Origin of the sequence: Cupriavidus gilardii (genome assembly GCF_017598945.1) — a bacterium.
In the GTDB taxonomy this organism is placed as follows: Bacteria; Pseudomonadota; Gammaproteobacteria; order Burkholderiales; family Burkholderiaceae; genus Cupriavidus; species Cupriavidus gilardii_E.
The window spans coordinates 57,672-115,342 of sequence record NZ_JAGFTW010000061.1 but is presented as its reverse complement, the minus strand read 5'-3'; the positions used below and the strand labels follow the sequence as shown (position 1 = coordinate 115,342).

Below are 57,671 nucleotides of genomic sequence, written 5' to 3'. Positions count from 1 at the left end.
GCGCGCCCGGATGCTCCAGCACCTTGGTCTCGTTCGGCTGGTCCAGCCAGTTGCCGACCACGGTGACGGTGCTCAGCGTCTTGTCGGCCTCCGTGGCCAGTGCTGCGGTCTGCGCCGGCGCTGGTGCGGCAGCCTGGGCGGTCACCACGGGCTCGGCCGAACGGGCCGGGGACGACAGGCACAGCAGTGCGACGCCGGCGGCAGCGGCGGTCAGGCGGAAGGCGGCTTGCAAGATCGGATCCTGAAGAAGGCGGAAGGCGGAGCTGGAATGCGGCGTCGAGGTGGCGCTGCGGCGCGATGACGGCAACCGGGTGGAACCGGCATCACGGCGTCGGCGTCACCCGAGAAGCGGCGAATTATAAATGCGAAGCATTCTCAGAGCCGGAAAGCTGCCACGCCGTTATGGTCGACGTTGCATAAGCCCAACACCGCGCTGGCGGCAGGGAATCATGTAACGTCCAGCGCGCCTGACGCCGCTCCGCTAGAATTGCGGCTTGCCGGCGCCGCGCAAGCCACTTGCACGTGCCGCCCGGCTTCACGCCGTTCCGGCAGCCGCCAACGCACAAGGGCGGCGCCGCTTCTCTCTCCCGCCATGCCTTCCACCCCTGCCCGCACCGCCCCGGCCGCTTCCGATCCGGATTCGGTCTTTCGCGACCCCGGTTTCCGCATGTTCTGGTGTGCTCGTCTCTGTACGACGATCGGATACCAGATTCTGACCGTGGCGGTGGGTTGGCAGATGTACGACCTGACCGGCGATGCGCTGATGCTGGGGCTGGTCGGCCTCGTGCAGTTCCTGCCGTCGGTGGTGCTGCTGCTGATGTCGGGCCATGTCGCCGACCGCTTCGACCGCCGCCAGATCGTGCGGATCTGCCAGTTGACCGAGGCGGCCATTGCGCTGGGCATGGCGGCGGCCAGTCTGGCCGGCTGGGTCCGCCACGAGCACATCTTCATCTTCGTCGCGCTGCTCGGCGCGACGCGCGCCTTCGAGACTCCCACGCTGCAGGCGCTGCTGCCCAGCGTGGTGACGCCGCGCCAGCTGCCGCGCGCGGTGGCGCTGTCGAGCTCGGCGACGCAGACGGCGATCATCGTCGGCCCCGCGCTTGGCGGCTTTGCCTACGTGGCCGGCCCGGGCGTCGTCTACGCGATCGGCGCGCTGCTGTTCCTGGCCGCCGCCACGCTGATCACGCTGCTGCGGTTGCGCCAGCGGCCGCAGCGGCTGACGGCGCCGATCAGCGTCAGCACGCTGTTTGCCGGGTTTGCCTATATCCGCAGCCGGCCGGTGCTGCTCGGCGCCATCTCGCTCGATCTGTTCGCCGTGCTGCTGGGCGGCGCCACCGCGCTGCTGCCGATCTATGCGCGCGACATCCTGCATACCGGTCCGTGGGGCCTGGGCCTGCTGCGCTCCTCGCCGGCCATCGGCGCGCTGGCCACGGCGATCTGGCTGGCCCGCCATCCGCTCGAGCGCAAGGTGGGCCGGGTGATGTTCGGCGCGGTCGCGCTGTTCGGCCTGGCGACGATCTGCTTCGGGCTGTCGACCTTCCTGCCGTTGTCGATGCTGGCACTGGTGGTGCTGGGCGCCTCGGACATGATCAGCGTGGTGGTGCGCTCGACGCTGGTCCAGCTCGATACGCCGGACGACATGCGCGGCCGCGTCGGTGCGGTCAACTCGGTCTTTATCGGCGCGTCGAACCAGCTCGGCGAATTCGAATCCGGCGTGACGGCGGCCTGGCTGGGTCCGGTCGGCGCGGTGCTGCTGGGCGGCATCGGCACGCTGGTGGTGGTGGCGGTGTGGATGCGCCTCTTCCCGGACCTGGCGAACCGCAATCGGCTTCACGACAGCGCCGGCGGCACCTGAAGCCGTACCCGTTTCTGCGTGCCGTCACGTCAATAAAAGCGACGCTCGCGGCACTCCTTCCGAAATTTTTTCAATCCGCTGCAGCCCTTGTCCCGCAAGGGCTCGCGCCCGTTCGCCCCGCCGCCGGGCAAATATTCACTGAAACCATTTCTCCATCGATCTGTCCCGAAAATATTGTCAATTTCGATTATCTGTAGGCGAAGTCCGACATTGCGTCGGATGGGCGCGGGCAGACCCCGGCATCGCCGCGTGCGATAAGCATGGGAGTCCCGCACGCCTGCGGGCAAGGGAGCAGACCATCGATGTGCGGTATCGCAGGAGAGTTACGTTTCGATCAACACATGGCCGACCTTCACGCCGTGGCGGACATGGCGCGCGTGCAGGCCGCGCGTGGCCCTGACGGCGAAGGGCTGTTCGGTCTGGGCCGGCGCGCCTTCGGGCATCGCCGGCTGCGGATCATGGATCTGTCCGAACGCGCGCACCAGCCTTTCATCGACAACGCGCTGGGGATGGGCATCGTCTTCAACGGCGCCGTCTACAACCACCATGCGCTGCGCGAGGAACTGAGCGCGCGCGGCTACACGTTCTCGTCGACCGGCGACACCGAGGTCATCATCAAGGCGTGGCATGCCTGGGGCCCGGCGGCGCTGGATCGCCTGGCCGGCATGTTCGCGTTCGCGCTGTGGGAACGCGATACCGGCATCACGCATCTGGTGCGCGACCGCCTCGGCATCAAGCCGCTGTACTACAGCCAGGACGCGCAGCGCCTGCGCTTCGCCTCGACGCTGCCGGCGCTGCTCGCCGGCGGCGACATCGATACCTCGCTCGACCCGATCGCGCTGCATCACTATCTGACGCTGCACGCGGTGGTGCCGGCCCCGCATACGATCGTGCAGGGCGTGCGCAAGCTGCCGCCGGCCACGCACATGACGGTGCACGCCGATGGCCGCACCGAAACGCGCACCTGGTGGCGGCTCGACTTCTTGCACGACGCCGCCGACGAGGCGCGCTCCTTCGAGGAATGGCGCGACATGACGCTGGCCGCGCTGCGCGATGCGGTGCGCCTGCGCACCGTCGCCGATGTGCCCGTCGGCGTGCTGCTGTCCGGTGGGGTCGACTCCAGCCTGATCACCGGCCTGCTCGCAGAAACGGGTACGCCCGACCTGCGCACCTATGCGATCGGCTTCGAGGCGGCCGGCGGCGAGGCCGGCGACGAGTTCCACTATTCCGATCTGGTGGCGCGGCATTTCGGCACGCGCCACGAGAAGATGATGATCCCGGCGGCCGATCTGCTGGCCGCGCTGCCCGACGCGATCCGTGCGATGAGCGAGCCGATGGTCAGCCACGACTGCGTGGCCTTCTATCTGCTGTCGGCCGCGGTCGCGCGCCATAGCCGCGTGGTGCAGAGCGGGCAGGGGGCCGACGAGGTGTTCGGCGGCTACCACTGGTATCCGCCGCTGGCCGCCAATACCGATGCGGACGGCGGCGTCGCGGCCTATCGCAAGGTGTTCTTCGACCGTACGCAGTCGGAGATGGCGGAGCTGCTGTCGCCGCAATGGCTGGCCGACGATCCGAGCGGCCGCTTCCTGGCGGCGCATTTCGCCATGCCGGGCGCCGACAACGCGATCGACCGCGCGCTGCGGCTCGACACCACGGTGATGCTGGTCGAGGACCCGGTCAAGCGCGTCGACAACATGACGATGGCGCATGCGCTGGAGGCGCGAGTGCCCTTCCTCGATCACCGGCTGGTGGAGCTGGCCGCGCGCATGCCGGCGCGCCACAAGATCGCCGCCGGCGGCAAGCACGTGCTGAAGGAGGCCGCGCGCCAGGTGATCCCCGCCGAAGTGATCGACCGTCCGAAGGGCTATTTCCCGGTGCCGGCGCTGAAGTATCTGCGCGGCCCGTTCCTCGACTACGTGCGCGGCCTGGTCGACAGCGATGCGGCGCGCCAGCGCGGCCTGTACCGGCCGGGCGTGGTCGAGTCGATGCTGGCCGAACCGGATGCCCACATCACCCCGCTCAAGGGTTCGAAGCTGTGGCAGGTCGCGCTGCTCGAGGCGTGGCTGCAGACGCATGGCCTGTGAGGCCGGCCATGACTGGCGATCGACCCGCAGGCCCCGAGCCCGACGATGAAGCCAACGGCCGCCGCGCGCGGCCGCAGTCCCTTGTTGGCAACGACAGGAGCCAGAACGCGGACAACAACGAGGAGAAAGATCGAATGTCGACCGTCAATGCGGAAATCCGTCCGGCCAAGCCGTCGCTGCTGGCCGATTCCCTCCATCTCGGTGCGCCCGTCGAGGGCGAAGGCCAGACGCCCCGCGCCGTGATGCACGATGCCGGCGGCGCGCCCGCGCAGCCGGATCCCGCGATGCAGCCGAGCCCCGCGCCGGCGCCGGTGTCCGCGCGCCCGAACGCGGTGCTCGACTGCGGCTGGGGCCGCCTGATGTTTGCGCCGTCGTTCGAATCGCCGGCGCGGCTGGCCGCCGAACTGCAGCAGGAAGCGCCGGGCCGGCGCGATATCGCGCTCTATGTGGAAGCGCCGCAGCTGCTGCTGGCCGAGGCGCCGCAGACGCTGTTTCTGGACCCGTCGCTGCTGTTCCGCCGCACGCTCGAAGACGGCGATGCTGCGGCGGCCGCCACCGGCGCGGCGGGCGTGACGATCCGCCGCCTGTCGACCCGCGCCGATATTGCCGCGATCAACCGGCTCTATTCGTCGCGCCACATGGTGCCGCTCGATCCCGCCACTGTCTGGCGCCAGCGCGATCATGACGCGGTGATCTATCTGATCGCCGAGGACGAGTCCACTGGCGACATCATCGGCTCGGCGATGGGCGTCGACCATCTGCTGGCCTTCGGCGATGAGCGCGGCGGCAGCAGCCTGTGGTGCCTGGTGGTCGACCCGCAGACGCATCTGGCCGGCGTCGGCCAGGCGTTGGTGCGCGAACTGATCGCGCTGTTCGCCTCGCGCGGGCGCAAGCACCTCGATCTGTCGGTGCTGCACGACAACCAGCATGCGATCGGCCTGTACCACAAGCTCGGCTTCGTGCAGATCGACGGCTTCGTCGTCAAGCACAAGAACGCCATCAACGAGCCCTTGTTCGCCGGCTCCAGCGAGTGCGACAACCTCAATCCGTATGCCGCGCTGATCGTCAAGGAAGCACGCCGGCGCGGCATCGGCGTCGAGATCATCGATGCGGACGCCGGTATCTTCAGCCTGCGCTACGGCGGCCGCGAGATTCTGTGCCGCGAGTCGCTGTCCGAGCTGACCGGCGCGGTGGCGATGACCTGGTGCCAGGACAAGGCGCTGACGCGCAAGCGGCTGGAGCAGGTTGGGCTGAAGGTGCCGGCGCAGCGCCAGGCCGCGACCGACGCCGAGAATCTTGCCTTCCTCGCCGAGCACGGATCGGTGGTGGTCAAGCCAGCCTTCGGGGAGCAGGGCCGCGGCATCAGCGTGGACGTCCGCACCGAGGAACACCTGCGCAGCGCCATCGAGACCGCGCACCAGGAGGGCGGCACCGTGCTGCTCGAATCGTTCTGCCCGGGCCAGGACCTGCGCATCGTGGTGATCGGCTACGAGGTCGTCGCCGCGGCGATCCGCAAGCCGGCCGAGGTGGTTGGCGACGGGCAGGCCGACCTGAAGACGCTGATCGAGCGCCACAGCGCGCGCCGCAGCGCGGCTACCGGCGGCGAGAGCCGCATTCCGCTCGACGCGGAGACCGAACGCTGTCTGGCGGCGCAGGGCCTGACGCTGCAATCGGTGCCGGCTGCCGGCCAGCGCGTGCCGGTGCGCAAGACCGCCAACCTGCATACCGGCGGCACGCTGCACGACGTCACCGGCCAGCTGCATCCGGTGCTGCGCGAGGCCGCGCAGACCGCGGCGCGCGCGCTGCGCATCCCGGTGGTCGGCCTGGACTTCCTGGTGCCGGCCGCGGACCAGCCGGAGTACGTGATCATCGAAGCGAACGAGCGGCCCGGCCTGGCCAATCACGAGCCCCAGCCGACTGCCGAGCGCTTCGTCGATCTGTTGTTTCCCTTTACTTCGTGAGCCGCGCCTTGAGCGTGCGGCGCCACGCATCGACATCCATGCAGAAACTGAAGATCGACCGGCTGTACCTGAAGACCGCGCTGCTCGAGCTGCTGTCCATTCCCAGCCCGGCGGGTTTGACCGACGAGATCGTGCACTACACCGCCCGCGTGCTCGACGGTCTCGACATTCCCTATCAGCTGACCCGGCGCGGCACCATTCGCGCGACGCTGCGCGGCAACAGCGCCAACAGCGGCATGGGGCCCGATTGCGCGATCGTCGCGCACCTGGACACGCTGGGCGCCATGGTGCGCGAGATCAAGCCCAACGGGCGGCTCGCGCTGGCGCCGATCGGCACCTGGTCCAGCCGCTTGGCCGAAGGCGGCCGCGTGACGCTGTTTACCGAACACGGCCGGCATCGCGGCTCGGTGCTGCCGCTGCTGGCCTCGGGTCACGTCTACAACGAGGCGGTCGACACCCAGCCGGTCAATTGGGATCAGCTCGAACTGCGGCTCGACGAACCGGCCTCGACGCCGGAGCAGCTGCGTGCGCTCGGCATCCAGGTCGGCGACTTCGTGGCCTTCGACGCCAATCCGGAAATTCTCGACAACGGCTATGTCGTCTCGCGACATCTGGACAACAAGGCCGGCGTCGCCGCCGTGCTCGCCGCGCTGAAGGCGGTGCGCGAGAGCGGCGCCTCGGTGCCGATGGACTGCCATGCGGTGTTCACGCTGACCGAGGAGGTCGGCTCGGGCGCCACCGCGGTGATCGAGGACGACGTCAGCGAGGTGATCGGCATCGATATTGGCCCGGTCGCGCCGGGGCAGGGCGCGCGCGAGGAAGGCGTGACGATTCCGCTGATGGACTCGGCCGGTCCGCACGACTATCACCTGACGCGGCGCCTGCTGCGGCTGTGCGACGAGCATGGCATTCCCAGCCATCGCGACGTGTTCCGCTTCTACCATTCGGATGCCGGTGCCGCCGTCAGCGCCGGCCACGACGTCCGTACCGCGCTGCTGTGCTTCGGCGCCGATGCCTCGCATGGCTACGAGCGGACGCATCTGGACGTGCTGGTGCATCTGGCCGAACTGCTGACCGTCTATATCCAGAGCGGGCCGACGTTGCCGGAGGACCGCCAGCGCCGCATGGGCTCGGTGGCCGGCTTCTCCCATCAGCTCGATCCGCGCCAGCTGACGCGCAGCGAGACGCCGTTGCCCGATGCCGGGGAACTGGTGCATACGCGCCGCGACAATTCGTCCGACAGTTCTTCCTGATGCCCGCGATGCCATCTTCTCCGGAGCCGACGCCATGGATCTGAATTTCCTCGACGCCGACAAGCTGCAGGCCACCTGGGCCTATCTGCTGCAATTGGCGGTGCACCAGGGCCTCAATGTGCTGGCCGCCCTTGCCATCCTGCTGGTGGGCTGGTGGCTCAGCGCGCGCGCCCGCAACGCGGTGCTGCACGCCTTCGACCGCCCCCATGTCGACGCGACGCTGCGGCCGATGCTTGGCAGCGTCACGCAGTGGGTGGTGCGCGTCGTTACCGTGGTCCTGGTGCTGTCGCAGTTCGGCGTGCAGACCGCGAGCATCATCGCGATGCTCGGTGCCGCGGGCCTGGCGATCGGGCTCGCGCTGCAGGGCACGCTGCAGAATATCGCCGCCGGCATCATGCTGGTGCTGCTGCGCCCGTTCCGCGTCGGCCAGTACATCGACGCCCAGGGCATCGCGGGCACCGTGCGCGAGACCGGGCTGTTCATGACCGAGCTGACCACCTTCGACGGTGTCTGCCTGCGCGTGCCGAACAACAAGATCTGGGGCAGCGCGATCACCAACTACAGCGAAAATCCGACGCGCCGGCTCGATATCGAGGTCACGGTGCCGTTCGGCGCCGACGTGCAGACCGCGCTGCGCGTGCTGCGCCATATGCTGGCCGACGACAAGCGCGTGCACGAGGTGCCGGCGGCCGAGGCAATGGTCGTCAACTTCACCAGCGAGGGCGTGACGCTGAACGTGCGGTGCTGGACGTCGAACGACGACTACTGGAATCTGCGCTTTGCCTTCTACGAGCGCATCAAGCGCGAGCTGCAGGCGGTGGGCATCGATATCGCGGTGCCGGTGCAGGAGCTGCGCGTGCCCGGCAATGGCGAGCAGGGCGCGGTGGTGCTGAACCATACGCCGCATGCCTCGCCGCATGCCTCGGCGCATGCGTCGCCGCCCTCGGCTATCGGCACGCCGCGGCGCGCCTAGCGGGAAAGCATCGGATCGCGAGCCCCGGGGCCTGTCGTTCCCGCGAAAGCGGGAACGACGGTTTTGTCATTCTTCCTGTGCGAACAGCGTGCAGGCCCCTTCCTCGGCCGTGCTGACGTTGCGGCGGAAATTGCCGAACAGGTCCCGGCCGACGCCATGCCGATTGCGGCTCAGGTCGGGCACATCGATCGTGCGGGCCTGCCATTCGGCCTGCGGCACCAGTGCGGTCAGGATGCCGGCCGGCGCGTCGACGCGGATCATGTCGCCGTCGCGAACCTTGCCGATGGCCCCGCCCTTCAGCGCCTCCGGGCAGACGTGGATCGCGGCCGGCACCTTGCCCGAGGCGCCCGACATGCGGCCGTCGGTGACCAGCGCCACGTGAAAGCCGCGGTCCTGCAGCACCGTCAGCGTCGGCGTCAGCTTGTGCAGCTCCGGCATGCCGCAGGCGGCCGGGCCCTGGAATGGCAGCACGGCGACGAAATCGCGTTCGAGCTCGCCGCGCTTGAAGGCGGCCAGCATGTCGTCCTGATGATGGAACACGCGCGCCGGTGCCTGCACCACCTGATGCTCGGCCTTGACCGCCGAGGTCTTGATCACCGCGCGTCCCAGATTGCCGTCCAGCACCTTGATGCCGCCGTCCGGCGCGAACGGCTCGCCGGCGCCGCGCACCACCGAGGCGTCCAGCGATTCGGTCGGCCCATCGATCCAGACCAGCTTGCCCTCGCGCAGCGCCGGCTCGCGCGTGTAGTCCTGCAGGCCCTGGCCGACGATGGTGGTGACATCGTCATGCAGCAGGCCGCGCGCGAGCAGGCCGCGGATCACCAGCGCCAGGCCGCCCGCGGCCTGGAAGCCGTTGACGTCGGCCTGGCCGTTCGGATAGACCCGCGCCAGCAGCGGCACCACCGCCGACAGCTCGTCGAAATCGTCCCAGGTCAGCATGATGCCGGCCACGCGCGCCATCGCGATCAGATGCAGCGTGTGGTTGGTCGAGCCGCCGGTCGCCAGCAGGCCGACGATGCCGTTGACGAAGGCGCGTTCGTCCAATACCTGCGCGATCGGCGTGTAGCGCTCTCCCCCGTGGACCATCCGCAGCGCCTGGCGCGCGGCCTCGCGCGTCAGCGCCTCGCGCAGCGGCGTGTGCGGGTTGATGAAGGCGGTGCCGGGCAGATGCAGGCCCATGATCTCCATCAGCATCTGGTTCGAATTGGCAGTGCCGTAGAAGGTGCAGGTGCCCGGCGAATGGTAGGACTTGCTCTCGGCTTCCAGCAGCTCCTCCCGCCCGATCTTGCCCTGCGCATACAGCTGGCGGATGCGCGCCTTCTCCTCGTTGGGGATGCCGGTCGGCATCGGCCCGCCCGGCACGAACACCGCCGGCAGATGGCCGAACGACAGCGCGCCCATCACCAGCCCGGGCACGATCTTGTCGCAGATGCCCAGGTACAGCGCGGCATCGAACATCTGGTGCGACAGCGCGACCGCGGTGGCCTGTGCGATCACGTCGCGCGAGAACAGCGACAGTTCCATGCCGTCCTGACCCTGCGTCACGCCGTCGCACATCGCCGGCACGCCGCCGGCGAACTGCGCGGTGCCGCCAGCCTCCAGCGCGGTCTCCTTGAGCCAGGCGGGGAACTCTCCGAGCGGTTGGTGCGCCGAAAGCATGTCGTTGTACGAAGACACGATCGCCAGATTGGGCCGTTCCTCGGCCTTCAGGCGGATCTTGGCGGGCTCCGGCATCGAGGCAAAGCCGTGGGCAAGGTTCGTGCAGGACAACTGCGCGCGTTGCACCTTGCTGCCGGCCATGGCCTGCGTGCGGGACAGGTAGGCCTGACGCGTCGGCGCGCTGCGGGCCACGATGCGGGCCGTCACTTGTTCGAGTACGGGATGGGACATGGGGCTCTCTCCAGCGGAATTCTTCAATGTCGCGGGGGACGTTGCCGTTCAGCCTAGCGCATGTCATCGGGGCTTGCATGGAGCATGCCCGCCGCGCCGGGGGGTCCCCGCGCTGGCTGCCGCGTGGCTCGCAATGCGCCCGCGACTCACGTAAACTGGCCGCATCGGCCGCGCTACGGGGTCTCTATCAAGCGACAAGGAGGTCAGGGTGAGCATGCCCGATTTCGACATGGTGCTGGTTGGCGGCACCGGTGACCTGGCCAGGCGCAAACTGCTGCCGGCCTTGTTCGACGCGCATCGCGCCGGATTGTTGCATCCCGCGGCGCGCATTCTGGCCACGGGCAGCCATCCTTCCACCACCGAGGAGTACGTCGCCACGCTCGAGCAGGGCATGCGGCCCGGCCTCGAACACGCGCCGCCCGGCGACTGGGCCAGCTTCGTGCAGCGGCTGTGCTACGTGCAGGCCGACGCGCGGCAGCCGGAACATTTCGATGCGCTGGCGCGCAAGGTGCTGTCCCGCCAGCCCGAGGTCGTGGTCTGCTACCTGGCCACCGCACCGCATCTGTTCGTGCCGATCTGCGAGCAGTTCGGCCGCACCGGCCTGAACCATCCCAACGTGCGCGTGGTCCTGGAAAAACCGCTGGGCCACGATCTGGATTCGAACGAGGCGATCAACGCCGCGGTGGCCCGCTACTTCGCCGAGGAGCAGATCTACCGGATCGACCATTACCTGGGCAAGGAGTCGGTGCAGAACCTGATGGCGATCCGCTTCGGCAACGCGTTGTTCGAGCCGCTGTGGCGCCGCGAGTGGGTGCAGGACGTGCAGATCACGATCGCCGAGGAGCTCGGCGTCGAGGGCCGCGGCGACTTCTACGACCAGACCGGCGCGCTGCGCGACATGGTGCAGAACCACCTGCTGCAGCTGCTGTGCATGGTCGCGATGGAGCCGCCCACCAGCCTGACCGAAGACGCGGTGCGCGACGAGAAGATCAAGATCCTGAAGGCGCTCAAGCCGATCTCGCCGCAGGAGGTCGCCGAGAAGACGGTGCGCGGCCAGTATCGCGCCGGCGCGATCGCCGGCAAGCCGGTGCCCGGCTATCTCGAGGAAGAAGGCATCGCGCCGGACAGCCGCACCGAGACGTTTGTCGCGATCAAGGCCGAGATCGCCAACTGGCGCTGGGCTGGCGTGCCGTTCTATCTGCGCACCGGCAAGCGGATGCAGTCGCGCGTGGCCGAGATCGTGATCCATTTCCGCGACGTGCCCCATGCGATCTTTCCGCGCCCGCTGACGCTGTCGCCGCAGAACCGGCTGGTGATCCGGCTGCAGCCCGAGGAAAGCATCCGGCTGTACTTCCTGGTCAAGCAGCCCGGCGACACGGTCGCGCTGACGCCGACCTCGCTCGATCTGGACTTCGCCAACTCGTTCAAGGTGCGCCGCGCCGGCGCCTACGAACGCCTGCTGCTCGACGTGATACGCGGACGGCTGGGGCTGTTCGTGCGCCGCGACGAGCAGGTGCAGGCATGGCGCTGGGTCGAACCGATCATCGACACCTGGGCCGACAGCACGCTGCCGCCCAAGCCCTATACCGCGGGCACCTGGGGGCCGGCGGCGTCGTCCGCGCTGCTGTCGCGCGACAACGCGCTGTGGCACGAGGAGGTTTGACCCCCCGCCTTGACGTCATCCCCTGCGTTCCAACGAACCCCGAATCCCGAAATCGCCATGCGCCGCTTCGAACATCCCTCGCTGCTCGACCAGGCCGAAGCGCTGGCCGGCTCCGTCAGCCACGCGCTCGACCTCGCCATCCAGGACCGCGGACACGCGGTGCTTGCCGTCTCCGGGGGGCGCTCGCCGGTGCCGATGTTCGAGCGGCTGCGCTATCGGCCGGTGCGCTGGGACGCGGTGAGCATCACGCTGGTCGATGAGCGCGCCGTGCCGCCTGGACACGAGGACAGCAACGCCCGGCTCGTGCAGGAGCATCTGCTGCGCGATGCCGCGGCCGCGGCCAGCTTCGTGCCGCTGATCGCCGATGCGCTCGAGGCGTCCGAGCCCGCGCGGGCGGTGGTCCGCCTCAATGGCGCGTTTGCTCAGCCGGACGTGGCCGTGCTCGGCATGGGCGAGGACGGCCATACCGCGTCGCTCTTCGCCGATGCGCCGGAGCTCGGCGAAGCGCTGAACGGCGATACGCCCTGCTATGTCGTGACGCGCCCGGCCAGCGCGCCGCATGCGCGCGTGACGCTGAACCTGACCGCCTTGCTGGCGACCGAGCGCGTCTTCCTGGCCTTTGCAGGCGCGGCCAAGGCCGAAGTGTTCGAGCGCGCGCTGCAGGAGCCCGGGCCCGCGCTGCCGGTGGGACTGGTCGCCAGCCGGCACCGTCATGGCTTCGATGTGTTCACCGCCTGACTTGGACACTGCTCCGCGCGTTGCCACGACCGCCCGAATTACGCCCGATGTTTTCCGCCCCGCGATGACTACCTACCCACGCCTGCTCGCCGATGTCGGCGGCACCAATGTCCGCTTCGCTTTGCAGACCGCGCCCGATGCGATCGGACCGGTGACCGCGCGGAAGGTCGCCGACTATCCGTCCCTGGAAGCGGCGATGCGGCACTACCTGTCGCAGCTGTCCGGTCCGCAGCCGCGCCATGCGGCGATCGGCCTGGCGAATCCGGTCACCGGCGATCGCGTCAAGCTGACCAACCACGCATGGGCGTTCTCCATCGAGGCGGTGCGCCAGGCGCTGGGTCTGGAGACGCTGCTGGCGTTGAACGATTTCACCGCGCTCGCGCTGGCCTTGCCGTATCTGCAGCCAGAAGAACTGGCGCCGGTGCGTGCCGGCACGCCCGCGGCCGGCACGCCGCTGGCTCTGATCGGTCCCGGCACCGGCCTCGGCGTGTCCGGCCTGATCCCGGGCCGCCACGGTGCGGGGCCGGTGGCGCTGGCCGGAGAGGGCGGGCATGTCGAACTGATGCCGGCCACCGACGACGAGTGGATCGCCTGGCATGCCGCGCATCGCGAGCACGGCCGCGTCTCGGCCGAACGGCTGCTGTCGGGCATGGGACTGTCGCATACGCATGCCGCGCTGGCCGCAGAAACGGGTACGCCCGTGCGCGTGCCGCTGACCGCGGCGGAGGTGACCGAGGGCGCCCTGCAGCGCGGCGACGCGCTCTGCCAGCGCGCGCTCGCGGTGTTCTGCGGCCTGCTCGGTTCGGTGGCGGCCGATGTGACGCTGATCCTCGGCGCACGCGGCGGCGTCTATATCGGCGGCGGCATCGTGCCGCGCTTCGTCGACGCGCTGGCGGCATCGAGCTTCAACGCGCGCTTCGTCGACAAGGGACGCATGCGCGCGTTCCTGGAGCCGGTGCCGGTGCAGGTGATTACCGCGCAGTTCCCCGCGCTGCCGGGGCTGGCACACGCGCTGGCCGAAGCGGTCGATCGGCGATGAGCCGCTGCCGCTGCTGGCGAACCAACGGAGCGAAGCGATGCGCGTGCTGCTGATCGAAGACGACACGATGATCGGCGAATCGGTGCGGCTCGCGCTGCGTCAGGAAGGCTTCGCCGTGGACTGGGTACGCGACGGGGAGTCCGGCCTGTCGGCCGCCACGCAACCGCCGGGCGTCGCCGCAGGCGGCGCGGCCGAAGGGCAGCACGATCTGGTGCTGCTCGATCTGGGCCTGCCGCGCCGCTCCGGCCTCGACGTGCTGGCCGGCATGCGGGCGCGTGGCGTCGCCACGCCGGTGCTGATCCTGACCGCACGCGACGCGGTTGCCGATCGCGTGGCCGGCCTGAACGCCGGTGCCGACGACTATCTGGTCAAGCCCTTCGACCTGCAGGAACTGGTGGCGCGCATTCACGCGCTGGCGCGGCGCGCGCAGGGCCGCGCCGAGCCGCTGGTGCGCTACGGTGCCATCGTGCTGAACCCGGCCACGCGCGAGGTCACGCTGGCCGGCGAGCCGGTCCATCTGTCGGCGCGCGAATACGCGCTGCTGGCCGCGCTGGTGGCACGCCCCGGCAAGGTCTGGTCGGTGCCGCAATTGCAGGAGAAGCTGTACGGCTGGGACGACGAGGTCGGCAGCAATACGGTCGAGGTCTATATCCACGCGCTGCGCAAGAAATTCGGCCAGGGTCTGATCCGCAATATCCGTGGCGTCGGCTATGTCTGTCCGAAGCTCGACGAGGCGGGCAAGGATGAAACCGCGGCCGAGGGAGCGCCGTGATGCGATCGATCCAGCGGACCCTGCTGTGGTGGCTGGCGCTCGGCCTGCTGGCCGGCATCGCGGCCGCCACCGCACTGATCTACGGCCAGGCCAGGCAGGAGGCGAACGCGCTGTTCGACTACCAGATGCGCCAGGTCGCGCTCGCGCTGCCGAGCCAGTTCAGCGGCCCGGCGATGCCATCGCTGTCGCCGCCGCTGCCGCCCGGCACCGACAATCTGTTCCGCTCGGACGAGGACGTGGTGATCCACATCTGGGATGGCACCGGCCGCAGCCTCTATCTGTCGCATTCGCGGCCGTTGCTGCCGCCGCGCGCCGAGCTCGGCTTCTCCAATGTGCGTACCGACGAGGGTGAATTCCGCATCTACAGCGTGCAACTGGGGGCGGCGGTGGTGCAGATCGCGCAGCCGATGAGCGCGCGCCGCGAAGTGGCGGCCCGGATGGCGCTGCGCACGGTCGCGCCGCTGCTGTTGCTGCTGCCGCTGCTGGGCTGGATGGTGTGGCTCGCGGTGGGACGCGGCCTGCGGCCGGTGCGCGAGATCGCGCGGCAGGTCGGCAAGCGCGATGCCAATGCGCTGTCGCCGCTGGCAGTTGCCGAAATGCCGGCCGAGATCGCGCCGCTGACCGAGGCGCTCAACCTGTTGCTCGCGCGGCTGTCCGACGCGATCGACACGCAGCGCGCGTTTATCGCCGATGCCGCGCACGCATTGCGCACGCCGCTGACCGCGCTGCAGCTGCAGGCGCAACTGGTCGAACGCGCCGACAGCGAACCGGCGCGCCGCGAAGCGGTCGGCAATCTGCGCGAAGGGCTGGAGCGGCTGACGCATCTGGTGACGCAGTTGTTGACGCTGGCGCGCCATGAGCCCGGCGCGGCCGTCCCGGGCCATCAGCCCGTCGCCTTGCGCGAGCTCGCCGCGACGGTGGTCGGCGAGATGACGCAGGCTGCGCTGGACCGGAATATCGACCTGGGCGTGGACGCGGCCGAGGGCGAGCCTGGGCAAGCCGCCGGTCTGACCGTGCACGGCGATCCCGATGCGCTGCGCATCCTGCTGACCAACCTGATCGACAACGCGCTGCGCTATGTGCCCGCCGGCGGCAAGGTCGACGTGCGCGTGCAGCGTTCGGACGCGGACCGGGTCGCGCTGATCGTCGCCGACAACGGCCCGGGCATTCCGCCCGAGCAGCGCGCCCGCGTGCTCGATCGCTTCTACCGCTTGCCCGATGCGCCCAGCGGCGGCAGCGGCCTGGGCCTGGCCATCGTCGACGAGATCGCCCAGGTGCATCGCGCCACGTTGACGCTGGAGGATAACGAGCCTGGTTTGCGGGTGAGGGTGGTGTTTCCTAAGGCCCGCACCCCGCACCGCGACTGAGGCCGGTGTGCTGCCGCGTTAGGCAACGCGGTACAGCGTACCCATTTCTGCGTCGCTTCCCCGACGGCCCGAATTCTTATCGCGGCTTGATGTGAAAGCGCGCGCGCTTTTGTATATGGCAGCGAAGGGCCCCGCATGCTGCAATCCGCGCGTCGCGTGCACCCTTTTCCCTTCCACGCCGCGCAGTCCACGCGACCCCTTTATATGTCACTACAGGCTGTTTCTTGCGGCGCGGATTAACCGTAACTACAATAAACCATGGAGACGACATTCGACTCCAGAAAGGACGCCGCAAACCTTGCGAAGCATGGCATCTCGCTGTCAATGGCCAAGCTGCTGGACTGGACCGAGGTGATGGCCTACGTGGACAGCCGCCAGGACTACGGTGAAGTCCGAGAGGTCGGCTTCGGCGTGATTGCGCATCGCTTGTATTGCGTCGTTTTCACGCAGCGGGGCAACGCCATGCACATCATCAGCATGCGCAAGGCCAACAAAAGAGAGGTGAAGAGCTATGTCGAAGAAACCCAAGCTCATCATGCCGACAGATGAGGAAGATGCCGCGATCAATCGTGGGATCGCCGAGGACCCGGACACCTATGAAGTTCCACCGGAGGACTTCAAGAAGATGAAGCGCTTGGGGCGACGTGGTCGGCCGCCCGTAGAGTCCCCGAAGAAGCTTGTCACTGTGCGCTATGAGCCGGAGATCATCAACGCGTTCAAGGCAAGTGGGGACGGGTGGCAGACAAGAATGAACGACGCGCTGGCACAGACGCTCAACATCACGTTCATTGGCGGTCCGCTGGACGGGCAGACCGTCCGGGACAATCCCTACACCCTTACGGCCTTGCTCAGCTATCGGCCCATCGAGGCTTTTCCGGACGATCCGCTCCGTAAAGTCAAGTATCACCGCGTCACAATCAAACGCGAAGTTGAGGGCGTAATACTGGAGCGAGATTTCTTTCTCAGCGAAGAGATCAACGCTGCAGATGGAAAAAGGAGGGCGTTGCGTGCGTGGGAGGCTTCGAGTCTGGACCATTGCCTGACTGATTTTTGAATCGCATAGCGAGGTAACCATGCAGATCGATCTCACCGGCAAGTCCGCCCTGGTCACCGCTTCGACCGCCGGCATCGGCCTGGCCATCGCCATTGGCCTGGCGCGCAGCGGCGCCACGGTGATCGTCAACGGCCGCAAGCAGGACACCGTCGAAGGCGCCATCGCGGACGTGGTTCGCGAAGTGCCGGGCGCCTCGGTGCGCGGTGTCGCGGCCGATGTCGGCAGCGCGGCGGGATGCGATGCCATCGTGGCCGCGGAGCCGGTGGTGGACATCCTGGTCAACAACGCCGGCATCTACGGTCCACGCGACTTCTACGAACTGAGCGACGAGGACTGGACCCGGATCTTCGATGTCAACGTGATGTCGGGCGTGCGGCTGGCGCGGGCGTATACGGCGGCCATGGCGGCGAGCGGCTGGGGCCGCGTGGTGTTCATCTCGTCGGAGTCGGCGTTGAACACGCCGGAGGACATGATTCACTACGGCTTCTCGAAGACGGCCCAGCTGGCGGTATCGCGCGGCCTCGCCAAACGGCTGAGCGGTACCGGCGTTACCGTCAACGCGGTATTGCCAGGACCCACGCTATCGGACGGCCTGCGCGAGATGCTGCGCGAGGATGCCGACAAGGCCGGGCTGTCGATCGAGGAAGCGGCGGCCGCGTTCGTCAAGGCGCATCGGCCCAGTTCGATCATCCAGCGCGCGGCCACGGTGGAGGAGGTCGCCAACATGGTGGTCTACGTCTGTTCGCCGCAGGCATCGGCGACCACCGGCGCCGCGTTGCGTGTCGATGGCGGCGTGGTCGACACCATCGCGTGAGCCTGGCAATGGCGTGACGGCGCGATGACGGGGCATCGACCGGGTTTGTTCCGCCTCCCATCACGCACGCAGAAACGGGTACGCTCCGCTCGCCCGCGTCTGAATGCATCGGCATCGCGCGACGCAGAAACGGGTACGGTGTCGACACGCATTGCCTGCCGGCGGGGCGGTTTTTCGCCGAATTCATCGCAAGCAGGCGTCCCGTCGAGGGCCCGTAAAGGGTCACGCAGAAACGGGTACGGTTTGCGAGCGGCGTACGCAGAAACGGGTACGCTTTCGCCCGCACGCGTGTCCTGGTAACGGAGCAACGAAAAACCGGCGCGCATGTCGATGCCATGCCGCGCCGGTGTCAGCCCTACAGGGCTGTTTCAGCCCTGTATCACACGGGTATCAAACCTCGGCCGGTTCCGATGCGGTGGCACGCGTGGCAACGACCGGCGCACCGACGGGCGCAACTGGCCGAGCCATCCGGGGCGACTCCGGCAGCGGACCGCAGAAGCCGAAGTCCACTTCGGGCACACGGCCGCCGATCAGTTCCGCGATCGCGCGTCCCGAGCCGCAGCCGTGAGTCCAGCCCAACGTGCCATGGCCCGTGTTCAGGTACAGCCCCTGCACCTTGCTCGCGCCGATATAAGGCACGTTGCCCGGCGTCGCGGGACGCAGACCGGTCCAGTAGCGCGCCAGCTCCGGACGGCTGACGCCGGGGAAGATCTCCAGCGTGCGCCGCACGATGGCCTCGCAGCGCACCGGGTTCAGTTCCATCGAATAGCCATTGAGCTCGGCGGTGCCGGCGATGCGCAGCCGGTCGCCCAGGCGCGAGAACACCAGCTTGTACTCGTCGTCGGTCAAGCTGACGCTGGGCGCGCGCTCCGGGTCCAGCACCGGCAGCGTGGCCGAATAACCCTTGGCCGGATAGATGTCGAGCTTGATGCCGAGCGGGCGCGCCAGCATCGGGCTGAAGCTGCCGAGCGCGAGCACATAGGCGTCGGCCTGCTCGACGGTGTAGGCGCCGGTCTCGTCGGCGATCTCGACCCCGCGCATGCGGCCGCCTTCGGCCAGCAGACGCTGCACGCGTACGCCATAGCGGAACCGTACGCCGCGCGCCTCGCACAGCGCGGCCAGGCCGGTGGTGAAGCGGTGCACGTCGCCGGACTCGTCCTCGCTGGTGTAGGTGGCGCCCGCCAGCCGCGGCTTGATCGCGGCCAAGGCCGGTTCAAGCTGCACCACCTCGTCGGGGCCGATCACGCGGCGTTCGCAGCCGAGCTCGCGCATGATCCGTGCCGGCTCGATGGCCGCGTCGAATTCCTTCTGGCTGGTATAGAAATGCAGGATGCCGCGCGTCAGATGATCGTATTCGATGCCGGTCTCGGCGCGCAGCGCCTGCAGGCTGGCGCGGCTGTAGGTGCCGAGGTTGAGCAGCTGGATCATGTTGCGGGTGGAACGCCGGGCCGGGCATTCGCGCAGGAATTTGAGGCCCCACGACCATTGCGCCGGGTCGGCGCGCAGGCGGAACAGCAGCGGCGCGTCCTCGCGTCCCAGCCAGCTCAGGAGTTTGAGCGGCGCCGACGGATTGGCCCAGGGTTCCGCATGGCTGACCGAGATCTGGCCGCCGTTGCCGAAGCTGGTTTCGCGTGCCGCGCCGGCATTGCGCTCGAGCACCACGACCTCGTGGCCGGCCTTGGACAGATACCACGCCGAGGCCACGCCGATCACGCCGGCCCCCATCACGATGACTTTCATTTCAGGCTCCAGGATGCAAAAAGGGGCAGCCGGCCGGCATCGTCGATGCCAACGCGGCTGCCCCCACTGTCCTTTTGCCTGAGAGATTCACCGTGTCCACCCGGACCCGGCTTGCCCCTTCGGCGGCCGTCATCGTCGATAGGCGATGGCGGCGCTCTCCAGTTCGTTGTCGTCTCCAGTCTTCGGTACCTGAGCGTTTCGGGGGTACGCCTTCGGCAGCGCTGCCGCCGCGCTGTCGCGCCGCAGGCTCGCGTTCTCCTGGATGGGCGGACAGTAACACGGCGCGGCGCCGGCCGCAACGCGAGTTACGTGCGACCGGATGGCGTCCCGCCTTGCCTGCGTGCCTGCTTGTTGGCGTACATCGCCTGATCGGCCTGCGCCAGCAGGTCGGCGATGCCGGCATGCCGGGCCGGATCGAAGGCGACCGCGCCGGCGCTGAAATCGAGCTGGTAGCCGCGCTGGCTCTGCGCGTTGTACGCGTCCACGCGTTGCCGCAGGCGGACCAGCATCTCGTCGCATTGATCGGGCGAGGCATCGACCAGCAGCACGACGAACTCGTCGCCGCCCAGCCGTCCGATCAGGTCGGATTCGCGAAAGGCCTGGCGCAACTGGTCGGCAAAGGCCGACAGCGCCAGATCGCCCTCGGCATGGCCGAAGCGGTCGTTGATGGCCTTGAAGCCGTCCATGTCGAAGAACAGCAGCGTGACCGGCATCCCCTGGCGCTGGCAGACCGCCAGCGCGTGCTGTGCCAGCGCCGAGAAGCCGCGCCGGTTCGACAGCATGGTCAGGTCGTCCATCGAGGCCAGCTGCGCCGACTCCAGCTCCTGCTCGGCCAGGCGCCCCAGATCGTGCAGCAGGGCCTGATCGTCGCTATCGAACTCGCGTGGCTCGGTGTCGATCAGGCACAGCGTGCCGACCTTGGCGCCGCCGCGTACCGCGAGCGGGCAGCCCGCGTAGAAGCGCACGCCCGGTGCGCCGGTGACCAACGGATTGTCGTGAAAGCGCTGGTCCTGCAGCGCGTCGGGCACGATCAGCAGATCGTCGCGCAGGATCGCGTGGCCGCAGAACGACTGCTCGCGCGGCGTCTCTCGCACGGCCAGGCCGAACGACGACTTGAACCATTGCCGCTTGGCGTCGACCAGGCTGACCAGCGCGATCGGCACGTCGAACAGCCGCCTGGCCAGCCGGGTCAGCCGATCGAAGCGTTCTTCGGCGGCGGTATCCAGGATGTTCAGCGAGTACAGCGCGTCGAGGCGCCGCGGGTCATCGGCGGGAATGGGAGCAGGAATCATCTCGTCAATGCGATCGTCGTTACCCCGATCGTCGTCGGCCCGTCTGACGCGGGTTTGTCGCCGGCCGCCGCGGCGTCGCGCGGCCGGTCGATAAGGTCGTTCAATGCGTGGACCGGCGCTACACCTCGCGCGTCATTCCCTTCAGATCGATCCACTGCTCGAACTGCTCGGCGGTGACATGCCCCGAGGCGATCGCCGCCTCGCGCAGCGACAGATTGCGCGCGACCGCGAGCTTGGCAATCTCGGCTGCCTTGTCGTAGCCGATATGCGGGTTCAGCGCGGTGACGGGCATCAGCGACCGTTCGAGCAGCTCGGCGATGCGCGCGCGGTCCGCTTCGACGCCGGCCACCATATGCTCGGCAAAGCTGGCCGCCGCGTCGGCCAGCAGTGTAACCGACTGCAGCAGGCTGTAAACGATGACCGGCTTGTAGGCGTTCAGCTCCAGCGTGCCGAGCCCGTTGGCCAGCGTGATGGTGGTGTGGTTGCCGATCACGCGGCAACAGACCATCGCCAGCGCCTCGGCCTGGGTCGGATTGACCTTGCCCGGCATGATCGACGAGCCGGGCTCGTTGGCCGGCAGCTGCAGCTCGGCGAAGCCGGCGCGCGGGCCCGAGCCGAGCAGCATGAAGTCGCGCGCGATCTTCAGGAAGGACGATGCCGTGGTGTTCAGCGCGCCCGACAGATCGGCCAGCGCGTCGTGCGCGGCCTGCAGCGCGTAGCGGTTCGCCGCCGGCTCGAACGGCAGGCCAGTGTAGTCCGCCAGCGCGCGTGCGAACGCGGCGGCAAATCCCGGCGGCGCATTGAGGCCGGTGCCGACCGCGGTACCGCCCTGCGGCACCGGCATCGCCCGCAGCACGGCCTGATGCAGCCGGGCCTGGGCGTCGGCGACCTGGGCCTGGTAGCCGGAGAACTCCTGACCCAGCGTCAGCGGCACGGCATCCTGCAGATGGGTGCGGCCGACCTTGACGATATCGGCGAAGGCCTCGACCTTGCTGCCCAGCGTCTTCTGCAGCGTCTCCAGCGCCGGCAGCAGCTGGCGCTGCACCGCGCGCGCGGCGGCGATGTGCATCGCGGTCGGGAAGCTGTCGTTGGACGACTGGCTCGCGTTGACGTGGTCGTTGGGATGAACGGGACGCTTGCTGCCGACCTCGCCGCCGAGCAGCTGGATCGCCCGGTTGGCGATCACCTCGTTCAGATTCATGTTGGTCTGCGTGCCGGAGCCGGTCTGCCAGACCGACAGCGGAAACTCCTCGGGCCACTGACCGGCGATGATCTCCTCGGCAGCCTGTTCGATCGCCTGCGCCAGCCCCGCGTCGAGCACGTTCAGCTCGCGGTTGGCCCGCGCCGCGCACAGCTTCAGGATCGCAAAGGCCTCGATCAGCGCCGGCGGCATTTTCTCGTTGCCGATGCGGAAGTTCTGGCGCGAGCGCTCGGTCTGCGCGCCCCACAGGTGCTCGGCGGGGACGGGCACCTGGCCCAGGCTGTCCTGTTCGATGCGGGTCGCGGGGGGCTGCTGGTCTGACATGACTGGCTCCTGTGAACGAACGGTTCGGATCGATTTTTCAGGCTTTCTAGGATACGCCGCCGGGGCGGCCGACGCAGCGCAGGGCGCCGGTGGCGAAGCTGGCCCTAGGAGCGGGCTTCCCGGGACCGGTTCGCCAGCTCCGGCGGGCCGATCTCGAAGCGTCCGCGGCCGCCGTCCTTGGCGCGGTACAGCAGTGCATCGGCCTCCTTGGCGAGCTGCTGCCACGTGATCGGGCCGCCCTGGTACAGCGCGATGCCGATGCTGACATTGACGTCGACAAAGGCGCCCTCGATGAAGAAGCGGCGGCCGACCGAATGCAGGATCGCGCCGGCCACGCGCACCGCGACATCGGGCCGGTCGATGTCCTCCATCACGATGGCGAATTCGTCCCCGCCCAGGCGCGCCACCGCGTCACGCTCGCGCACGCAGCGCTGCACGCGCTTGGCAAAGCTCTGCAGCAGCTGGTCGCCGGCCGCGTGGCCGTAGACGTCGTTGACCGCCTTGAAGCGGTCCATGTCGAGGTACAGCAGGGCCATCAAGCGATCCTGCGAGCGGCTGCGCGCCATCGCCTCGGCCAGCCGCGTCTCGAAGGCGCTGCGGTTCAGCAGCTGCGTCAGGTGATCGAGGCGCGAGATCTGCGCCAGCCGCAGCGTTTCGAGCTTGCGCGCGGTGATGTCCTGCACATGGACATGGACGCCCTCGACGCGGCTGCCGTCGGCGCTCCATTCGGGACGGAAATTGGTCTCGGTGCAGTGATAGTCCGGATCGTGGAACTCGGTCTCGAAGGTGACCGCGGTCCCGGCCAGCGCCTGCTGCAGGTAGGGCTGGATGCGGGCGTAGCGCGCCTCGCCCAGCAGTTCGCGCAGCGTCATGCCGCGCAGCTGATCCAGCGGAATGCCGAAGGTGCGCTCGTAGGCGAGGTTGTTGAAGACGTAGCGCTCGTCGGTGTCGATGAAGGCGAGCAGCGAGGGCAGGGTGTCGGTGACCGCGCGCAGGCGCGCCTCGCTGCGGTGCAACTGCTCGCGCCGCTCGCGCACGTCGCGCATCAGCCGGGCGAAGGCGCGCGCCAGCACGCCGATCTCGTCGTGGCGATGGGTCGACAGCCGCTCATAGGCCGACAGGTCGCGCGCGCTGTCGCGCACCACGCGCCGCAACTGCGCCAGCGGCGCGAACATCCAGTGGACCGCGAACCAGTTCAGCATCGCCACCATCGCGACCGCGACCGCGGACCACAGCAGGAAGCGCTGCTGCATCGCGTGCAGGGGCTGGAAGGCCTCCTTGGACGGCAGCACCGCGACCAGTTCCCAGCCGGTGGTCGCCATCAAATAGCGTGCGATCACCGGCTCGCGCGGGGTCAGGAATTCGAAGGTGGCCGGATGCGCCTGCACGCCGCAGGTCTCGCCCTGTGCGCGCGCCGGCCGCCCGACCTGCTGCTGCAGCCGGTGCTGGACGTAGACCGGCTGTGGCCCGGCAGAGACCAGGCAATAGAAACCGGTGCTGCCGATCGGGCTGTGCGGCACCTCCACCAGGAAGTTCGAGCGCGCCATGTCGATCCAGCCGCCCACCAGTCCCAGGAAGGTCTTGTCGTCCGAGACGATCGGCACGGCCAGCAGCACGCCGACCGAACCGTCGGCCCGCGCCCGGATCGGCGGGCTGATCACCGGCGCCAGCGTGCGCGCGGCCTCGCGGAAATAGGTGCGATCCGCGACCGACACCACGGTGCCGTCGCGGGCCAGCAACATGCCTTTGGCGTCGACCAGCACGGCGCTGTTGAAGGTGCCGGGAATCGGCAGCGCACGGCTGAGCATGGCCTGCAGCTCGGCCGGCGGCGCATCCATCTTCGTCTTGAATTGCGGAGCCAGGTGTTCGAGCAGGACCAGGCGGTCGCTGACCGCCGAGTCGAGCTGCTCCGCCGTCAGCTTGACCACCGAATCCTGCTGGGCCTGCAGTGCATCACGCAGGTCGGCATGGGCCGATTGCAGCGAGCCGACCACGATGGCGGCACCGAGCACGGTCGACAGACCGGCGGTGACCAGCGCGATGCGGGTCGTCAAGGACAGCGCGAACCGCGGGCGACGCGTCGGTGCCGCGGCAGGCTGCGCGCGGCGATCGTCGTTCGGTGTGTCGTGCGGTCCTTTCTGCGGTGCTTGGGGCGAGGCGTCGAGCAAGGGGGGACGGTGCATGCGTGCCCGCAAGGGCGTTCCCCGGGGTCGGCGGGTTCCGTAGGCGTCACCGTATCACATCGAGCGGCATGGTGCGAGTAGCGCGCCCGGGGTTGGCGGCTGTCGCAAAGTGCACTGCGCGCGGTATAGTCCAAGCCGTGATCCGAGCCTGGACGCCAGCGGCATCGGTGCCGGTCACGACCCTGGCGCCACGCTGCGGCGCTCCAATCCAGGCCGCCCCGGCCCGCTTTGCTATTGCGATGAAACTGCCTTCGCTTCCTCCCGCCGTCCTGGCTCTGCTGGTCGTGGCCGCCGGCGCCTGCGTCACCGCGGTGGCCGCCGTGCAGACTGCCGCGTGGAGCGAGCGGGCCGCCACGCAGCGGCTCGATGCGATGCTCGCGGCAAGCGTGATGGCGGTGCGTCAGCGGCTCGATACCGGCGAGCGTCTGCTGCGCGGGGCCAGCGGCCTGCTGGCGGCCCATCCCGAGACCACGCGCGACCAATGGCGGGCCTATATGCTCGGCACGCAGGTCGACGATCTGCCGCCAGGCATCCATTCGGTCGGCTTTGCCAGATTGACCGAGGCGTCCGGACTGGACGCGCTGATCGATTCGGTCCGCGCCGACGGCCTTCCCGCCTTCGATGTGTTTCCGCGTGGCGAGCGCCAGGTCTACGCGCCCGGCATCTTTGTCGAGCCCTTCGCGGGCCGCACCCTCGGCGCGCTCGGCTTCGATCATCTGTCCGAGCCGGCACGCCGCGCGGCCGCCGAAGCGGCGCGCGACGCGATGCAGGTCCGCATGACAGCGCGCGTGACGCTGCTGCGTGAGGCGCATCGCAGCGTCGCGCCGCAGGGCACGGTGCTGTACCTGCCGGTCTACCGCAACGGCATGCCGCTCAACGCGGTCGACGAGCGCCGGCAGGCCCTGCTCGGCTATGTCTATGCCGCCTTCCGGCTCGGCGATCTGCTGGCCGACGCCGCCGCCATTCATGGCGGCAAGCTGTCGCTGTCGCTGTATCAGGGGCGCCCCGCCGGCGCAGCCAACACGTTGCTGCTGGCCCGCGCGGGTGGCGAGGCGGCGCCGCGCACGCATACCCATCCGCTGCGCCAGCTCGACCGCGAGATGTCGTTCGGCGGCCAGATCTGGACCGTGCGGGCCACCACGCTGCCCGCCTTCGAGGACGGTGGCCCGGGACAGCCGGTGCCGCTGGTGATCGCCGGCGGGGCGCTCGGCACCGGGCTGCTCGGCTGGCTGGTGTGGCACCTCGCGGCGCGGCGCCGCACTGCCGAACGCGCCAGGCAGTCGGCCGACGTGGTGGCGCAGCGGCATGCCCGCCTGCTCGATCACGCGCCGATCTGCGTGATCGCGTTCGACCGGCACGGCACGATCACCTCGATCAACCGGCCCGGCGAGCAGATGCTGTGGTACCAGGCGCACGAGCTGGTCGGACGCATCCCGTACAGCGCGCTGCACGAGCCCGGCGAACTGGCCGCCCGTGCCCGCGCGTTGTCCGCCGAGCTTGGCCAGCCGGTGGCGCCCGGCTTCGACGCGCTGATCGCCAAGCCGCGTCTCGGTCTGGTCGACGAACACACCTGGCACTACGTCCGCAAGGGCGGCTCGACGCTGCCGGTGCAATTGACGCTGTTGCCGCTGCCGGGGGCAGGGCCGGAGGGCGGCCTCGGCAAGCACCCGGGCCAAGCCGAGCAGGATGGTACCGGCGGCTATCTGGCGATCGCGCACGATCTGACCGAGCGGCGGCGCGCCGATGCCTATATCGATCACCTCGCGCACCACGACACGCTGACCGGCCTGCCCAACCGCGACTACCTGAGCGGCCGCGCCGATGCGTTGCTGCAGGCGATCGGCGCCCGGGACGGACGGGTCGCGCTGCTGCTGATCGATCTGGACCAGTTCAAGCGCATCAACGATTCGCTGGGACACCATGTCGGCGACGACGTGCTGCGCACGATGGCCGACCGGCTGCGCGCCGCCGTGCGCCGTGCCGACCTGGCGGCGCGGATGGATGGCGATGAGTTCGCCGTGGTGTTGACCGATATTGCCGACGAAAGCGAGGCGGAACTGGCGGCGGCCAAGATCGTGGCGCGGCTTTCCGAGGAGTTGCGCTTGGGCGGGGTGCGGCTGCGCGTCACGCCGTCGATCGGCATGGCGCTGTTCCCGGCTGACGGCAATACCGTCGCCGATCTGCTGCAAGGCGCCGATGCGGCGCTGCATGCGGCCAAGCAGGGCGGCCGGGCACAAGTGCGCCGCTTCTCGCGTGATATGAAGGAGGCGTCGCTGGCCCGCTTCACCATCGAAGGCATGCTCAGGCGCGCACTGGTGGAGCAGGAATTCACGTTGCGCTATCAGCCGCTGGTCGACACCGCCAGCCAGCGCATCGTCGGCGTCGAGACGCTGATCTCGTGGCATACCCCCGAGCGGGGCGCGATGCAGCCGGCCCAGTTCATCCCGATCGCCGAACAGTGCGGCCTGATCGTGCCGATCAGCGAATGGGTGTTGGCGACCGCGTGCCGCGAGATTCAGACGCTGCGGATGCGCACCGGCATCGATCTGGAGGTTGCGGTCAATATTTCGCCGCCGCATCTGCAGCAGGCGGACTTCCCCGCGCTGGTCGACCGCTGCCTGCGCGAAAGCGGCCTGCCGGCACGCAATCTGGCGATCGAAGTCACCGAGGGCATCCTGATCGAAGGCACGCCGCAAACCATCGAGGCGTTCCGCGGCATTCGGGCGCTGGGCGTGGGCCTGTCGATCGACGACTTCGGCACCGGGTATTCCGGGTTGAGCTATCTGACACGGCTGCCGATCAACAAGCTGAAGATCGACCGCTCCTTCGTCGCCAATCTGGCCGACGCCAACGGCAATGGCGAGGACCGGGCCGTGGTGGCGGCGATCATCGCGCTGGGTCATCAGCTGCGTCTGCAGGTGGTGGCCGAAGGCGTGGAAACGGCCGACCAGTTCCGCTTCCTGCGGGAGCAGGGCTGCGATGCGGTGCAAGGCTTCCTGTTTGGCGCCGGCGTGCCGCTGGCGGAGCTGATTGCGCGCTGCGAGCAAGGCGTGACCGTGCAAACGGTCTAGCGCCGCAGCGTCGATCCGGTCCGCAGAAACGGGTACGTTTCTTCGTCGGCGCCGTTCGTCGCGATGGCCGCGTGTCGCGACGGTACAAAAAAAGAAGCCGCCAGTTGCCTGGCGGCTCGTCGGGAATGCGTCGGAGGGGTCAATTAACTCTGGCGCAGACCAGAGTTTAATTTCACTTAAGGCGTTTTGTCACTGCTTGTAATATTTACCCTTTCCGTTGTGGGGTCAAGCTGATGCCATCGTGCAACAGTTGCGCTCTTACATCGCCCTACAGCGGTGACCTTGGCTTCCCGACCCGCCCGCAGACGATGCGCATGTCCGAAAACGGCTTGCCATTGGCGGCCCGCCGGCGTCAAATCCGCGCATCCGCGCCCGCCATCCGGTCACCACTACGCGCATTCCCCTCATGACTGCCGCCGATTTCATCCGCCTGCTCTCGCTGTCCGCCATCTGGGGCGCCAGCTTCCTGTTCATCCGTGTCGGCGCGCCGGTGCTCGGCCCGCTGACCGCAGCCTTCGTCCGCGTCGTGATTGGTGCGCTGGCGTTGGCCGCCATCCTGGCCGTGCTGCGTGTCCGCTGGGATATGCGCGGCAAATGGCACCGCGTGATGGTGCTCGGCGCCATCAATTCCGGCATCCCCTTCGTGATGTACTCGGTCGCCGCCCTGTGGTTGCCGGCCGGCTATTCGGCGGTGTTCAACGCGATGACGCCGCTGATGGGGGTGCTGATCGGCGCGTTGTTCTTCGCCGAACGCATGACGCTGGCCAAGGCCGCCGGCGTACTGATCGGCGTGGCCGGCGTGGCGGTATTGACGCGCACCGGACCGGTCGCGTTCAGCGTTGAAGTGCTCTTGGGTGCGCTTGCCTGTCTCGCCGCCACCGCCTGCTATGGCTTGGCGGGCTTTCTGACGCGCCGCTGGATCAGTCAGCAGGGCGGGCTCGATGCGCGGCTGGTGGCGGCGGGCAGCATGGTGGGCGCGACGATCTTCCTGCTGCCGTTTTGCGTCGCGGCGCTGGCTCGCGAGAACACGCTGCCGGCGGCAAGCGCCGGCGTGTGGGCGGCGATGGCCGCCCTGGGCATCGTCTGCACCGCGCTGGCCTACATTCTGTATTTCCGGCTGATCGCCGACATCGGTCCGGTGCGCGCGCTCAGCGTGACCTTTCTGATTCCGCCCTTCGGCATCGTGTGGGGCGCGGTGTTTCTTGGCGAGTCGCTGTCCTGGGCACACGCGCTGGGCGGGGCGCTGATCGGCGTGGCATTGTGGCTGGTGCTGCGGCCGGCGGCTGTGCCGGCGGTACCGGCGGCAGGGCGGCCGTGATCTCCCGGCTGTGAGCGGCATCGAGTATTGAGCAGGGAGCCGCCGGTCCGGCTAAACGGGAGCGGTTTGAGCGCCGCCACCCTGGCTGACAAGACTGGCGGCCACGTTGTACCGCTCGCGCACCAGCATGATGACCCGCCGCGCATGCGGCAAGTCGCGGACGGCATCGTCTTCGCAACGGCCCGGAAAGTCGACCTCCGCGCTCCAGTTGCAGCCGGTATGGTCCGGGCGGTGCACGCACACCGCACGCAGCTGGCAATCATGGCAGCCCGGCTGCGCGCGCAACTGCCGCGCCAGGATGCGTTTCAGTTCGGTCAATGGCTTGAACAGGCGTTCCATCGCGAAGCTCCATCGGGTGGGCCGGCATGGCGAAGCGGCGGACAGCCAGTGGAGGGCGCTCGATGCGCCGGCGCGGCCAGCGCGCCGGGCGACGGATGTTCCGGCTGCCGCGCCCTGGCCGGGCGCCCGGAAAGACACGCCGTGCAGCAGCACGGCGCCAGGAATAAAAAGGTGGCTTTGCTTGCCGGCGGAGTGTGGCGATCAAGAAAGCGGGGTCTGGTTGCTTCCCTGATCCTCCGGCGACTGGCTACTGCCAAACGCTCCGCGGTACGGAGCGGTCCCCACAAAAGACGGTGTCGGGACGCCGCCGAGGCGACGTCGCGGAATTCGTGCGGCAGTACCAAAGCGGTCCTGCCGGCTGGTCTGCGGTCCGTCCTCGGAAACTCGAGTGTCGGCGTCGTCAGACAGTGAGGCGATAGTAAATGAGAATTGATCTCATTACAAGCCTTCATTGCGCGATGAAACGTTTTGTTACGACGTCCTATCCATCGAACTAGTTCGAGACTCCGGATCTTGTTTTCATGAAATTCATGAACTACGATGCCGGTATGGACCACCACCGCCTCCCAAAGGGCCATCGTCTTATGAAGATCTATCGCACCCGGTATAAGAGCGGCGAGGGAGAATTGCCGGACAACCGCCCGGATCCATATGCGGACCACAGTTTCGTCTATGCCGGCCGCTCATTCCGTTACGGCGATGCCCTTCACCTCAATCAAAGCTTGCCGACGTACGCCAAGGCGGCCCTCCTTCCTGCGCGTGTGGACACCAACAGCAATCCACGGGCGCAATGGGCTGCGGGTGGCGCTCACCCGCGCCATGAGCCCTTTTCACACAAGGTACGGGCGAAAGCATTAGCCGAAGCAAGAGACAGCCGTCTCGAGAAGCGTTTTTCCTCAACACTACGGGTGCTGGATCGGGCAGCCGCCTCGGATCGCTACGTGGCGCTTGCAATTGCTGTCCTGGAACGCGTCCGGTCACTTGCTGAACGGCGCGGTCTCCAGTCAGGCCCCGAAGCTTTGAAGCATGGTGCAGCGGATATTGATAAGTGGCTCCGTGCTGCGGCTGAGGCGCTGGGCGAGCTCGGCGTTCCGGTTTCCGATCCGTTGCAAGCGGCCCGGGACCGTGGTCGGCATCAGGCGCTCGCTGAATTGCAAAGCCCAGACAACCTGACGCTGCGCGACGCCTCGATCTACTCTGGCCGTTCGGACGGGGCCATCAACGAAGCCCGATTGAAAGGCCGCCTCTACGCGCTTGTGCCGCCCGGCAAACAACGGGGCTTGCGTTACCCGCAGTGGCAGTTTGACGCAGAGCCCGAGCGCTTGGCTGCTGTCCTCTCTCCGTTCGTCAAGGCCAATGCCAGTTGCTGGGTGGTGCATAACTTCATGCAAAACCCGTTGGACAGCCTCGGCGGGGCGAGTCCTATGGAATGGATACTGGACGCGTCCAAGCCGATTGCCTCCGTGGTCCAGGTGGCGTTGGCCCGATATAGCGCCGACCAAGGAGCGGCTTGATGTCGGCTGTTACCGCGGAAGAGTTGGACTGCCCGTTGCCACCGGCCGATTTGGCGGACCGTTCAATGCCAGAGATCCAGTTGGACCTCAGTCGAAAGCCGCTATGGCGGATTCATCGCTCGATCTTTGGGCCGATCCACTACACGAGAAAGTCGTTGGGCGGCATTCCCTATCGCTTTGACGCGGCAAGAGACGAGTTCGGCGTGCTGTACGCCTCTCCAAGCTTCCCTGCGTGTATGGCGGAGGCCGTGATAAGGGACCGCTTTCAGGGCAAGACACTTCCGCTGTTACTCGACGAAGCAGAGCTATCTGCACGAAGCGTTACGGCGTTAGGGATCGACCGGAGCCAGCCGCTGCGCCTCGCCGACTTGACCCAGCCACACTTGCACTTGGGCATGGACAACCGCGTGCTCACAACAACGGACTATCGGGGGCCAAATCTATGGAGTTCTGCCATTTACAAGGCATATCCGCACATTGAAGGGATTTATTTCACGTCGCGGTTCGCGAATGAACCTAGCGTTGCGGTGTTCGATAGAGTCCGACTGATTCAACGGGGAAACCCGATTCCCTTGTTGCGCTTCCACATGCTGCCGGAGTTTCTGGATCGAAACAAAATCGGCCTTGCACCGTCATCGAACTGCTGGATGGACTGATAAGGGCCCGCTGTGCCGAGATAATCGACGTCGCTGATGCTGGCCCGGTGACGGGCCAGCATTCGAGCCTCAGCGTTTCAGCACCTCAGCCCATCAGTCCTTCAGTACTTCCACAAAATCTTCTGCAGCTCGCGCGTGTCGTTCGTTCTGGTCAGCGCCAGCGCCGTCAGGATCCGCGCCTTCTGCGGCAGCTGGTCGTCGACCACCACCCAGTCGTACTTGTCGTCCGGCTGCTCGCCGTTGCGGATGACCACGCCGCTGCCGGTGCGCGAGGCGCGGACGATGTGCACGCCCTTGGCGCGCGCGGCCTTCAGCGGTTCGACCATGTATTCACCGACGCTGCCATTGCCGGTGCCGGCATAGACGATGGCCTTGGCGCCGTTCTTGACCGCGGCGTCGACGCTGCCCGGATTGGCGTTGCCGTACGCATAGACGATCGCCACTTCGGGCAGGCGGTCGATGCGATCGATATCCCATTCGGTGGCCGTGGTGTGCGGACGGGCCGGCAGGCGGTAAAACAGCGTGCGGCCCTCGACCACGTAGCCCAGCGGGCCGAACGGCGAGCGGAAGGTCTCGGTCTTGAAGGTGTTGCTCTTGGTGACGTCGCGGCCCGTGTGGATCTCGTCGTTCAGCACCACCAGCGTGCCCTTGCCCCTGGACTCTGGGCTCGAGGCGACCAGTACCGCGTCGTACAGGTTCAGCGCGCCATCGGCGCCGAGCGCCGTACCCGGACGCATGGAACCGACCACTACCACCGGCTTGTCGCTCTTGAGCGTCAGGTTCAGGAAGTACGCGGTTTCTTCAATGGTGTCGGTGCCGTGCGTGATCACGACGCCGTCCACGTCGGGCCGCTTCAGCAGTTCCGACACGCGCTTGCCGAGCGTGAGCAGGCGTTCGTTGTTGAAGCTCTCCGAACCGATCTGGAAGACCTGCTCGCCCTTGACGTTGGCGACCTTCGAGATTTCCGGGACCGACGCGATGATCTTGTCGACAGGCACCACCGCGGACTGATAGGCGGCGGTATTGATGGCCGAGGCGCCCGCACCGGCAATGGTGCCGCCGGTGCCGACGATCACGATATTGGCCTTGCGGGCCTGGCTCGGCGCGGTGGCCGTCGGCGCGGTGGTCGCCGCCGGCGCGGCGGGTGCGACAACCGTCTGGGCGTGGGCAGCGCCGACAAGCAGGCCGGCGCCAAGCAGCAGCGCGGCGATCGGGCGGATACGTTGAAGGGTGGTGGTACGGGCCATGATGCTCCTCTGAATGGATGGCTTCGCGTCGCCTTGTGAGCGCGCGGCCGTGTGCAACTGTCCTTGTTGGTGTTGGATCTCTGCGCCCGTCGGTCCGGCTGTTCACCGGTTCACGTCGGGCGCAGAGCGTGGACTATACACACGGGACCGAAAGCCTTCCAGAGTCGACTGGACCGTTCCCGGACCGATGCCGGCTGTCGACTTTGTCGCGAGCGAACGTGGAGCGACGGGCCGCGATAGCGGCCCGTCGATGTCTTGCAGTGACTATCCGGCGGTTCAAGCCGCCAACCGGAACGTCCCCACCGCCCGATGCAGCGCCTCGGCCTGGTCTTCCAGCGAAGCGGCCGCCGCGGCAGCCTGCTCGACCAGCGCGGCGTTCTGCTGCGCCATCTGGTCCATCTGCGTGACGGCCTGATTCACTTGTTCGATGCCGCCGGTCTGTTCCTCGGTCGCGGCGCGCATCTCGCCGATCAGGTCGGTGACGCGCTTGACCGCCTCGACGATTTCGCCCATCGCCTTGCCGGCGTTCTCGACCAGCGCCGAGCCGTCTTCGACGCGCTGCGCCGAATTGCCGATCAGGGCCTTGATTTCCTTGGCGGCGGTAGCGCTGCGCTGGGCGAGGCTGCGCACCTCGCCCGCCACCACCGCGAAGCCGCGGCCCTGGTCGCCGGCGCGGGCGGCTTCGACGGCGGCGTTCAGCGCGAGGATGTTGGTCTGAAAGGCGATGCCTTCGATCACGCCGATGATGTCGACCACCTTGCCGGACGCATCCTTGATCTCGCCCATGGTGGACACGACCTGATGGACGATCTCGCCGCCGCGCACCGCGATCTCGGAGGCGCCCTCGGCCAACCGGCTGGCCTGGCGGGCGTTGTCGGCGGTCTGGCGCACGGTGCTGGTCAGCTGCTCCATGCTCGCGGCGGTCTCCTCCAGCGAGGCGGCCTGTTCTTCGCTGCGGCGCGACAGATCGGCGTTGCCGGCGGCGATCTGCTTGGCGGCGCCGGCGATCGAATCGGCCGAGCCGCGGATGGTGCCGATCGCGCCGGTCAGGCGCTGCTGCATCTGGGCCATCGCAAACAGCACGCTGCGCTTGTCGCCCGGTGCGACCTGGACGTCGCTGGCCAGATCGCCCTCCGCAATCCGGCTGGCGATATGCGAGGTGAGCGCCGGCTCACCGCCAAGCTGTTTATGCAGGCCATTCGCGATCCGGACGACCACCAGACTCATCAGCGTGCCGATCACCAGCAGCAGCCCCAGCGATTGCCACAGCGAGGCGCGGAAGGCCGCGTCGATGTCGTCCAGATAGACGCCGGAGATGAAGTTCCAGTCCCACGGCTTGAAGTTGGCGACATAGCTGAGCTTGGGCTGCGGCGCCTCGGCACCGGGCTTGGGCCACAGGTAATGGACGAAGCCGGTGCCCGGCCCCTTGCCGATCTCGGCGATGTCGCGGAACAGGTAGGTACCGGCCGGGTCCTTGAAGTCGGCCATGCTCTTGCCGTTCATCTCCGACTTGATCGGATGCATCACGACCACGGTGTCCGAGCGCATCAGCGTGAAATAGCCGTCGCTGCCAAAGCGCATCGCCCGCACCTTGTCGACGGCGAATTCCTTGGCCTGCTCCACCGTCAGCTTGCCGGCCTTCGCTTCGGCCTCGTAGGCCTTGACCACCGACAGCGCGGTCTCGGTGACATGGACCAGATCGGTGCGCCGCTCGTCCAGCCGCATGTTGCGCATCTGCCAGGCATCCCACAGCAGCAGCGCCAACAGGCACACCCAGCTGAGCACCAATGGCAGCAGCAATTTCTTTCTCAAGCTAAGACGTTCCAGCATCGTGTTTCCCCGTGGTCCACCGTAAAAATTGTGTTTGTCCGCGGCATAACGGCGGACCGGCGGACAAACTTGATCGGGATCGGCCTAGGGCTTTCCATGAGTGCAAATGCGGGCACAATCGTGCCAGTACGGGTAAAGTTACATGCACTTACTTACAAGTTGGGCGAACGTGAAATGCGCTGTAATACTTATTAATCACGTCTGCATTGCAGTACCAAATGAGAACAATTATTCTTTCGGTCTCCTGAAACTCCCGTTACCACGGGCCGACGGACGGCCAAGGCGGCAACCGCAACACTGCCCCGCCGCCGTCCCGTACGCCGCATTGCCCCGGCGGCAGGCAACACGCAGTAGCGCCGGAACGCAGTCATGACCGAATCCCGCTTGGAATCCCAGCTCGAGCCTCGTTTGGGCGCGGCGCAGCAGCGCCGGGCCTTCTGGCTCAAGCATTTGCACCAATGGCACTGGATCAGCTCCGCGCTGTGTCTGATCGGCATGCTGTTGTTCGCCGTCACCGGCTTCACGCTGAACCATGCCGGTCAGATAGAGGCCGAGCCGAAGGTCGTGTCCCGCAATGCCGAGGCGCCCGCCCCGGTGCTGGCGGCGTTGAAGGCGCGGAAAGCCGCCCTGGCTGACAAGGACAAGGGCCCGGTCCCCGCGGAGCTGGCCGACTGGCTGCAGCGCGAATTCGAGATCGACGCGCAGGGCCGCGAGGCCGAATGGTCGGCCGACGAGCTCTACGTGCCGCTGCCGCGGCCGGGCGGCGACGCCTGGGTCAGCGTCGCGCTGGACAGCGGCGAGACGCAGTACGAGCTGACCACGCGCGGCTGGATTTCCTACCTGAACGACCTGCACAAGGGCCGCAACACCGGCGGCGCATGGAGTCTGTTTCTGGACGTGTTCGCGTTCGCCTGCCTGGTGTTCTGCGTGACCGGCCTGTTCCTGTTGAAGCTGCACGCCGGCGGGCGCGTCGCCACCTGGCCGCTGGTCGGTCTGGGGCTGGTCGCGCCGCTGCTGCTGGCCATTTTGTTTATCCATTGACGAGGTTCCTCCATGCGTCGTTTGCTTAGCGTCTCCATGACCGGTCTGAGCGGCCTCAGCGGCCTGGCCGCGGTGTCGTTTGCCGCCCCGGTCGTAGCGGCGGAGATCAATGTCAAGGTCGAGATTCCGCGCCTGAGCGTCGCCGAATATCACCGCCCCTATGTGGCGATGTGGCTGGAGCGCGCCGATCAGAGCCCTGTCGGGACGCTGGCCGTCTGGTACGACGTCAAGCTGAAGAACGCCGAAGGCACCAAGTGGCTGAAGGACATGCGCCAGTGGTGGCGCAAGGCCGGCCGCGATCTGCAGATGCCGGCCGATGGCATTTCGGGTGCGACCCGCGCGCCGGGCGAACACACCGTGACTTTCACCGAAGGCAAGGCGCCGCTGGCGAAGCTGCCGGCGGGCGAATACCAGCTGGTGGTCGAGGCCGCGCGCGAGGTCGGCGGCCGCGAGCTGCTGCGCGTGCCGTTTACCTGGCCGCCCGAAGGTGCCAAATCCGGTGCCAAATCCGCCGCCCTATCCGCGCAGGCCAAGGGCCAGCACGAACTGGGCGCCGTCACCGTCAGCCTGAAGCCTTGAACCGGGCGGGCCGCGATGCCGCCGTCCGCCGTCTTGATCCCGTCCCTTTCCGATCCCGTGCCCTGGAGCCTTCGATGAACCGTTCCGCGATGTCCGCGATGTCCCTCTCCGCCAGGCTGTCCGCGCTGGCCCTGGTTGCGCTGCTGCCGCTGTCCGCGCATGCCCACCGCCAATGGCTGCTGCCGTCGGCCACCGTGCTGTCGGGCAGCGATCCATGGGTGACCGTCGACGCGGCGGTGTCGAACGATCTGTTCTACTTCGAGCATTTCCCGCTGCGCCTGGACAACCTCAGCGTCAGCGCACCGGACGGCAGTCCGGCCAAGGCGGAGAACCAGAGCACCGGCCGCTATCGCAGCACCTTCGACGTGCATCTGACCGCGCCGGGCACCTACAAGCTGGCGGTGGTCAACAACGGCCTGTTCGCCAGCTACAAGGAGAATGGCCAGACCAAGCGCTGGCGCGGCTCGGCCGAGGAGTTCGCGCAAAAGGTGCCGGCCAACGCGCAGGATCTGCAGGTGACGCAGGCCGAGAGCCGGCTCGAAACCTTCGTGACCGCCGGCAAGCCGACCACCCAGGCGTTGAAGACCACGGGCCGCGGGCTCGAACTCGCGCCCGTCACCCATCCGAACGATCTGTTCGCCGGCGAGCCGGCCAACTTCCGGCTGCTGCTCGACGGCAAGCCGGCCGCCAATGTCGAGGTGGAGGTCGTGCCAGGCGGCAACCGTTATCGCGACCAGCTCGGCGAGATGAAGGTCAAGACCGATGCCGACGGCAAGTTCACCGTCAAGTGGCCGTCGCCGGGCATGTACTGGATCGAGGCCGAGGTGCGCGACGACAAGGTCTCGATCAAGCCTGCCAAGGCGCGCCGCGCGGCCTATATGGCGACCTTCGAGGTGCTGCCGCAATAAGCGGGGCGAGTCCTGTCCGATGTTGTCGATGTCTGCCCCTTCGGCGCTGCCTTTCACCTCGTCCGCGCCGGCACCCGCCGCGCGGCGTGTGCTGGTGCCGCTGACGCTCGATGCACCGCCGTCGCCGCCGGACGGCGCGGCGGTGCTGCATCGCTGCGGCGGGCGGACGATGGGGACCACCTGGTCGGTGCGCTGCCTGCTCGCGCGCGATGACGATGCGGCGTCGATCGAAGCCGGTATCGCTGCATTGCTCTCGCAGATCGTCGCGCAGATGAGCAACTGGATCGACGACTCCGATATCGGCCGCTTCAACGGCGCAGCGGCGGGCAGCTGGCTGTCGTTGCCGTCTGCCTGCTTCTCGGTCCTGCAGGCGGCGCTGGCGGTCGCGCGCGACAGCGGCGGCGCCTACGATCCGAGCGCGGGACCGCTGGTGACGCTGTGGGGCTTCGGCCCCGGCGGTCCGCGCGCGGTGCCGCCGGGCGCCGACGAGGTCGAAGCGGCGCGGGCCCGCTGCGGCTGGGCCCGCATCGAACTCGACGAGGAACGGCGCCGTGCGCGTCAGCCCGGTGGCGTGTCGATCGACCTTTGCGCGATCGCCAAGGGCTATGCGGTCGACGCGGCCTCGGCATGGCTGTCGGCGCGCGGCGTGCCGCACCATCTGGTCGAGATCGGCGGTGAGCTGCGCGGCGAGGGCGTGAAGCCCGACGGCCTGCCGTGGTGGGTCGAACTCGAAAGCCCGCCGGCCGCGGACGATGCCCGCGCTGCAGATGCCGCCGTGCAGACGGTGGTGGCGCTGCACGGCCTGTCGGTCGCGACCTCCGGCGATTACCGGCGCTATTTCGACAGCGGCGGCCGCCGCTACGCCCACACGCTCGATCCCCGCACCGGTTATCCGGCCAGCCACGCGCTGGCCTCCGTCACGGTGCTGCATCGGCAATGCATGATGGCCGACGCGCTGTCGACCGCGCTGACCGTGCTCGGCCCCGAGGCCGGCCTGGCCTTCGCCACGCAGCGCGGCATCGCGGCGAGGATGCTGCTGCGTACGCCGCAAGGCTTCACCGAACGCGTTTCGCCGGCCTTTGCGGCGATGCTCGCATGAGCGCGCCGCGACGATTCGGCTTGCCATCGCTGGCGAGCGCGCTCAGCGGACTGGCTGGCGCATCGGGGCTGGCGCTATCTCTCGCCGGCGCCGGCAAATGGCCGACCGCCGGCGGTGTCGCGCTCGCCTACGCCGGCTTCTGCGGCGCGATCCTCGCGCTGCATCGCCATCGTCGCCAGCGAAGCGCCGCCTTCGCGTCGACCGCCGACGATGCCACGCTGATCGCCTATGCCAGCCAGACCGGGTTTGCCGAACAACTGGCGATGCAGACCGCCCAGGCGCTGCAGCGTGCCGGCCTGCCGGTGCGGGTCGCCTCGTTTGCCGACCTCGACCCGTCCGCGCTGACGCGCTGCCGGCAGGCCCTGTTCGTCGCCAGCACCACCGGCGAGGGCGATGCGCCCGACAGCGCCGCAGGCTTCACGCGCAAGCTGGCCGCTGCGGGCGGCGACGGCTTGCACCGCCTGCGCTACGGCATCCTGGCGCTGGGCGACAGCAGCTACGCGAATTTCTGCGCCTACGGCCATGCCCTGGCCGCGGCGCTGCAACGCGCGCAGGCGCAGCCGCTGTTCGATCTGGTCGAGGTCGACAACGGCGACACCGGCGCGTTGCGCCATTGGCAGAACCACTTGTCCGCGCTGGCGGGCGGCGCCGAGATCGCCGATTGGGAGGCGCCGCGCTACGGCCGCTGGCGGCTGGTCGATCGCCGGCTGATGAATGCCGGCAGCGCGGGCGCGCCGGCCTTCCATCTGGCGCTGGAGCCGGAGACGCCGGCCGCGCTGGACTGGCAGGCCGGCGATATCGCGGAGGTCGGCCCGCGCCTGCCTCCCGAGCAGGTCGCGCAACTGCTGCGTGACCTGTCCCTCGAGGGCGCCACGCCGGTGCGCTGCGATGGCGAAGCGATGTCGCTATCGGACGCGCTCGCCACGCGCATGCCGTTGCCGGCGCCGCACGCCGAGGCGCTGCGCGGCCTGTCTCCTCAGGCGCTGATCGACGCGCTGCCGCCGCTGCCGCACCGCGAATATTCGATCGCTTCGCTGCCCGCCGATGGCCGGCTCGAACTGCTGGTGCGCCAGACGCGCCACGACGACGGCCGGCTCGGGCTGGCTTCGGGCTGGCTGACCGAACACGCGCCGCTGGGCGCCACCATCGCGCTGCGCGTGCGCATCAATCGCGCGTTCCACGCGCCGGCCGACGACCGTCCGCTGCTGCTGATCGGCAACGGCACGGGCATGGCCGGCCTGCGCGCGCTGCTGAAGGCGCGCGCCGCCGTGGGCCACCGGCGCAACTGGCTGCTGTTCGGCGAACGCAGCGCGGCGCACGACGCCTTCTATCGGGAAGAACTGGAGGCGTGGCAGGCCACCGGCATGCTGGAGCGCCTGGACCAGACCTGGTCGCGCGACGGCGCGCCCCTGCGCTACGTGCAGGACGCGGTGCGCGCCGCCGCGCCGCAGATTCGCGCGTGGGTCGAGGCCGGCGCAGCGATCTACGTGTGCGGCAGCCTGCAGGGCATGGCCAGCGGCGTCAACGACGCCCTTGCCGAGGCGCTGGGGGCACAGACGCTTGCGGCGCTGGCCGAGAACGGACGCTATCGGCGCGACGTCTACTGAGCGGGACCCGTGGCCCGCTCGCTGGAACTGCTGTCCTACTCGACGCCCGGAAAGCGCATGTCCTCGTACCGAACGAAGCGCGTACCGCGCGTCCACCGATAGCCCAGCCAGATCGCCAGGAAGATCGGAATGCCGATATAGGTGGCTGCCACCGACCACCAGTCGATCTTGCCGCTGAGGAAGGCCTGATAGTTCTGTCCCAGCGCGATCACCAGGCACAGCACGAACGCGAAGATCGGGCCGTACGGGAAGAACGGCGAGCGGTACGGCAGCCGCGACAGATCGAGACCGCGCCGCGTCCAGCCCTTGCGGAAGCGGTAGTGGCTGATGGCGATGCCGAGCCACGCGATAAAGCCTGTCATGCCGGACAGGCTCAGCAGCCACAGATAGACCGACTTGCTCTCGAACAGCGAGGTCAGGAAACACAGCGCGCCGACCGCGGTGGTGGCCAGCAGCGCGGGCATCGGCACGCCATTGCGGGTCAGCCGCGCAAACACGCGCGGCGCGCGGCCCTCGGTGGCGAGGTTGTAGAGCATCCGCGTCGAGGCATACATGCCGGAATTGCCGGCCGACAGCACCGCGGTCAGGATCACCGCGTTCATCAGGCCGGCGGCGAAGGCTAGCCCCGCATTGCGGAACACCAGCGTGAACGGGCTGACGCCGATGGTCTGCACGTCGCTCTTGAGCAGGCTCGGATCGGTATAGGGGATCAGCACGCCGATCACCGCGATGGCCAGCACATAGAACAGCAGGATGCGCCAGAACACCTGCCGCACCGCGCGCGGAATATTGCGGGCCGGATCGGCCGATTCGCCGGCCGCGACGCCGATCAGTTCGGTGCCCTGGAACGAGAAGCCGGCGATCATCGCCACGCCGATCATCGCGGGCAGGCCGCCGACGAACGGGGCGTCGCCGAGCGTCAGATTGGCCAGGCTCGGCGGCACGTCGCCGCGCAAAATGCCGAAGATCATCAGCGTGCCGATGGCGATGAACGCGATCACGGTCACCACCTTGACCAGCGAGCACCAGTATTCCGCCTCGCCGAAGCCCCGCACCGAGATCGCGTTCAGGCCGAACATCACCGCCAGGAACAGCCCGCTCCACAGCATCCCGGGCGTGTCGGGGAACCAGTACTGCATCACCAGCTGCGCCGCGGCCAGTTCCACCGCGATCGTCACCGCCCAGTTGTACCAGTAGTTCCAGCCGAGCGCGAAGCCGAAGCCCTCGTCGACATACATCGAGCCGTAGGTCGAGAACGAGCCCGACACCGGCATATAGGCCGCCAGTTCGCCCAGGCTCGTCATCAGGAAATAGACCATCGCGCCGATCAGCAGGTACGCGGCAAGCGCCCCGCCCGGGCCGGCCTGGGCGATGGTGGCGCCCGAGGCGACGAACAGTCCCGTGCCGATCGAGCCGCCGATGGCGATCATGCTCAGATGGCGGGCCCGCAGCTTGCGCTGCAAGGTCGGGGGCGCGGCGTCGGCGGCCGCACCGGCAGCGGTGTCGACGGCGGCGCCGCGCGGTGGATGGGAAGCGGTCATGGTGAACACAGGAAGGCCAGCAATGGGGCGGCATCCTATAAGAAAACCCGCCCGCGGGATAGCCGGCCCGCCAACTCGGTAGAATCGTGGCTTCCCTGCCCGCGCGGCCGAGCGGCGCGCCAGCGCGCCGCGGTCCCGACACCATGAAGCTGAATCTCGATTTCAACGACAGCATCCTGCTGCATATCGTGCTGAGCGTGCTCATCGTTCTGTTGGGCGTGCTGCTGGTCAAGCTGAGCAACCGCTTCTTCGTCTCGCGCCAGCTGGCCGATCGCGACAACCTGCGCAGCTATCGCACCTGGACCGTGGCCTCGCGCAATCTGATCGGCGCCGTGGTCTTCCTGCTGCTGCTCGGCATCTGGGTCTCCGAGCTGAAGAGCGTCGCGATCTCGCTGGCCGCCTTTGCCGCCGCGCTGATGATCTCCGGCAAGGAGCTGGTGATGTGTTTTCTCGGCGCGTTCATGCGGATGGTGGCGCGGCCGTTCCAGCTCGGCGATCTGGTCGAGATCGGCCAGTATGCCGGCGAGGTGATCGACATGGACGCGCTGACCACCACGCTGGTCGAGGTCGCGCCCACGCGCCAGTTCACCGGCTACACGGTGCAGGTGCCCAACAGCCTGCTGCTGACCGTCGCGGTGCGCAACCATTCGCAGGCGGGCAAATACACGCTGGATACCGTGCGGATTCCGCTGGCGGCGCAGTGCGACCCGGACCGCATCGAGGCGCAGCTGCTCGATGTCGCGCAGCAGGCGTGCGCGCCGTTTCTCGAGGCGGCCGGCCAGAGCCTGCGCCGCTATGGCGATACGCGCTTTCTCGATCTGTCGCAGTTCGCCCCGCGCGTGATGTTCGAACCGGTCGGCACCGACCGGCTCGACGCGATCGTGCGTTTTCCCGCGCCGGTCGGCGGGCGCCTCGCGGTGGCGCAGCAGATCATCCGGCATTTCTATCGGCAGCGGATGAACGAGAGCAAGGAGGCCGGCAGCGATGCGGCCGCCGAGGCCACTGCGCAGGCGAGTCAGCGCGAGGCCGCGGAGGACCGGGCGCGGATGGCCCGCACCGGACGCCCCGGCACGGCTGGCGGCACGGGGACGCCGGACGCCAGTGGGCCGCCTGCTTCGTCGCCGGCGTTCTGATTGCCGTCTGACTGCCTTCCGACGGTCGGCCCCGCGGGCCTGTAGCGGGCGTTCCACTCCGGCCCGGCTTGCGGCCGGTCACCGCACAGCACGGTGCGCCGCTGGCGCAGTGCGCCATGACCGCCGCGGCGCTTGCCCTTACACTAGGGCGGTCCGTTGGCGGCGCGCGACGGGTTCGAGCCGTCCCTGCGCCCCGCCCACCCATCCGCTCCAACCCGTATGAAACCAACGAATCCCACTTCGGACGCCGCCTCGTCCGCGCACCCCGCGCAAGCTGCGCGCCCGCGTGCCTCCTCGCTGCGCCATGCGGCCAGCGTGCTGGTGCTGCGCGACGGCGCGGCCGGCATGGAAGTGCTGCTGGTGCGCCGGCCCGAACGGCAGGACGATCGCAGCAGCGGCGCCTACGTGTTTCCCGGCGGCACGCTCGATCCGCAGGACAATCAGCTGCACGGGCTGTGCGAAGGGCTGGACGATGCCGCCGCGAGCGCGCGGCTGCGCCTGTCCGCGGGCGGACTCGACTACTACCTGTGCGCGGTGCGCGAATGCTGCGAGGAGGCGGGCCTGCTGTTCGCCTATCAGCGCGACGGCGAGATGGTTGCGCTGGAACGCTTCGACGACGCGCAGCTGGCCTGGCTGCGCGAGGCGGTGCGCTACGGCGGCCCCGGCATCGCCGAGGTCTGCCGCCGCTTCGATCTGCGCCTGGCGATGGACAAGATGGCCTACATCAGCCACTGGCTGACGCCGCCGGGCCTGCCCAAACGTTTCGATACGCGCTTCTTCGTCGCGGTGCTGCCGCCGGGCCAGAGCGCGATGCACGACGGCATCGAGGCGGTCGACCATCGCTGGGTGCGCCCGTCGGAGGCGATCGCACCGGACAGCGGCATGACGCTGGTCAACGTGACGCGGCGCATGCTGGCGTCGATCGCGCATTTTCCGACGGCGCAGGCCTGCTTCGACTATGCGCAGGGACTGCGCGAGATCGCGCTGATCATGCCGCGGCTGGCCAATGGCCCCAAGGGCGTGCGGCCGGTGCAGCCGGACGAGCCGCCCTACGCGGAGATTGCGCGTATCGACCCGGACGGCGCCGGCCATGGACGCTATGCGCTCGAACCGGGCGTGCCGGTGCGGCTCTCCGAACGGGTCTGGCGCGTGACCGCCGACAACGGCAACGCGATGACCGGTCCCGGCACCAATACCTATCTGGTCGGCGGCGGCAGCCGCAACGAATGGGCGGTGATCGATCCGGGCCCCGACGACGAGGCGCATCAGCGCGCGGTGCTGGCCGCGGCGCCAGGACCGATTCGCTGGATCCTCGCCACGCACACGCATATCGATCATTCGCCGGGCGCGGTGCGGCTGCGCGAAGCGACCGGGGCCCAGGTGATGGGGCGTCTGGCAAACCGCCCCGAGCGGCAGGACCCGACCTTTGCACCGGACCGCGTGCTGGAACATGGCGAGCGCATCGTGCTCGGCGACACGGAGGTACCGGGCGACGCCATCACGCTGCGCGTCGTGCATACCCCGGGCCATGCGTCCAATCACCTGTGCTTTCTGCTCGAGGAAGAGAAGCTGCTGTTTACCGGCGACCACGTGATGCAGGGCTCGACCGTCGTGATCGGCCCGCCCGATGGCGACATGCGCGCGTACCTGGCCTCGCTCGCCGCGCTGCTCGACGAGGACCTCGAATGGCTGGCGCCCGGCCATGGCTTTCTGATGCCGCGTCCGCGCGAAGCGATCCGGCTGCTGATGCGCCATCGCCAGCATCGCGAGGCCAAGGTCGTCAATGCGCTGCGCGAGCTGGGCCCGGCGCCGATCGAGACGCTGCTGCCGCGCGTCTACGACGACGTGCCGCCGCGCATGCTGCCGGTCGCGCAGCGTTCGCTGCTCGCGCATCTGCTGAAGCTGCAGGCCGACGGACAGGCGCAGGAAGCGCAGGGCGACTGGCGCATGTTGCAGTAGATCCAGCAGGTTCGAGCCCGACTCGTCCCGGCCGATGCGCCGGCGCGCGCAACGTCGCAGTGGATTTCCCGATGGCCTCATCAAGTTGAAGCGGAACAAGGAGACACCATGAAAGCTGCCGTGCTGCATCAGCCCAGGACCCCGCTGGTCATCGAAGACCTCGCCATCGACAAGCCCGGCCCGCGCGAGGTGCTGGTGCGCACCGCGGCGGTGGGGGTCTGCCATTCGGATCTGCATTTTCTGGACGGCGCCTATCCGTTTCCGATGCCGGTGGTGCTGGGGCACGAAGCGGCCGGTGTGGTCGAGCAGGTCGGCGCCGAGGTGCGGACGGTCAAGCCCGGCGATCATGTGATCACCTGCCTGTCGGCCTATTGCGGCCACTGCGAGCACTGCCTGAGCGGCCATCTGTCGCTGTGCGTCGCACCCGATACGCGCCGGCGCGAAGACGAGCCGCCGCGGCTGCGCGCCACCGGCACGGCGGCGATGAACCAGTTCCTGAACCTGTCGGCCTTCGCCGAACAGATGCTGATCCACGAGCATGCGCTGGTGGCGATCCGGCGCGACATGCCGCTGGACCGAGCCGCACTGATCGGCTGCGCGGTGACCACCGGCTTCGGCGCGGTCGCGCATACGGCGGGCGTGCGACCGGGCGAGACCGTGGCGGTGATCGGCTGCGGCGGCATCGGGCTGGCCACTATCAACGGCGCCGCGCTGGCGGGCGCGGGCCGCATCATCGCGATCGATCGGCTGCCCGGCAAGCTCGAGCTCGCGCGGCGCTTCGGCGCCACCGATGTGGTCGACGCCAGCGCCGCCGATCCGGTCGACGCGGTGCGCACGTTGACCGGCGGCGGCGTTCACCACGCGTTCGAGGCGATCGGCCTGAAGGCGACCGCCGAGCAGGCGTGGGCGATGCTGCGCCGGGGTGGGACCGCCACCGTGATCGGCATGCTGCCGCCGGGCGTCAAGATCGAGCTCAAGGGCACCGACTTTCTCGCCGAGAAGCGCATCCAGGGCTCGATGATGGGATCGAACCGCTTCCCGATCGACATGCCGCGGCTGGTGGACTTCTATCTGTCCGGCCGGCTCGAGCTCGATGCGCTGATCGCGCAGCGATTGCCGCTCGAGCGCATCAACGAGGCCTTCGACGAACTGCGGCGCGGCGAGCTGGCGCGTTCGGTGATTCTGTTCGAGCACTAGCCTGCCGCGTCGGCCGAGCCGCCGTGCAGCGATGCCGCGCGCGCTGTGGGAAAATCCCGCTCGCGCGCCGCATGCCAGGCGCCAGCGAACGGGACGATGAAGACGATCGAATGGAAGGATTGGGAAATCTTCTGCCGCGTGGTCGAGGCAGGCACCTTCACGCATGGGGCCGAACTGGCCGAGGTGCCGAAGTCGTCCGCGAGCGCGGCGATCGCCCGGCTTGAAGCGCAGCTCGGCGGACGGCTGTTCGAGCGCAACACGCGCCGCGTGCGCGTGACCGAGCAAGGCCAGCGGCTGTACGAACGCGTCGCGCCGCATTTCGCCGCGTTGCGCGAGATCAGCGCGGAGGCCGCGTCGGCAAGCGAGCAGGTCAGCGGCACGCTGCGGATCGCCACGCCGTACGAGGTCGGCTCGCAGCATCTGGCCCCGAGCCTGTCGCGCCTGCTGTCGCTGCATCCGAACCTGAAGGTGCAGATCGACGTCACCTGGGATCAGCCCGATCTGCTCAAGCACGGCTACGACCTCGCCTTCGTGATGACCAACACCACGCTGCACGACAGCTCGTTTGCCAGCAAGCGTGTGGTGCTGGTCGAGCGCGCGTTCTATGCGGCGCCGTCGCTGATCCAGGCGCGCGGCCTGCCGCGCTCGCCCGGCGATCTGAACGGCTGGCCCGTGATCGGCAATGCCGACGACCGGCGTTGGGAGTTCGTGCAGGACGGCGTCGAAGTGGCCGTGCTGCCGGTCGAGCCGCGCATCCGCACGCATAACGCCGAGATCCGGCTCAAGGCCGCGACCGACGGGCTGGGCGTGACGCGGCTCTCGCCGAAGTTCGTCGAGGAGCATGTCCGCCAGGGCCAGCTGGTGCGCGTGCTGCCGGCCTATGCGTCGTCGCCGCTGAAGGTCTATGTGCTGATGCCCGCGCGCAAGCTGATGCCCGCCGCGGTGCGGGCGTTGCTGGACGTGATGGAAAACACGCTGGGTGCCCCAGCGCCGGCGCGTGGGGCACGGCGCGCGGGAAAGGCCGAGGCCAGGGCCGAAACCGACGCCGGCATCAAGGCCGATATCAAGGCTGATATCAAGGCATGAGGGCCGGGCGGCCCCGATCAGAACGGCTGATCGCCGGTCCGCAGTTCGATGCCCAGCGTCTCGCCGATCGCCAGGATCTCGTCATCGTCCTCGGCGCGCGCGATCCAGCCCGCGTAGACACCCGAGCCGATCTCCCAGTGCCATAGCGTGATGCCGGCCGCGCGCAGTTGCTCGTGGGCCTGCTCCATCAACTCGGGGACGGTGGTGCTGCCGAGGAAGTCCTCGTCCTCGGGATCGTCGACACCCCAGTCCAGCACCAGCGCAACGCGCGCCGCCAGCTGGTTCAGGCAGTCGATAAAGGTCGCGGTGTCATTCTGTTCGACCTGGAAGCCCGCTTCCCAGTCGATCACGTCCTGCACCAGCGACAGCAGTTCGACGCCTTCCACCGTGTCGTCGGCTTCCTCCAGCGCTTCGTCGAGCAGCGCCAGCTGCTTGTCGACCATCGCGCCGTCGTCGAAGTTGATCATGCCCAGCAGCCGTTCGACCGCCTGGCGCGACTCGTCGTCGATGACTCCATTCACGCTCAGCCCTCCCGCTTCCGTGTGCAAACCCAGTGTGCCGACCCGCGCTGCGGCTTTAATGCGCCAGTTGTCCGATTTCCCGCAGTCCCCGCGGCGTCACCCGCAGCGCCCGCGACGATGGCGTGCGCTCGATCCAGCGCCGCTGCAGCATCGCATCCAGCAGGGCCGCGCCCAGTGCGCCGCCCAGATGCGGCTTGCGTTCGCTCCAGTCGGGGCAGGTGCAGGCGAATTGCCTGCGCTTGCGGCGTGCGCCGTCCAGATCGACGCCGAGCTGCACCATGCCGTGCGCGCCGTGCTCGGACAGTTCCACCGCGCTGTCCCGCACCAGGATCCAGCCCGAACGCGCCATGCGCGCGAACAGATCGACTGCCAGTTCGCCGGCCAGATGGTCGTAGCAGGTGCGCGCGTGGCGCAGCGTCGCCGGCGCAGTGCGCGACGGCGGCACCGCACGCAGCCGCGGCGGCCGGCTCGCCTGCGAGGCCGCGGCCAGGGCCTCGATCGCTACGCCGATCTCGGGCGTAGCCAGCCGGTAATAGCGATTGCGGCCGTGCGTCTCCACCGCCAGCAAGCCGCCCTCGGCCAGCCGCGCCAGATGCCCGCTGGTCGACGACGCCGACAGCCCGGCGATCAGTCCGAGTTCGCCGGCCGGTCTCGCGCTGCCGTCCATCAATGCCCACAGCATCGCCGCGCGGCCCGGGTCGGCGAGCAGGCCGGCCAACTGACTGATGCTGGGAGCGTATTCCATAGTTCATTCCACGGTGAAACAACGATCGCAGTATAGGCCGATACTTGCCGATATCAACCTTGCCCTGCCGGCCGTGATGCATGCTGTCATGCCGCTGTGAAACCCATGACCCTCGATTCGACGAAGCCGCCTCCCGACCCCCTGACGGCTGCAACGCATCCCGATCCCTATCCCTACTATCGCGAACTCGCCCGCATGCAGCCGTTTCACCGCGACGCCATGCTGATGCTGTGGGTCGCTGCCGGCCCGGCCGAGGTGGCGGCGGTGCTGTCGCATCCGGCATGCCGGGTGCGGCCGCCGGGACAACCGGTGCCGCCCCCGCTTGCGCAGTCGCCTGCCGGCAACCTGTTCGCGCGGCTGATCCGCATGAATGACGGGCCGGGCCATGTGCCATTGAAGGCGGTGCTGCAAAGACAGTTGGCGAGCCTTGAGCTGGGCGAGGTGCGCGCCGCTGCATCGGGATGGGCGCGTCTGCTGCCGGCGACGCACGATCACGCCGCCACCGCGAATCGCTGGAGCAGCGCGCTGCCGGTGATCGCGATCGCGGGTTTGCTCGGCTTCGCGGCCGTCGATGACGAAGCCACCGCCAGTCGGATCGCCGCGCAGATCGCCAGCTTTGCCGCCGCCATGTCTCCGCTGGCCGGCCCGGCCGACATCGCGGCCGGCATCGACGCGGCGGCATCGCTGCAGACGCTGCCTCTGCGTGCCGATACGCCGTGGACGCGGGCGCTGCGCGAGCACGCACGCGCAGCCGGTGTCGACGACACCGCGCTCGCCGCGAACCTGCTGGGCCTGATGGTGCAGAGCTGCGAGGCGACCGCCGGGCTGATCGGCAACACGCTGTTATGGCTGGCGCGCGATGCGGCCGCGGCCCACGATCTGCCGGCGACCGTGGCAACGGTGCTGCGGGCCGATCCGCCGATTCACAACACGCGCCGCTTCATGGCCGAGGACGCGCGCGTCTGCGGCGTGCCGCTGCGGCGGGGCGACGGCATCCTGGTGCTGCTGGCCGCTGCGGCCGTGTCGGATGTGCGATCGCCAACGGCCTCGGACACTGCGGGCGAACGCCAATGGACGTTCGGCCATGGTGCGCATCGATGCCCCGGCGACGCGCTGGCGGCGACGCTGGCCGAAGCGACCGTCGCCGCGCTGCTGGCGCGCAGCATCGCGCCCGCCACGCTGGCAAAGGCGTATCGTTACCGCCCATCGCTGAATGCGCGTATCCCGCAGTTCCTTTGATCTTCCTATTCTCTGATCCTGATTTGCACGAAAGCCCGCCAAAGGACGCCCAATGATTGCCGTGATCTTTGAAGTCGAATTCGCCCCGGGGCAGAAGGATGCCTATCTCGATATCGCCGCGCAGTTGCGCCCCACGCTCGAGGCCATCGATGGCTTCATCTCGGTCGAGCGTTTTCAGAGCCTGAGCACGCCCGGCAAGGTGCTGTCGCTGTCGTTCTTCCGGGACGAGGCGGCGGTGCAGGCCTGGCGCAATACCGTCGAGCACCGCCATGCGCAGGCCGCCGGCCGCGGCGGCGTGTTCTCGGACTACCGGCTGCGCGTGGCACAGGTGCTGCGCGATTACGGCATGCATCGTCGCGACCAGGCGCCCGGCGACAGCCGTGCCGTGCACGATGCCGCGTCCGACGGTCAGTGAGGGCGCGGCATGGATGCGCATACGCTGGTCGCACAAGCGCTGTTTATCGGCCTGACCTTCCTGCTGGCCGGCTTTGTCAAGGGCGTGGTCGGACTCGGCCTGCCGACGGTCGCCGTCGGCCTGCTGGGACTGGTGATGCCGCCGATGCAGGCCGCCGCGCTGCTGGTCGCGCCGTCGATGGTGACCAATGTGGTCCAACTCGCCGCCGGTCCGCGCTTCGGTGCGCTGGTGATGCGGCTCTGGCCGATGCTGCTGGGCATCGTCGTGGGGACGCTGGTGGCCGGCGCGCTGGCGCCGCCGTCGGCGATGCAGCAGGCCACCGCGGCGCTCGGCATTGCGCTGATCGCCTATGCCGCGGTGGGGCTGTCGTCGTGGCAGTTGAACGTGCCTGCGGCCCATGAGCGGTGGCTGGCGCCGCTGATCGGCCTGGCTACCGGCGCGATCACCGCGGTGACCGGTGTGCTGGTGATTCCCGCAGTGCCCTACCTGCAGGGGCTGCGCCTGGCGCGTGAGGAACTGGTGCAGGCGCTGGGGCTGTCGTTCACCGTATCGACCGTGGCGCTGGCGATCAATCTGCTGATGCACGGCGTGCTGGGGCAGGCGCCGGTGCTGGGCGCTTCGCTGGCGACGCTGGTGCCCGCGCTGGCCGGCATGTGGCTCGGCCAGAAGCTGCGCAACCGGATCAGTGCGGCGCTGTTCCGGCGGCTGTTCTTCATCGGGCTGCTGTTGCTGGGGGCGGATCTCGCCTGGCGCGGCTGGCATTGAGCGCACGCCGTGCTGCCCGGCATGGCACATCGCATCGGCATGCCGCGTCCCGGCTTGCCGCATAATGGCCTCGGTCCCGACCCGCGGACCGTAAAGCGTAAAGCGTAAAGCGCAAGGCTGACCGATGCCGACCCCTCGCCGCCGCCGCACCGTCAATCCCTGGGCCAAGCTTGGCAAGACCGCGGCCCGCCAGATGCAGCAGATGCAGCGCGCGGTCGCGCGCACCGTCACCAAATCGGTGGCGCGTACCGTTGCCAATACCGTGGCGCATTCCGTCACGCAGGCCGCGCATCAGGGCAAGGAAGCGCGGCGCGTGCTGTCCGGCGTCACCTCGCCGGTGCCCGCGCCGACCAGCCGCGGCGGCGGTCGATGGCAGGAGGGCGTCTGGGGTTTCGGTCCGCTGGCGCAACGCCGCTATCGGCTGTTCATCCCGCCTGGCGTGGGCGCCGCGCGGCCCGCCCCCTTGCTGGTGCTGCTGCATGGTTGCGGGCAGGATGCCGCCAGCTTCGCCGCCTGCACGCGCGTGGCCGCGCTGGCGCGGGCCCGCCACTGCATCGTGCTGCTGCCCGAGCAGTCCTCGCGTGCCAATGCGCATCGATGCTGGAACTGGTTCCGCGGCGAGGCGCAGGCCGCGGCGGAGGCCAGTCTGCTGATGGGGATGATCGACCATGTCTGCCGTGTGCATCCGGTGCAGGGCGACCGCCTGCATCTGCTTGGACTGTCCGCCGGCGGCGCGATGGCCCTGATGCTGGCGCTGCGCTATCCCGACCGCTTCGTCGCCGTCGGTTCGCACTCGGGTGCGGCGCCGCATCTGGCGCGCAATGCCACGCAGGCCGGTCGCGTGATGCGCGGCTCGCTGAGCGGACACACCGACGCGCAACTGCAGGCGCTGCGGCTGCAGTTGCGCGGCAGGACACCGCCGCCGCTGCTGTTGATCCATGGCGATGCCGATCATGTGGTGGCGTACGACAACGCGATCGCCAGTGCGACGCTGTGGCTGTCGCTATCGACGCCCGGCGCCTTGCCGGCCGCCGCGGCCCACCCATCGGTGCGCCTGCTGCGGCGGGGGGAACGCCGCTCGGTCGCGGTGCATGACTGGCGCCGCGACGGCAGGCTCTATATCCGGCTGGTACGGGTCGAAGGACTGGGCCATGCGTGGAGCGGCGGCGCCGCCAGCCAGGCGTATGCGGATCCGTCCGGCCCCGATGCGCTGCGTATCGCCTGGGGGTTCTTTGCCGCGGTCGCGCCGGCGCCGGTACGAAGGCGCGCGGTCGCCTGACGCCGCGGGCTCAGTCCTGCCGCCGCGCGCCCGGCGCGACGATTTCCAGATCGGATTGCGCGCAGGCCACGCAAGGCAGCAGATAGCCTTCGTCCTTCTCGTCGGGACTCAGTCCCGGCCATTCGATCCGGTAGCGGATGCTGCCGGACGCCAGCCGACACAGGCAGGCGCGGCAGGTACCGTTGCGGCACGAGCTGGGCAATCGAATGCCCGCGCGCAGCGCGGCTTCGAGGATCGATTGCGTCGGCTCGGCGGCGAACTCGAACCCCGAGGGTGCGATACGCACACGCAGCGGCGATGCGCTGTTCGGTTCGCTGTCGAGTCCGCTCATCGCCTCGCTCGATGCCTCGCTCATCGCCGTGCCTCGTCGTCCTGATCCATGCGGGGGAACTGCGCACGCCCATGCGTGGCGTCGCGCAGCGCCGCGCGTGCGGCCTCGACTTCGCTGGCGGGCAGCCTCACCGCCAGCTTGACGGTGGACCCATAGGCGCTGTCGACCAGCGTGTGACCGGTCTGTTCGAGCCAGCGCCGCACACGTGCCTCGTCGGCATAGTCGACTTCGAGCGCGAGGTTCGCATAGGCGATGCGCTCGACGCGTTCCGCCGTCTTCAGCGCGGCGGCGATCGCGTCGGTATAGGCGCGCACGAGCCCACCGGCACCGAGCTTGATGCCGCCGTAGTAGCGCACCACCGCGGCAAGCACGCCATCGAGTTCGTGATGGCGCAGCACTTCGAGAATCGGCCGCCCCGCGGTGCCCGACGGTTCGCCATCGTCCGACATGCCGGACTGCCCGCCGGCCAGCAGCGCCCAGCAGACATGGGTCGCGCCGGGATGCTCGGCGCGCAGCGCCTGCACGGCCCGCATCGCCTCGTCGCGGTCGGCGACCGGCATGGCAACGGCAAGGAAGCGGCTCTTGCGAATGTCGAGCTCGGCGTGGACGGGGGCGGAGAGGGTGTAGGTGGGCAAGGCGGCAACAGCGGGGAAATGGCTACGGCGCGGCCAGTGTATCGCAGCGCCGCTGCATGCTGGATCACGAGACCGTCTTGGCGCTTCCGGCTACGCTCGATAGGGCAAGTCGCTTTCGGTCTATCAGCGCCTGGGCCTCGTTCATGACTTGTCGGTGAGGCACTGCTGGCCGTTTGTCGGCGAGGGCGTCACGGACCTTTTCCTGAAACTCCATATCCGAGCGCATTTCGTTGTCCCGACGGACACGATGTTTGGCGTTTTTGATTTGGTTAGTCATGGCGCATCTCCTGTCGAAGAGCTCGCCATCGTGCATCTCATCGGGAAGGCATGCAACATCGAATGACGTGAGGGCTTGCTGGTACGCTGTGGCCTTGCCCCAACGCACCGCGTCCCGACGACCATGAATCCCTCCCACCCCAACCACCGCCGCATCGCCCCCGCTGCCGAACGCAACCGCGAGCCGATTCTTGAGGTGCTGCGGCGCGTCCTGCCGCCCGCCGGCACCATTCTCGAGATTGCCAGCGGGACCGGCCAGCATGCCCGGCACTTTGCCGCCGCCAATCCCGACTGGACGTGGCAGCCCAGCGATCCGGATGCGGGGGCGCGCGCGTCGATTGCCGGATGGGCGGCCGAAGCCGGTTTGCCGAACTTGCGCGCGCCGCTGGCGCTGGATGTCCGCCAGGCGGACTGGGGCATCGATCGCGTCGATGCCATCGTCTGCATCAACATGATCCATATCGCGCCGTGGCAGGCGGCCGAGGCTTTGTTCAGTGGAGCGGCACGGCTGTTGCCCGCCGGGGGCGTGCTCTATCTGTACGGACCCTATCGCCGCGAGGGCCAACATACGGCGCCGAGCAACGCGATCTTCGACGAGCAACTGCGTGCTAGCGATGCGTCTTGGGGCCTGCGGGATATGGAGGCGGTGGTCGCGTTAGGCAATAGTGTCGGTTTCCGATTTGCTGAAGCAGTTCCAATGCCAGCGAATAACTTCAGCCTAACGTTCTATGTGGGCTGAGGGCTGGTGCCACTTGATGATGCTTTTCCCTTAAAAGCTGACTGGGCCTCCTAAACCAAGACCCAATCTCCTTGCGTAGACATGACGGCAGTGAGTGATGCGCGGCTGTGGTTCAGTTCAACAATACCGACGACTGTGCAGAGTCCGGTGCAACTGACGCGCCTTGATTTGGGCGACACTCAGCGCCGCCTACGGTCTGTCCCCAAATGCTGTAGAGGAGCGACCTTTGCTCAGGAGGTTCAGTCCCTTGTACCACTGCCCAAGCGGCGACTTCCGACTCCGTGCCGAATAGAGCTGAGAGCTTGTCGAGACGATGCACCAATTCCATTGCGGCATTGGCATCCCCAGCCGTAACTAAGACGGATCCTCCGTTGTGGTTTCTATGCTGCAATGTTTGCAGAATCTGCCGGTTAACCTTTCCTTTCTCGTTTGCCAATTGCCACATCCTATTGGGCATTATGGAAACTGCGGCACGACGCCGGACATAAGGAAATCCCGCCAACGATGAGTACCATGTATGGATAGCATCCGAGGTAAAGAATCCGCGGAACCAGGATAGGTCGTTTGCGATTCCCTTGTTCCCTTCCCTGAAGATTAAAGCTTCGCCGTCTTCGAGAATATCTTTCAGGAAAGTCGGGTCGGCGTTCTTACTTGTATTCACAAAATACAAGACGTCTACTTTTAGTTCCGCAAGTGCGTGGGGTGCAGACAGCGTTATCCCCGTCGACGTCGCGCATACCGGCGACACCTGTCCTTGATACACCACTGTTTCCTGTTTTGCCAGCCTTCTACAAAGCTGGCGAAAATCAGAGACCGTCAAGCAAGCGCGTGCTTCATCGACGATTTCCTTCACATGATGCGAAAGTATGTCGGTAGCCAGACGTTCGTCGATGCCCATTTTGTCGAACGCAACTGCGCTTCGTTGCAAATTTATTGGGCACAATCCAGAAGGATCAAATATCGCAATAGATGGGCGTGCCAGAATGAACTGTGGTCCAAACTCTATCGACTTTATGGGGATATTTATGAATGCTGCGGAGTGCGCATATCGGCCGATTTTCTGCACGTGAATACCATTAACCGTGATCTCCGCCGAGGAAAGCTGTTCATAAACAATGCCTTCTCTTGCATGCTCGTGTCGATCAACATGGAATCGCCAGAATATCGCCTCATATGGATTTGGTTCTGGCAGCGAGTGCCAGTCGCCCATCGGTCCGTCCCGCAACGGTACAAGATTATCGGAAGGGGGGCGAAATTCCGCCCGAATTCGAATCTTTGGGCGGTCGTACTCCGGCTCTGATACATTGAAACCGTCCCATACGTATTTCACTCGAGGACGAGATTGCGCAAACCAGTCAACATCGGCCCATTGTTTCAAAACTATTGAATCTTGCACTCCTTGGGTAGTAGCGGCCATTTCTCTCGGTATGAAAGGACGAAGTCTATCAAGCACCTTTGGGTCGGCTACCCGTACTGCTATCGTTGTTCCGACCGGTGCGGAGCATCGCCGGAGTTCGACTATGGAGTCGTCTATACGCGCGGTAAACTGGAGACCGTCAGCCTCCTCTCTGTCAACGTGGCGCGTGCGTACGTGAATTTCATCCCCGAGAAGAAATGCGGCAAGCGCTCCAACGCCGAACCGCCCTCCGCGCAGTACGCGACTACGACCATTTTCATCAACGTGTTGCCGCTTCCACACATCGCTGTTGCGGAAAGAGGCCCCGGCAATCAAAAAATAGTTCGTAACGGTTTCTAGCGTCATGCCGACGCCCTTATCGTGTACCGTAATCCAGCCTGTTCCGTCATCGGACTCTTTACACTCGACGATGACATCGTATTCCCTACTACTCTCTTCCATGTCCGTGGCTTCACGGCGCGTAAGGTCGACCAATTCACGGCATGCATCAACAGCGTTTTGCACCAACTCGCGAATTCCTACTTCATATGAATAATCATATAGAGGGCCGACCAGAAGGTTAAGTAAGCCAGGACCTGACGCATCGAAACCTGCTTTAATTGGAATATATGGGACGGTGCGTGCGAATGTACTAGGTTTGTCAAGATTAGATCTAATTCGGCGTAGACTTAACCCGAGTGACGCAAGCTCTCCACGCCGTCCATATACTTCTCCGATGACCGCCCAGCTATGATCCAGCTCTCGTTGAATATCCTTGAATAGCGCGACCAACTTTAAATAGGTTCGAACATCCGTGGGAGTCGCGCGCACGTACAGCGCTTCCGGATCTTCGTGTCGAGTGGATACATCACGAACCGCAAAATGATTTCGCCATTCCTGGCGTGACACCGGGCTTCTAAGCTCTTTTACGCTCAAAAGACTCTTCAAGGCGCGCTCGCTCTGAACTTGAACATAATCCGCGATACGCAGAACCGCCATCAAAAAGGGCGTTTTAACTCGACGATGCTCTGGTATCAGTCCATATCGAGCTTCGATATATGAGAATGTGTCGCGAATAGAAAGGCCATGACTTCGCGCCACTAGGCCAGCTAAGTCTCTGATTTCTTCGTCGAGACCCACAAGTTCAAGCGGCACGCCACTACGACACGGAACGCCACGCAAAGCGATTTCGTGCGCAAGTCTCGCATGATGACGGCGAACGAACTCACCGATTAGTAAGCAATCACGCTCAGATAAATTATCTAGATCTAGTTGTTCAACGCGAAATGGTTCGGCATCGCCGAATATCGCAACCAGCCTATCTTGGCCAAATCGACTTGCTTCAGCCAGAAAATCGTTCCAGAGTTGATGCCATGGACGATCCTCTAATCCGGAAATCATTGGTGGCTCTATTGTTGCGATCAAAGCCCGGAAACCGTCTTGCGTCAAATGCATACCACAATCGTGAAGCAAGATCGACATGCAAAGAACAGTGACGTCTTCCGCGCTCAAGATATCGCGGCTGATGTCAGAGATCAATGATGCAGCAGTTTCAAGCACATCGTTAATATGGCGAGGGCTATGATCCGTAAAGCCCGGGAAGAACGGCATTCCGCTTTGTTCGAGCCAAGGCTCGAACAGCGCAAAGTTTTTTTGGACAGCCGCACTAAGTTCTGGTGATTTTTGAAGTTTGACTTCAAACAATGTGGGCAACGTTATCATTTTCGCGTTCGACTTGGACTAATGTATTGACACTATCGCGAATATAGCATCATCGAGCGGTATATCTCTGACGCGACTGCGTGAGTGTTGTGTGGGGCATCAAGGTTGCGATAGGTGCGGAAGCGAGAGCTGGAGCTCATCCAGTACAAAACCCACCTTTTTTTGCTGTCGGTCTTTGCAAGTACACGGCGCTCAGCACCAACCAGATGCGGTAGCGTTGGTAGGTAAGGAATAGTCTTGACGCAGAAGTAGAGGCGATCGACCGTGCCGTCTAATTTGCCTGCGACGGAGGTATTTATAGCCTCACCCACATAGCTCTTCAATTGGCTACGGCGGACAGCGATGGCTCCGAGAAGCTACTTAAACACCCTGGGATAGTGACCTTCCTTGCCGCCATTGCTGTCCCAAGGCGCTGTCTTCAAATTTGAATTCGCTGCCTGCTGGGCTGGACTCACGGGGTGCGTGCGTAAAGCTGCAGACCATTCGTAGTCAAGGCTAATCGTGGCAACCTGGAACTTTCTATGGTGGCTAAGCGTGATATAGGGCAGGAAAGGTGGTGCTTATGATTACGGAACTCCTCAGCCCCGCACCAGCATCACCACCGCGGTCGCGATCAGGCAGAGCGAGAACCACGCGCGCAGATGGCGCTCCGGCATCCGATGCGCGAGGGCTACGCCCCACGAGATCGTCAGCATGCCGCCGAGCGACAGCGGGATGCCGCTGACCCAGTCGACGTGGCGGGCCTGCGCGTAGGTCGCCAGCGCGACCACCGCGCCCGGCGTGACGAGCGCCAGCGCCAGTCCTTGCGCCGCCGCCTGCCGGAAGCCGAACAGGCCGACCAGCGCGGGCGCGGCGATCACGCCGCCGCCCACGCCGAAGAACCCCGACAGCGCACCGCCGACCACGCCGACCGCCGGAATCCAGCGCGGCGACAGCCGGTTCTGCTGCGCCGTGACCGCGCGTCCGGGCAACAGCCGCCACAGGAAATAGACGGCCATGGCGATCATGAACAGCGCGAAGATCCGCCGCAGCAGCACCGGGTCCATCTCCGTCGCCAGCCGCGCGCCGACATAGGTGGCCAGCACCGCCGACAGCCCCAGCACCAGCGCCGTGCGCAGCGCGATATCGGCGCGGCGGCGGTACTGCCAGAAGCCGATCAACACATTGGGCGCGATCATCACCAGCGCGGTGCCCTGCGCCAGCTGCTGGTCCATGCCATAGAGCAGGCCCAGCGCGGGAATCGCAATCAGCCCGCCGCCGATGCCGAAGAGGCCGCCGAC

Annotated in this window: 47 protein-coding genes, 1 pseudogene and 1 riboswitch (2 of these 49 cut by a window edge); of the genes and pseudogenes, 31 read left to right on the top strand and 17 right to left on the bottom strand. The window is 67.4% G+C overall.

Translation table 11 applies throughout. The annotated features are described in order from the left end of the window. Positions 1-232: the beginning of a TonB-dependent receptor family protein gene (locus J5T34_RS23675; RefSeq protein WP_208583334.1), read on the bottom strand. The gene continues 1,949 nt to the left of window position 1, outside the view; only the first 232 of its 2,181 coding nucleotides appear in the window; the start codon lies at positions 230-232; its stop codon lies beyond the left edge, outside the window. 360 nt (positions 233-592) lie between these two features. On the opposite strand from J5T34_RS23675, the gene J5T34_RS23670 reads away from it, so the two are divergent. The 5 genes from J5T34_RS23670 (at position 593) to J5T34_RS23650 (ending at position 8,126) form a co-directional block, all read left to right on the top strand. Beyond that, the gene (locus J5T34_RS23670; RefSeq protein ID WP_208583333.1) at positions 593-1,855 is read left to right on the top strand and encodes an MFS transporter; all 1,263 of its coding nucleotides are present in this window, start codon (positions 593-595) and stop codon (positions 1,853-1,855) included. Between the two features lie 302 nt (positions 1,856-2,157). Next, on the top strand, positions 2,158-3,939 hold the full coding sequence (locus J5T34_RS23665; protein ID WP_208583332.1) for an N-acetylglutaminylglutamine amidotransferase: 1,782 nt from the start codon (positions 2,158-2,160) through the stop codon (positions 3,937-3,939). Positions 3,940-4,073: 134 nt separating this feature from the next. Then, positions 4,074-5,900 (top strand): N-acetylglutaminylglutamine synthetase, encoded by a 1,827-nt coding sequence (ngg, locus tag J5T34_RS23660; RefSeq protein WP_244259210.1) that lies wholly within the window; start codon positions 4,074-4,076, stop codon positions 5,898-5,900. A 38-nt stretch (positions 5,901-5,938) separates the two neighbouring features. After that, positions 5,939-7,153, top strand: a complete 1,215-nt coding sequence (locus J5T34_RS23655) for an osmoprotectant NAGGN system M42 family peptidase (protein WP_208583331.1) — start codon at positions 5,939-5,941, stop codon at positions 7,151-7,153. 34 nt (positions 7,154-7,187) lie between these two features. Further along, positions 7,188-8,126, top strand: a complete 939-nt coding sequence (locus J5T34_RS23650; protein ID WP_208583330.1) for a mechanosensitive ion channel family protein — start codon at positions 7,188-7,190, stop codon at positions 8,124-8,126. 66 nt (positions 8,127-8,192) lie between these two features. Here J5T34_RS23650 and edd read toward each other — a convergent pair whose 3' ends face one another. Further along, positions 8,193-10,016 carry a phosphogluconate dehydratase gene (edd, locus tag J5T34_RS23645; RefSeq protein ID WP_208583329.1) on the bottom strand — a complete coding sequence of 608 codons (1,824 nt, stop codon included), beginning with the start codon at positions 10,014-10,016 and terminating at the stop codon, positions 8,193-8,195. 214 nt (positions 10,017-10,230) lie between these two features. Here edd and zwf point away from each other — a divergent pair, with 214 nt between their 5' ends. The 8 genes and pseudogenes from zwf to J5T34_RS23605 all read left to right on the top strand — a co-directional run bounded on the left by zwf (position 10,231) and on the right by J5T34_RS23605 (position 17,463). Beyond that, positions 10,231-11,679 carry a glucose-6-phosphate dehydrogenase gene (gene zwf / locus J5T34_RS23640; RefSeq protein WP_208583328.1) on the top strand — a complete coding sequence of 483 codons (1,449 nt, stop codon included), beginning with the start codon at positions 10,231-10,233 and terminating at the stop codon, positions 11,677-11,679. A gap of 57 nt (positions 11,680-11,736) precedes the next feature. Continuing rightward, complete coding sequence (gene pgl, locus J5T34_RS23635; RefSeq protein WP_208583327.1) at positions 11,737-12,417, top strand: 6-phosphogluconolactonase; 681 nt, start codon at positions 11,737-11,739, stop codon at positions 12,415-12,417. 64 nt (positions 12,418-12,481) lie between these two features. Beyond that, positions 12,482-13,456, top strand: a complete 975-nt coding sequence (gene glk / locus J5T34_RS23630) for a glucokinase (RefSeq protein ID WP_208583326.1) — start codon at positions 12,482-12,484, stop codon at positions 13,454-13,456. A 37-nt stretch (positions 13,457-13,493) separates the two neighbouring features. After that, positions 13,494-14,228, top strand: a complete 735-nt coding sequence (locus J5T34_RS23625) for a response regulator (RefSeq protein ID WP_208583325.1) — start codon at positions 13,494-13,496, stop codon at positions 14,226-14,228. Continuing rightward, the gene (locus J5T34_RS23620; RefSeq protein WP_208583324.1) at positions 14,228-15,595 is read left to right on the top strand and encodes a sensor histidine kinase; all 1,368 of its coding nucleotides are present in this window, start codon (positions 14,228-14,230) and stop codon (positions 15,593-15,595) included. Before J5T34_RS23625 ends, J5T34_RS23620 begins: the two co-directional genes overlap by 1 nt. A 258-nt stretch (positions 15,596-15,853) precedes the next feature. Continuing rightward, a complete protein-coding gene (locus J5T34_RS23615) occupies positions 15,854-16,144 on the top strand; it encodes a BrnT family toxin (protein ID WP_208583323.1) in 291 nt (96 codons plus the stop codon). Then, positions 16,107-16,370, top strand: a pseudogene (locus J5T34_RS24015) (BrnA antitoxin family protein); the annotation flags it as partial. The gene J5T34_RS23615 and the pseudogene J5T34_RS24015, both read left to right, overlap by 38 nt. Before the next feature lie 298 nt (positions 16,371-16,668). Next, positions 16,669-17,463 (top strand): SDR family NAD(P)-dependent oxidoreductase, encoded by a 795-nt coding sequence (locus tag J5T34_RS23605; RefSeq protein WP_208583321.1) that lies wholly within the window; start codon positions 16,669-16,671, stop codon positions 17,461-17,463. Between the two features lie 390 nt (positions 17,464-17,853). Here J5T34_RS23605 and J5T34_RS23600 read toward each other — a convergent pair whose 3' ends face one another. From J5T34_RS23600 to J5T34_RS23585, 4 genes are all read right to left on the bottom strand, one after another. Continuing rightward, on the bottom strand, positions 17,854-19,203 hold the full coding sequence (locus tag J5T34_RS23600) for a D-amino acid dehydrogenase (protein WP_208583320.1): 1,350 nt from the start codon (positions 19,201-19,203) through the stop codon (positions 17,854-17,856). Between the two features lie 56 nt (positions 19,204-19,259). Then, positions 19,260-19,375: riboswitch (glycine riboswitch) on the bottom strand. Positions 19,376-19,508: 133 nt separating this feature from the next. Beyond that, a complete protein-coding gene (locus J5T34_RS23595) occupies positions 19,509-20,495 on the bottom strand; it encodes a GGDEF domain-containing protein (RefSeq protein ID WP_208583319.1) in 987 nt (328 codons plus the stop codon). A gap of 118 nt (positions 20,496-20,613) precedes the next feature. Continuing rightward, entirely contained in the window at positions 20,614-22,020 is a 1,407-nt protein-coding gene (gene fumC / locus J5T34_RS23590) for a class II fumarate hydratase (protein WP_208583318.1), read from the bottom strand. Positions 22,021-22,124: 104 nt separating this feature from the next. Beyond that, a complete protein-coding gene (locus J5T34_RS23585; RefSeq protein ID WP_244259220.1) occupies positions 22,125-24,188 on the bottom strand; it encodes a sensor domain-containing diguanylate cyclase in 2,064 nt (687 codons plus the stop codon). Between the two features lie 254 nt (positions 24,189-24,442). Here J5T34_RS23585 and J5T34_RS23580 point away from each other — a divergent pair, with 254 nt between their 5' ends. Both J5T34_RS23580 and J5T34_RS23575 read left to right on the top strand, forming a co-directional pair. Next, positions 24,443-27,274 (top strand): bifunctional diguanylate cyclase/phosphodiesterase, encoded by a 2,832-nt coding sequence (locus J5T34_RS23580; RefSeq protein WP_208583317.1) that lies wholly within the window; start codon positions 24,443-24,445, stop codon positions 27,272-27,274. A gap of 406 nt (positions 27,275-27,680) precedes the next feature. Further along, on the top strand, positions 27,681-28,592 hold the full coding sequence (locus J5T34_RS23575; RefSeq protein ID WP_208583316.1) for a DMT family transporter: 912 nt from the start codon (positions 27,681-27,683) through the stop codon (positions 28,590-28,592). Between the two features lie 51 nt (positions 28,593-28,643). Here J5T34_RS23575 and J5T34_RS23570 read toward each other — a convergent pair whose 3' ends face one another. Further along, complete coding sequence (locus J5T34_RS23570; protein ID WP_208583315.1) at positions 28,644-28,931, bottom strand: hypothetical protein; 288 nt, start codon at positions 28,929-28,931, stop codon at positions 28,644-28,646. Positions 28,932-29,452: 521 nt separating this feature from the next. Here J5T34_RS23570 and J5T34_RS23565 point away from each other — a divergent pair. After that, a complete protein-coding gene (locus J5T34_RS23565) occupies positions 29,453-30,445 on the top strand; it encodes a hypothetical protein (RefSeq protein WP_208583314.1) in 993 nt (330 codons plus the stop codon). Continuing rightward, positions 30,445-31,101, top strand: coding sequence for an RES family NAD+ phosphorylase (locus tag J5T34_RS23560; protein ID WP_208583313.1), 657 nt, complete (start codon positions 30,445-30,447; stop codon positions 31,099-31,101). The genes J5T34_RS23565 and J5T34_RS23560 overlap by 1 nt, the downstream gene beginning before the upstream one ends. A gap of 101 nt (positions 31,102-31,202) precedes the next feature. Here J5T34_RS23560 and J5T34_RS23555 read toward each other — a convergent pair whose 3' ends face one another. Both J5T34_RS23555 and J5T34_RS23550 read right to left on the bottom strand, forming a co-directional pair. Continuing rightward, entirely contained in the window at positions 31,203-32,348 is a 1,146-nt protein-coding gene (locus J5T34_RS23555; RefSeq protein WP_208583312.1) for an asparaginase, read from the bottom strand. Between the two features lie 276 nt (positions 32,349-32,624). Next, positions 32,625-34,178, bottom strand: a complete 1,554-nt coding sequence (locus tag J5T34_RS23550) for a methyl-accepting chemotaxis protein (protein WP_208583311.1) — start codon at positions 34,176-34,178, stop codon at positions 32,625-32,627. A gap of 369 nt (positions 34,179-34,547) precedes the next feature. On the opposite strand from J5T34_RS23550, the gene J5T34_RS23545 reads away from it, so the two are divergent. From J5T34_RS23545 to J5T34_RS23525, 5 genes are all read left to right on the top strand, one after another. Then, a complete protein-coding gene (locus J5T34_RS23545) occupies positions 34,548-35,219 on the top strand; it encodes a PepSY-associated TM helix domain-containing protein (RefSeq protein ID WP_208583310.1) in 672 nt (223 codons plus the stop codon). A gap of 12 nt (positions 35,220-35,231) precedes the next feature. Further along, on the top strand, positions 35,232-35,798 hold the full coding sequence (locus tag J5T34_RS23540; RefSeq protein WP_208583309.1) for a DUF2271 domain-containing protein: 567 nt from the start codon (positions 35,232-35,234) through the stop codon (positions 35,796-35,798). A 74-nt stretch (positions 35,799-35,872) separates the two neighbouring features. After that, entirely contained in the window at positions 35,873-36,706 is an 834-nt protein-coding gene (locus J5T34_RS23535; RefSeq protein WP_208583308.1) for a DUF4198 domain-containing protein, read from the top strand. Positions 36,707-36,734: 28 nt separating this feature from the next. Further along, positions 36,735-37,805, top strand: coding sequence for an FAD:protein FMN transferase (locus J5T34_RS23530; protein ID WP_208583307.1), 1,071 nt, complete (start codon positions 36,735-36,737; stop codon positions 37,803-37,805). Then, a complete protein-coding gene (locus tag J5T34_RS23525) occupies positions 37,802-39,412 on the top strand; it encodes a sulfite reductase subunit alpha (RefSeq protein ID WP_208583306.1) in 1,611 nt (536 codons plus the stop codon). Before J5T34_RS23530 ends, J5T34_RS23525 begins: the two co-directional genes overlap by 4 nt. A 35-nt stretch (positions 39,413-39,447) precedes the next feature. Here J5T34_RS23525 and J5T34_RS23520 read toward each other — a convergent pair whose 3' ends face one another. Beyond that, positions 39,448-40,953, bottom strand: a complete 1,506-nt coding sequence (locus J5T34_RS23520; protein ID WP_208583305.1) for an amino acid permease — start codon at positions 40,951-40,953, stop codon at positions 39,448-39,450. A gap of 143 nt (positions 40,954-41,096) precedes the next feature. Here J5T34_RS23520 and J5T34_RS23515 point away from each other — a divergent pair, with 143 nt between their 5' ends. The 4 genes from J5T34_RS23515 (at position 41,097) to J5T34_RS23500 (ending at position 46,328) form a co-directional block, all read left to right on the top strand. After that, positions 41,097-42,086, top strand: a complete 990-nt coding sequence (locus tag J5T34_RS23515; protein WP_244259209.1) for a mechanosensitive ion channel family protein — start codon at positions 41,097-41,099, stop codon at positions 42,084-42,086. A 219-nt stretch (positions 42,087-42,305) separates the two neighbouring features. Beyond that, a complete protein-coding gene (locus J5T34_RS23510) occupies positions 42,306-44,045 on the top strand; it encodes an MBL fold metallo-hydrolase (protein WP_208583304.1) in 1,740 nt (579 codons plus the stop codon). Between the two features lie 108 nt (positions 44,046-44,153). Further along, a complete protein-coding gene (locus tag J5T34_RS23505) occupies positions 44,154-45,242 on the top strand; it encodes a Zn-dependent alcohol dehydrogenase (RefSeq protein ID WP_208583303.1) in 1,089 nt (362 codons plus the stop codon). Between the two features lie 96 nt (positions 45,243-45,338). Next, the gene (locus J5T34_RS23500) at positions 45,339-46,328 is read left to right on the top strand and encodes a LysR family transcriptional regulator (RefSeq protein WP_208583302.1); all 990 of its coding nucleotides are present in this window, start codon (positions 45,339-45,341) and stop codon (positions 46,326-46,328) included. 17 nt (positions 46,329-46,345) lie between these two features. Here the strand turns inward: J5T34_RS23500 and J5T34_RS23495 are convergent, their stop codons facing one another. Both J5T34_RS23495 and J5T34_RS23490 read right to left on the bottom strand, forming a co-directional pair. After that, positions 46,346-46,849, bottom strand: a complete 504-nt coding sequence (locus J5T34_RS23495; RefSeq protein ID WP_174108041.1) for a DUF6630 family protein — start codon at positions 46,847-46,849, stop codon at positions 46,346-46,348. 55 nt (positions 46,850-46,904) lie between these two features. Continuing rightward, the gene (locus J5T34_RS23490) at positions 46,905-47,594 is read right to left on the bottom strand and encodes an ArsR/SmtB family transcription factor (RefSeq protein WP_208583301.1); all 690 of its coding nucleotides are present in this window, start codon (positions 47,592-47,594) and stop codon (positions 46,905-46,907) included. A 105-nt stretch (positions 47,595-47,699) separates the two neighbouring features. Here J5T34_RS23490 and J5T34_RS23485 point away from each other — a divergent pair, with 105 nt between their 5' ends. From J5T34_RS23485 to J5T34_RS23470, 4 genes are all read left to right on the top strand, one after another. Next, positions 47,700-48,833: a cytochrome P450 gene (locus tag J5T34_RS23485; protein WP_208583300.1), complete on the top strand. Its 1,134-nt coding sequence runs from the start codon at positions 47,700-47,702 to the stop codon at positions 48,831-48,833. A 52-nt stretch (positions 48,834-48,885) separates the two neighbouring features. Further along, on the top strand, positions 48,886-49,248 hold the full coding sequence (locus J5T34_RS23480; RefSeq protein WP_208583299.1) for an antibiotic biosynthesis monooxygenase family protein: 363 nt from the start codon (positions 48,886-48,888) through the stop codon (positions 49,246-49,248). A gap of 9 nt (positions 49,249-49,257) precedes the next feature. Continuing rightward, the gene (locus tag J5T34_RS23475; RefSeq protein WP_208583298.1) at positions 49,258-50,013 is read left to right on the top strand and encodes a sulfite exporter TauE/SafE family protein; all 756 of its coding nucleotides are present in this window, start codon (positions 49,258-49,260) and stop codon (positions 50,011-50,013) included. A gap of 124 nt (positions 50,014-50,137) precedes the next feature. Beyond that, positions 50,138-51,292 (top strand): extracellular catalytic domain type 1 short-chain-length polyhydroxyalkanoate depolymerase, encoded by a 1,155-nt coding sequence (locus J5T34_RS23470; RefSeq protein WP_208583297.1) that lies wholly within the window; start codon positions 50,138-50,140, stop codon positions 51,290-51,292. Positions 51,293-51,302: 10 nt separating this feature from the next. On the opposite strand, the gene J5T34_RS23465 is transcribed toward J5T34_RS23470, so the two are convergent. From J5T34_RS23465 to J5T34_RS23455, 3 genes are all read right to left on the bottom strand, one after another. Beyond that, positions 51,303-51,647 carry a 2Fe-2S iron-sulfur cluster-binding protein gene (locus J5T34_RS23465; RefSeq protein WP_432207700.1) on the bottom strand — a complete coding sequence of 115 codons (345 nt, stop codon included), beginning with the start codon at positions 51,645-51,647 and terminating at the stop codon, positions 51,303-51,305. Beyond that, on the bottom strand, positions 51,644-52,258 hold the full coding sequence (locus J5T34_RS23460; RefSeq protein ID WP_208583296.1) for an IMPACT family protein: 615 nt from the start codon (positions 52,256-52,258) through the stop codon (positions 51,644-51,646). The genes J5T34_RS23465 and J5T34_RS23460 overlap by 4 nt, the downstream gene beginning before the upstream one ends. A gap of 64 nt (positions 52,259-52,322) precedes the next feature. Further along, complete coding sequence (locus tag J5T34_RS23455; protein WP_208583365.1) at positions 52,323-52,535, bottom strand: hypothetical protein; 213 nt, start codon at positions 52,533-52,535, stop codon at positions 52,323-52,325. Between the two features lie 123 nt (positions 52,536-52,658). Between J5T34_RS23455 and J5T34_RS23450 the strand changes: the two genes are divergently transcribed. Then, entirely contained in the window at positions 52,659-53,273 is a 615-nt protein-coding gene (locus J5T34_RS23450; RefSeq protein WP_208583295.1) for a DUF938 domain-containing protein, read from the top strand. Between the two features lie 112 nt (positions 53,274-53,385). Here the strand turns inward: J5T34_RS23450 and J5T34_RS23445 are convergent, their stop codons facing one another. Together J5T34_RS23445 and J5T34_RS23440 are read right to left on the bottom strand one after the other, a co-directional pair. After that, complete coding sequence (locus J5T34_RS23445) at positions 53,386-56,391, bottom strand: HD domain-containing protein (protein ID WP_208583294.1); 3,006 nt, start codon at positions 56,389-56,391, stop codon at positions 53,386-53,388. Between the two features lie 578 nt (positions 56,392-56,969). Beyond that, on the bottom strand, positions 56,970-57,671 hold the 3' portion of the coding sequence (locus tag J5T34_RS23440) for a sulfite exporter TauE/SafE family protein (RefSeq protein WP_208583293.1). The gene runs 63 nt beyond the window's last position; the window shows 702 of its 765 coding nt (coding positions 64-765); its start codon lies beyond the right edge, outside the window — the gene reads right to left on this strand; its stop codon occupies positions 56,970-56,972.

Bases quoted from the DNA above. Each gene is read 5' to 3' on its own strand.
- J5T34_RS23670 (WP_208583333.1), top strand. From the start codon at position 593: ATGCCTTCCACCCCTGCCCGCACCGCCCCGGCCGCTTCCGATCCGGAT.
- J5T34_RS23665 (WP_208583332.1), top strand. From the start codon at position 2,158: ATGTGCGGTATCGCAGGAGAGTTACGTTTCGATCAACACATGGCCGAC.
- ngg (WP_244259210.1), top strand. From the start codon at position 4,074: ATGTCGACCGTCAATGCGGAAATCCGTCCGGCCAAGCCGTCGCTGCTG.
- J5T34_RS23655 (WP_208583331.1), top strand. From the start codon at position 5,939: ATGCAGAAACTGAAGATCGACCGGCTGTACCTGAAGACCGCGCTGCTC.
- J5T34_RS23650 (WP_208583330.1), top strand. From the start codon at position 7,188: ATGGATCTGAATTTCCTCGACGCCGACAAGCTGCAGGCCACCTGGGCC.
- edd (WP_208583329.1), bottom strand. From the start codon at position 10,016: ATGTCCCATCCCGTACTCGAACAAGTGACGGCCCGCATCGTGGCCCGC.
- zwf (WP_208583328.1), top strand. From the start codon at position 10,231: ATGCCCGATTTCGACATGGTGCTGGTTGGCGGCACCGGTGACCTGGCC.
- pgl (WP_208583327.1), top strand. From the start codon at position 11,737: ATGCGCCGCTTCGAACATCCCTCGCTGCTCGACCAGGCCGAAGCGCTG.
- glk (WP_208583326.1), top strand. From the start codon at position 12,482: ATGACTACCTACCCACGCCTGCTCGCCGATGTCGGCGGCACCAATGTC.
- J5T34_RS23625 (WP_208583325.1), top strand. From the start codon at position 13,494: ATGCGCGTGCTGCTGATCGAAGACGACACGATGATCGGCGAATCGGTG.
- J5T34_RS23620 (WP_208583324.1), top strand. From the start codon at position 14,228: ATGCGATCGATCCAGCGGACCCTGCTGTGGTGGCTGGCGCTCGGCCTG.
- J5T34_RS23615 (WP_208583323.1), top strand. From the start codon at position 15,854: ATGGAGACGACATTCGACTCCAGAAAGGACGCCGCAAACCTTGCGAAG.
- J5T34_RS23605 (WP_208583321.1), top strand. From the start codon at position 16,669: ATGCAGATCGATCTCACCGGCAAGTCCGCCCTGGTCACCGCTTCGACC.
- J5T34_RS23600 (WP_208583320.1), bottom strand. From the start codon at position 19,203: ATGAAAGTCATCGTGATGGGGGCCGGCGTGATCGGCGTGGCCTCGGCG.
- J5T34_RS23595 (WP_208583319.1), bottom strand. From the start codon at position 20,495: ATGATTCCTGCTCCCATTCCCGCCGATGACCCGCGGCGCCTCGACGCG.
- fumC (WP_208583318.1), bottom strand. From the start codon at position 22,020: ATGTCAGACCAGCAGCCCCCCGCGACCCGCATCGAACAGGACAGCCTG.
- J5T34_RS23580 (WP_208583317.1), top strand. From the start codon at position 24,443: ATGAAACTGCCTTCGCTTCCTCCCGCCGTCCTGGCTCTGCTGGTCGTG.
- J5T34_RS23575 (WP_208583316.1), top strand. From the start codon at position 27,681: ATGACTGCCGCCGATTTCATCCGCCTGCTCTCGCTGTCCGCCATCTGG.
- J5T34_RS23570 (WP_208583315.1), bottom strand. From the start codon at position 28,931: ATGGAACGCCTGTTCAAGCCATTGACCGAACTGAAACGCATCCTGGCG.
- J5T34_RS23565 (WP_208583314.1), top strand. From the start codon at position 29,453: ATGAAATTCATGAACTACGATGCCGGTATGGACCACCACCGCCTCCCA.
- J5T34_RS23560 (WP_208583313.1), top strand. From the start codon at position 30,445: ATGTCGGCTGTTACCGCGGAAGAGTTGGACTGCCCGTTGCCACCGGCC.
- J5T34_RS23555 (WP_208583312.1), bottom strand. From the start codon at position 32,348: ATGGCCCGTACCACCACCCTTCAACGTATCCGCCCGATCGCCGCGCTG.
- J5T34_RS23550 (WP_208583311.1), bottom strand. From the start codon at position 34,178: ATGCTGGAACGTCTTAGCTTGAGAAAGAAATTGCTGCTGCCATTGGTG.
- J5T34_RS23545 (WP_208583310.1), top strand. From the start codon at position 34,548: ATGACCGAATCCCGCTTGGAATCCCAGCTCGAGCCTCGTTTGGGCGCG.
- J5T34_RS23540 (WP_208583309.1), top strand. From the start codon at position 35,232: ATGCGTCGTTTGCTTAGCGTCTCCATGACCGGTCTGAGCGGCCTCAGC.
- J5T34_RS23535 (WP_208583308.1), top strand. From the start codon at position 35,873: ATGAACCGTTCCGCGATGTCCGCGATGTCCCTCTCCGCCAGGCTGTCC.
- J5T34_RS23530 (WP_208583307.1), top strand. From the start codon at position 36,735: ATGTCTGCCCCTTCGGCGCTGCCTTTCACCTCGTCCGCGCCGGCACCC.
- J5T34_RS23525 (WP_208583306.1), top strand. From the start codon at position 37,802: ATGAGCGCGCCGCGACGATTCGGCTTGCCATCGCTGGCGAGCGCGCTC.
- J5T34_RS23520 (WP_208583305.1), bottom strand. From the start codon at position 40,953: ATGACCGCTTCCCATCCACCGCGCGGCGCCGCCGTCGACACCGCTGCC.
- J5T34_RS23515 (WP_244259209.1), top strand. From the start codon at position 41,097: ATGAAGCTGAATCTCGATTTCAACGACAGCATCCTGCTGCATATCGTG.
- J5T34_RS23510 (WP_208583304.1), top strand. From the start codon at position 42,306: ATGAAACCAACGAATCCCACTTCGGACGCCGCCTCGTCCGCGCACCCC.
- J5T34_RS23505 (WP_208583303.1), top strand. From the start codon at position 44,154: ATGAAAGCTGCCGTGCTGCATCAGCCCAGGACCCCGCTGGTCATCGAA.
- J5T34_RS23500 (WP_208583302.1), top strand. From the start codon at position 45,339: ATGAAGACGATCGAATGGAAGGATTGGGAAATCTTCTGCCGCGTGGTC.
- J5T34_RS23490 (WP_208583301.1), bottom strand. From the start codon at position 47,594: ATGGAATACGCTCCCAGCATCAGTCAGTTGGCCGGCCTGCTCGCCGAC.
- J5T34_RS23485 (WP_208583300.1), top strand. From the start codon at position 47,700: ATGACCCTCGATTCGACGAAGCCGCCTCCCGACCCCCTGACGGCTGCA.
- J5T34_RS23480 (WP_208583299.1), top strand. From the start codon at position 48,886: ATGATTGCCGTGATCTTTGAAGTCGAATTCGCCCCGGGGCAGAAGGAT.
- J5T34_RS23475 (WP_208583298.1), top strand. From the start codon at position 49,258: ATGGATGCGCATACGCTGGTCGCACAAGCGCTGTTTATCGGCCTGACC.
- J5T34_RS23470 (WP_208583297.1), top strand. From the start codon at position 50,138: ATGCCGACCCCTCGCCGCCGCCGCACCGTCAATCCCTGGGCCAAGCTT.
- J5T34_RS23465 (WP_432207700.1), bottom strand. From the start codon at position 51,647: ATGAGCGAGGCATCGAGCGAGGCGATGAGCGGACTCGACAGCGAACCG.
- J5T34_RS23455 (WP_208583365.1), bottom strand. From the start codon at position 52,535: ATGACTAACCAAATCAAAAACGCCAAACATCGTGTCCGTCGGGACAAC.
- J5T34_RS23450 (WP_208583295.1), top strand. From the start codon at position 52,659: ATGAATCCCTCCCACCCCAACCACCGCCGCATCGCCCCCGCTGCCGAA.
- J5T34_RS23445 (WP_208583294.1), bottom strand. From the start codon at position 56,391: ATGATAACGTTGCCCACATTGTTTGAAGTCAAACTTCAAAAATCACCA.